This window comes from Algoriphagus machipongonensis (assembly GCF_000166275.1).
GTDB lineage: Bacteria > Bacteroidota > Bacteroidia > Cytophagales > Cyclobacteriaceae > Algoriphagus > Algoriphagus machipongonensis.
In genome coordinates, this window is the sequence record NZ_CM001023.1 from 2,653,086 (window position 1) to 2,710,756 (window position 57,671).

Genomic DNA, 57,671 nt, shown 5'->3' on the forward strand with positions numbered 1-57,671 from the left:
CACAAAAGTCCCGGAATACTCCTTTTCTTGCCCCATAAACGACTCTATTTGTTTAGTCATTTTACCGGCACAGATAATTAATAGCCCGGTAGCCAGAGGATCCAAAGTACCAGCATGTCCTACCTTTTTGATTTTTAGTGCATTTCTAACCTTTTTGACTACATCAAATGAAGTCCATTCTAAGGGTTTATCAATAAGAAATACTTCTCCGTAAGGTTGCTCTTGCATATCACAAATATAATCCGAAGAAAATAGCGACAATACCGACAATCAGACAATAGATAGAAAAGTAGCTTAATTTACTTTTTCTGACGAGTTGAACCATCCAAGTACAGGCGATTACACCCGAAATAAAGGCAGCTAAAAATCCAGCAGATAAATAGCCTATTCCTTCAGTCTCTAATGATAAACCCCCATCTAAAATATCTTTTGCAATTTTACCTAAAATCAATGGTACCACCATTAAGAAAGAAAATCTTGCGGCTTTGGATTTATCTACTCCCAAAATCACTGAAGCTGAAATTGTAGCTCCGGAGCGGGAGATTCCTGGTAAAATTGCGATTGCTTGCGCGATTCCAATTAGGAATGCCTTAAAAAATGAAACCGGCTGATCCGTGTTTTTAGCTTTGTCAGCTAGAAACAAAAGAAAGGCTGTAAGAACAAGCATGAAGCCTACAAATAACACGCTACCTCCAAACAAAGTCTCTAATTGCTCTTCAAAAACCAACCCTACGATTCCGGCTGGAATCATAGAAATAAAGATTTTTACTGCAAATTGAGTTTCCTCATTCCATTTGGCTTTAAATAAGCCATTTAAAATCTCAGCAACGTCTTTTCTAAATACCAAAACGGTACTTAAGGCAGTTGCAAAATGTACTACTACGGTAAACATTAATCCTTCGGCAGGCATTTTACTTTCTCCTAAGATGGCCTTGCCTAATTCTAAATGCCCACTTGATGAAACAGGCAAAAACTCCGTCAAACCTTGAATGACTCCAAGGATGATCGCATCAATTATTTCCATTATGAATTCTTCTCGGTCTTGGCAAAAATGGCGTAAAATTCAAAAATGAAACCAGCAAAGGTCACGATAGGGCCTAGGGTCAAACCCAAAAATCCATTGCCATGTGGAGTGCTGTCAAGTCCAATTATGATAAATCCCAATACAATCAAGCCAAAGCCTATGGCCATGAGCTGATAATTTTTTTTAGAGAAGGGGAAATGTGATCTGCTCATGTTTAGTATAATTCGTCCAAAGACATGTTTAAATATTTATTAACTGCTCTCAAAGTGCTCAATGCAGATAAAATGCCACCTACAGCTACTAAAACTCCAAAAAGGATAAATAACAACTCCTCATTATGAAGTAAAGCAAAGCCCTCGATATTGGCCTGCGTGTACTTCACCAAGCTATATAGAACTACAGATGAAATGGCTCCTGCAAGCATTCCAAATAACCAGGCCCTTGCTAAAAATGGCTTTCTGATAAAGCTTCTTGTAGCTCCAACCAATTGCATTGACCTGATCAAAAATCGTTGAGAGAATAAAGCCAACTTAATGGTATTATTGATCAGCATGATAACAGTGATAATCAGGATCAAAATAAATCCACCTAGCACCAAGCTGACTTTAAGTAAGTTCTTATTAATAGAGTCAACCAAGTCAGTCATATAAGAGACTTCGAAAACACCATCAAGTGACTGAATTTCAGCCACAATAGCATCCAATTGCTCAGAAGTCTGAAACTCTTCTGCAATAGTGATGACAAAACTATCCCTCAATGGATTATCTTCCAGAAACTTAGTAAAATCTTCACCTGTACTTTCGATAAATGTTTCAGCTGCTTCCTCATCGGAAATATATCTTAAGCCTGTCGTATCTGACTTACTCAGGATAAAAGGCCGATTGGCCAAGTCTTCCTGCAAAGCTTTGATTTCCTCATCTTCCAAGTTTTTATCTAAAAATACCTGCACTTCGATGTTTTCTCGAATCATGCTGGTAAGAGATTTTGCTTGAATCAGGATGACTCCAAACAAGCCAACAATAAAAAGGGAAAGGGTGGTACTAAAGAGAACACTTCCAAATTTGAAGTGTCCGAGTATTTTTTTCTTTCTAGGTTGGTTTGCCATAGATTTAGTTTTCTCGTCAAAAATAATCAGCCTATCCCTTATAACCAATCTAATATTAGGAAAGGATTGGAATCACTTTCTCTTTTGTGATCCCAAAAATCTGATCATCTGCCTTAGGTTTCATCATGGCTAAGCCAGTAAAAGCTCCAAAAGCAGGCAAAATCAGTTGGTTAGGACTATAAAAGAAACAGGACAATCGAATAGACTGCCTAGCTTTCCCCACAAGTCTTATGCCCGGATGAATGTGACCACATAAATTAAGTCTGTTTATTGAAATTTCTTCCAAAGGTTCATGACTTAAAATGAGATTTCCGACCTCCAAGGGCTTATCATGAATCTCAAACGTAGAATGATCATAAATCATTGTGGGTAGGATGTCATGATTTCCAAGAACTAAATGAAAATTCACCTGCTCAAATTGCCCCAAAAAAACATTTAGAACCTCCCATTGACCATTCCAATCGCTATGGAAAAGATCTCCCAAAAAATAAACAGTTTGTGGATGATACTGGTTTATTAAGAACTCAAGATTTAATAAATCTTGACTATGAATAGGTTCTGGGATTGGTATCCCTGATTTTCTAAAATGTGCGGCTTTTCCAAAATGTAAATCCGCGATAAAAATGGCTTTATGTGCTGGAGCCCAAACCGCTTTTTCTTTCAATAAATGAAGTTCGGTTTCATGGAAATTAATTTTAGAATTTGTTATATTCATTGAATAATTTTAGAAAATATAGTAATAAGGAAAAACTCATCTCAATTGATGAATTGAAATAAAATTAATATGAAATACATTCTATTTACACTCTCCTTGATTTTATGTCTTGGTTTGCCAAATATACAAGTCCAAGCTCAATCTGAAATCCTGGGTACTTGGTTAAACACGGATAAAACTGCCCAAATTAAAATAATCAATAATGAAGGAGAATATTTAGGTAAAATTACCTGGTTAGATGTTCCGGGTTTAGAAGACTCTCAAGTTTTAGATTTAGCAAATGAAGACGAAAGTTTAAGGGATAGACCTGTTATGGGGCTCACCATTTTGAAAGGTCTAACTTACGATGGTGAAAAATGGAAAGGAGGGGAAATCTATGATCCCAAATCAGGAAAAACCTATTCTTGTGAAGCGAGAGTCAATGATCCCAATAAATTAGAGTTGAAAGGTTATATAGGATTCTCTTGGATTGGTAGAACAGTAGAATGGACAAAAGTGAAATAACGGCAAGTCCTTAGGGGTATTTCCAAAAAAGTATAAAAAAAGGGAGTTTAAATGTGGTGTGAAAATCACATTTAAACTCCCTTTATAGATTGTAATCCGATGCTTAAATCACCTTAATTATTTTCTAAATAGAAGGATTGGAGAATATAAGCCAATTGCTCAAATTCAATTAAAAAAGCATCATGACCTGCGGTAGAATTGATTTCTCTAAAAGTACCACGTTTGGCATGCTGGGCTATATACTTTGATTCAGAGGAAAGGAAAAGTAAATCCTTATCCACACCTATGGCGAGGACCCTTGCTTCAATTTGCCCTATCGCTTTACCTGCTCCACCTCTTCCTCTTCCCACATCATGACTATCCATGGTTTTACTCAAAATCCAATAGGAAAGAGCATTAAACCTTTTGGTAATTTTATGTCCTTGATATCGGATATAGGATGAAGCTCTGAATCCATCCAGCTTTTCATCTAAATCTGATTGCTTCTTTTGGAAATCTTCCGGATGCCTATAGCTCAACATGGCAATTGATCTAGCTGCCTCCAAACCTTTAATCCCTGCATTTTCAGATTTTTCTCCCCAAGTCTGATCCGATTCGATTGCCATTCTTTGTGATTCATTCAAACCAATGACCCAAGGGCTGCTTTTTGCAGTAGAAGCAAGAACTACCACATTTGAAAGCTTTTCCCCAAGGATATAAGCCCACTCTAAACTGATCTGACCTCCCAAAGAACCTCCAATCAAGGTATGGATTTGATGAATGCCCAGATGATTTCTTAGATTGTCTAGACTTTTAGCTAAATCCCGAGTAGTCAATTCAGGAAAATCGTAGAAATATTTTTGACCGGTTTTTGGGTTAATACTTAATGGGTTTGTACTCCCATAGCAGGATCCCAACAAATTGGCACAAATGATAAAATGTCTGGAGGGATCAAAAAACTTATCCTCTCCAATTAATCCACTCCACCATTCTGAAACATTCGAATCTCCAGTTAGGGCATGAATAACCCAGACAACATTGGATTTATCTGCATTAAGCTCTCCATAGCTGGTATAAGAAATTTCGTACTCTGGTAAAATTTCTCCGGATTCTAGCTCTAAAGGCAGATTAGAATGAAACAGATCTTGAGACATGGTAATCGAGGCGAACTGACTCTTTAAATTCATTGATTATTTTAATTTTTCAAATGCTTGCTGTAAGTCTGCTTTGATATCTTCCACATGTTCGATACCTACAGACAAACGAAGCTGAGTAGGGGTAACTCCTGCTGCTATTTGCTCCTCATCAGAAAGTTGCTGGTGTGTCGTAGCAGAAGGCTGAATAATTAACGTTTTAGCATCACCTACATTGGCCAAATGAGATACTAATTCTAGGCTATTGATAAATTCTGAGGCTTGTTCTTTATCTCCATCTATTTCAAAACTCAAAACGCCACCAAATCCATTTTTCAGGTATTTCTTGGCCAGTTCATGATATGGAGAGGAAGTCAGTCCTGGATAATTCACTTTTTTGACTTGAGAATGACTTTCCAACCATTTGGCAATAGCCAGTGCATTGTCTACTGTTTTTTGTACTCTCAAGGATAAAGTTTCAATCCCTTGTAGCAGTAAGAAAGAATTGAAAGGGGAGATAGCAGGCCCAAAATCCCTTAATCCTTCCACACGTGCTCTAATGGCAAAGGCTACATTGGGCATTCCCAAAGGATTATTTTCTCCAAAAACTTCCCAGAAATTCAATCCATGGTATCCTTCAGATGGCTCTGAGAATTGAGGGAATTTCCCATTTCCCCAATTGAAATTACCTGCATCCACAATAATACCTCCGATGGATGTTCCATGGCCACCAATCCATTTGGTTGCTGAAGAGGTTACCAAATTAGCACCATGGGCAATAGGCTGAAATAAGAATCCTCCAGCTCCAAAAGTATTGTCCACCACCAAAGGAATATCATGCTTTTTAGCTAAGGCAGCAATGGCCTCAAAATCAGGAATATTAAACTCTGGATTACCGATAGTCTCCAAATAAATTGCCTTTGTCTTGTCATCAATCAATGCTTCAAATGCAGGAGCATCATTTCCTTTGGCAAATCTGGCTTCAATACCTATTCGCTTAAATGCCACTTTAAACTGATTATAAGTACCGCCATATAAAAAGGATGTAGATACAAAATTCTCACCTTCTGACAGAATATTGTTTAGAGCTAAAAATTGAGCTGCTTGCCCTGACGCAGTAGCTACTGCAGCCACACCACCTTCTAAGGCAGCAATCCTTTTTTCAAAGACATCTGTGGTTGGGTTCATAATTCGGGTATAAATATTACCGAATTCTTTCAGCCCAAATAAGTTCGCTCCGTGCTCAGCACTATTAAATACATAGGAAGTTGTTTGATAAATCGGAACTGCTCTTGCATTGGTCGCTGGATCAGGCTCTTGACCTGCATGTAACTGTAAAGTTTCAAAGTGTAGATTTGACATGGTTTTAGAGTTTATTGTTAAAAGATATTGGGTAGAGGATACCCGCTTTTTGAAAGAATAATTTAAAATAAGGAAGGCATAGCATTTTTGTCTTGTTCAAGAAATGAGCAAGAAACAAGTATTTATCACTTGTTGGAATATTAGCCGGGAAAGGTTGAGGTTTAAATCCTGTGTTCATGTTGCAAAGAATTTATAGTCCCAGTTAAGACCATCTCAACTGGCAGGATTTGGCACCTTGGATTTTCCAGGTTGCCAGAGGGTCATAGAGCCTGTCTCTCACCTCTTCTTTATAAATCCTTGCACTTAAAAAGTGAAGGATGACACAAATAAAAAGCCCGAAATCGGATTTTCAAAATGAAATAATGAATTCGGGCTATTTTTTTTAGAAGCTTTGATCTAACTGATCTTGATCATATCGAAAGATAGGGTTTACATTTTCAATGTCTGGCTCAATTTGTACCAGCTCGGAAACTAATCCATTATCTAACCCATAAACCCAACCATAAATAGTTGGAGCTTTTCTTGACTTCCATGCTTTTTGAATGATAGAGGTTTTAATTAAATCCTGACATTGTTCAATTACATTAAATTCTACCAGCTTATTTATTTTTCCCTTTTCGTCAGCAATTGCTTCAATATCAGATTGGTATTTATAATAGACTTCTTTGATATTCCTGAGCCACTTATTGATCAAACCTAAATTATCATGTCCTAAAGCTGCTGCAATTCCACCACATCCATAATGACCACAAACAATGATATGTTCAACCTTTAAAACTTCTACAGCATACTGAAGAACACTCAATAAATTTAGGTCTGTGTGCACCACCATATTGGCTATGTTTCGATGAACAAATATCTCTCCAGGATCTGTACCTGTTATTTGGTTTGCAGGCACTCGACTATCCGCACAGCCTATCCAAAGAAACTTGGGGCTCTGTTGCTGTGACAATTTTTTAAAAAATGAAGGGTCTAATTCATTTACTTCTTCGGACCAAGCTTTATTTTGGAGAAGCAGTTTATCGTATGGTTTCATACAGTTTCAGTTAATTTATAGTTAAATCCTTCTGTGGTAATTTTAATCTGTTTATCGGAAGAGGTGGCAATAAAGTCATTCAAGACTTCTTGAATATCATGGTCAATAAACCTTGCTTTCTCACCATTGATGATCACTTGGCTACCATTAGGTATTTTGGATAGTGCATTCATTAAAGGCGCTTTATTTAGAAAACTCACGTCTTTTTGTAGCTGAACAAGGTAGTTTCCATTCATTTCAGTAATACGAACAGATTTATGGAAGTTGGATTTGATTACAAAGAAAAGTCCAAAAGCCATTCCGATTCCGATTCCAATCAACAGATCTGTAAATAAAATCGCTATCACAGTGACGATAAAAGGAATAAACTGATCCCAACCTTTTTCATAAATGGATACAAATATGGATGGTTTAGCAAGTTTATATCCTACCACAAATAGGACTGCTGCTAGGCAACTTAAAGGGATTTTGTTTAGAATATTTGGAATGGCCAGTATCAATACCATCAGAAGTATTCCATGCAATATGGCTGAAAGTTTGGTTTTAGCACCACTGGTAATATTTGCAGAACTTCTCACAATAACTGCAGTCACAGGAAGCCCACCAATAAGTCCAGAGAAAGAATTACCAATTCCCTGAGCCACCAATTCCCGAGAAGGAGGGGTGATCCTTTTCTGCGGATCCATTTTATCTGCAGCATCTATGCACAAGAGAGTTTCTATAGATCCAATGACTGCCAAAGTAAATGCAATAACCCAGAATGAGGGGTCACCAATCATGGAAAAGTCTGGAAATGTAATCAAGGTTCCTAATTCATCTACACTGCTGACAGAAGGAATAGTTACTAGGTGTTCACCATCTAAAGCCCATTCTGCAAATGAGTTCTGATAAAATAAATTAATTAGAATACCTGAAATTACTGCCCACAAGGCTCCAGGTACAACACCAAAAATTTTATGGTTCCTTATCCGTGGCTGTTCAAAAAGAATTAAAATCCCCAATGCCACCAGTACAATAACAATAGCACCTGGGCTATTGAATTTTATCGCATACCAGATTTCAGTGAAGGTATTATGATTGTCTGATTGGGCAAATGCCAGGTCTCCCATGGTATCCTTATCATAGCCCAAAGCATGTGGGATTTGCTTTAGAATAAGAATCAACCCAATGGCAGTAAGCATTCCTTTGATTACGGAATGAGGAAAATAATAACCTAGAACCCCAGCTTTAAGTAAGCCTAAGCCCAATTGAATCAGTCCCGCAATTACCAGAGTAGATAAAAACAAAGGAAAGGTTCCCAGTGAAGATATGGAGTCTAATACCACCACAGTCAAACCTGCAGCAGGACCACTGACACTGACATGTGATCCGGAAAATGCTCCAACGACTATCCCTCCGACAATCCCGGCAATTAATCCAGACATAGGTGGTGCTCCACTGGCTATGGCAATCCCTAAACACAAGGGTAGAGCAACTAAAAATACAACCAGACTGGATTTTAAGTCATATCTGAGGTTATTACCTATAAGACTTTCCATAATATTCAATCATAAATTTAGCGTTCAGAATAATTTATATTAACCAAAAGTATGATTTTTCAACAGAAATTATGGCATAATTTAAAATAAGCTAAAATTTTAATCTAATAGGGATTTGACAGATTGATCAAGCTTCTCAAAATTAAATTTATTGATTGCTAGCTCCATTTTACTTTTAATTTCTTCCAAACATAAATTACCAATGCTTCCTTCATGTGTATGATTTATTTGGCTTTGGTCTGGAGAAAAATTATCCTCTTCGATGTCTAATCCCACCTTTTTATAAGCATCTCTAAATGGCAATCCCTTAATAACCAATTCATTTACCACTTCAACAGAGAACACATGTTTGTAAAATGGATTCTCTAATATGCCCTGCTTTATTTTAATGGATTTTAACATGAATGTACACATACTCAGACAGTCTTGCATGGTATCAATTGCTGGAAAAATCTCCTCTTTCAGTAGTTGCAAATCCCTGTGATACCCAGTTGTAGTATTGGTGAGAAGTAGGGTGATTGAATTGGGTACACTTTGAATCTGATTGGTTTTAGCACGCATCAATTCAAACACATCAGGGTTCTTTTTATGAGGCATGATGCTACTGCCTGTAGTCAAATCATCAGGAAAAGAGATAAAACCAAAATGCTGATTCATAAACAAGCAAACATCACTAGAGAGCTTATTTAAGGTTCCTGCAATTCCTGCCAAAGCAAATGCTAAGGTTTTCTCAGCTTTGCCTCTACTATTTTGAGCATTGATTACATTATGATGTAGATCGGCAAAGCCCAATAATTGAGTGGTGAAAGTCCTATCTAATGGGAAACTTGAACCATAACCAGCAGCAGACCCTAAGGGATTTTTATTCGCAAGATCAAAAGCTGCCACCAACATACCCATATCTTCCGTTAAGCTTTCTGCAAATGAACCAAACCAAAGCCCAAATGAAGAAGGCATGGCTAATTGAGTATGTGTATACCCAGGCATCAAATCATCTTTATGCTTTTTTGAAAGCTTGACCAACAAGTCAAATAGGATAGAAGCTTCTTCTACTAATTCTCTGATCGCGGCTCTATAGTATAATTTCAAATCAACAAGAACCTGATCATTTCTGCTTCTTCCACTATGAAGTTTTTTTCCAACCTCTCCATACCGTTCTGTTAATAAAAATTCAATTTGAGAGTGAACATCTTCCACACCAGGAGAAATTTCAAATTCCCCTTTCTCAATTTCATAATAAATGTCTTTCAGTCCCTTTTGTAGTGTCTTATTGTCTTCAGGAATTAGCAAACCAACTTTAGCTAGCATTTCTGCATGTGCCATAGATCCCAATACATCAAATGGAGCCAATAGGATATCAAATTCAGGATCTCTTCCGATCGTAAAATTTTCAACCTCTTTTTTATTTCCTGTTGCTTTTTGCCAGAGTTTCATGGGTAGTATTATGATTCTTGAGTCAATAATTGAATATAGGTTTCCAAAATGGAAATATAACCTGAAATGCCTTCTTGAATTTCATTCAAATAAATGAATTCATCTGCAGTGTGTGATCTTGCAGAGTCCCCTGGGCCTATTTTTACAGAAGGATAGGGTATTAATGCTTGATCCGAAAGGGTAGGGCTTCCATAAGTTTTCAAGCCTAACTTTTCCGCAATTTTTAAAATAAAATGTTCATTAGGCACATGAGAGGATTGAAGCCTCAATGACCTAGGAATAAGTTCAGCTTTTAAGTTTGATTTTAATTCTTGCAGCGCTTCCTCAAGAGAATAAGCATCAGTAACTCTTACATCCAAAGTAAATTCGCATAAATCAGGAACCACATTATGCTGCTTTCCTGATTGGATTACCGTGGCTGAAACCTTTGTTTTTCCTAGAAATGGAGACACTCTCTGAAATTGAAAATCTTTGATTTTTTGTAAATCATCCAAAGCTAGGTAAAGCGCATTGACACCTTCCTCACGGGCTGCATGCCCTGCTTTTCCAGTTACTTTTGCATCAATGACCATTAAGCCTTTCTCTGCAACAGCCAAATCCATCAAAGTAGGTTCTCCCACAATAGCGAGATCACATTTAGGAATTTCAGAAATAACTGAAGCAATCCCATTTCTTCCTGAAATTTCCTCTTCTGCGGAGGCTATTATGATCAAGTTAAAAGGTAAATCTTCTCGATTATAAAAGTGTGTAAATGTAGCCAACAAGCTAACCAGAGGTCCTCCCGCATCATTACTTCCTAATCCAAAAAGCTTTCCCTCTTTCTCCAATTCGGTAAAGGGATCCAAAGTATACCCAGCATTGGGTTTTACGGTATCATGGTGAGAATTTAACCAGATAGTAGGAATTTCAGGATTGAATGGATTGGCAAATGCCCATAAGTTATTTCCAGATCGCTGAAATAAAATATTTCTATGATTGAAAAACTTTTCAAGGATTGCTGCTGTATCGCTTTCTTCTTTGGAGAATGATTGCGTATTAATCAACTCTTTAAGAAGCTGAACAGCATCCTGATATAAGGTGTCGTAGGTTTTCAAAATGTAATATTTCTATCAATATAGATCATATCGATGACGCTCTATGGTCGTCCCCGATAACTTTCCTTTGGCAGCTAATAGTAAATTTTCAGCTTTTCCAATCCATACATGGTTCACACCTTTCATCAATGCTTCAAAAGCGTTATCCAACTTCGGAATCATTCCCGAATGAATCACATTTTCTTTTTTGAGCTCCTGATAAATATCTTCATTAATCAGCGGGATAATGGAGTTTTCATTTTTTTCATCAATCAATACTCCACTTTTATTAAAGCAAAAATATAAATTCACCTGATGCTCTTTGGCTAAACTCGTCGCTAGGGCAGAGGCGATACTATCCGCATTGGTATTTAATAATTGCCCTTTTTGATCATGTGTGATGGCATTCACTACCGGAAGCAAATCTCCTTTTAGAAGATGATCAATCAGTTTGTTATTCACCTCTTTGATATCTCCTACAAATCCGTAATCTATGCCTTTTACCGGCCTTTTGATCGAGCGAATCAAATTCCCATCTGCACCTGTCATTCCTATGGAATTCACTTTCAGTGCTTGAAGCTTGGCAACAATCTGCTTATTGATCAAGCCTGCGTAAACCATCGTTACGACATCCAGGGTATCTTTATCTGTTATTCTCCTGCCATCTACCATTTCTGGCATTACTCCCAGGGACTCTCCAAATCTTGAAGCCATAATTCCCCCTCCATGAACAAGGATTTTATGACCAGGAAATTTGGAGAAAAGCTTTAAAAACTCATCCAGTTTTTCTGGGAAGTCGATGACGTTTCCACCGATTTTGATAATACTGATTTTCATAGGTTGATAGGTTTGAGGCTTAAATCAAATGACTGATCACGGATTGAGCAGCATAGATTCTGTTTTCGGCTTGTTTTTGTACCAAAGATCGAGGTCCATCTAAAATCTCATCAGACAGCTCTAGGTTTCTTCTTACAGGTAGACAATGCATCACTTTGGCATTGGGTGCATTGACGAAGTGTTTTTCAGTGAGCATCCAAGAAGGATCGGTAGAAATGATTTTCCCATAATCATTAAAACCAGACCAATTCTTAACATACACAAAATCAGCGTCTTGAAGTGCTTTCTTTTGATTATATTCTATAGTTGCTCCTTTGGTGAATTTCTCTGATAATTCATATCCTGCAGGATGGGTAATTGTCAAATCATGGCCCATTCCCAAAGACCATTCTGCAAAGCTATTGGCTACGGCGTGAGGAATGGCCTTGATATGAGGTCCCCAGGTTAGTACAATTTTGGGCTTTTTGATTCCAGATGAGTGTTCTCGTATCGTAATCTGATCAGCCAAACTTTGCAGTGGATGACGTGTCGCAGATTCCAAACTGATCACCGGAATCCCAGAATATTTAACAAATTGAGAAAATACAAAATCATTCATATCCTCCTCTTTATTTGTTAAGGAAGGGAAAGCTCGGATCGCCAAAATATCAAAATAGGTCCCCAAAACTCCAGCAGCATCTTTGATATGCTCCACGGTTCCTTTGTTCATAATGGCTCCTTCGCGCATTTCCAAAGCCCAACCTTCCTTATCCATATTCAGGACGATAGGCTCAACCCCTAAATTAGAAGCCGCAATTTGCGTGGAAACTCGAGTCCTTAAGGATGGATTCAAAAAGATACAGCCAATCCTTTTACCCATACCTTTTTGGATATCGATTCTTGGGTCAGCTTTATAATAAAGTGCTTTGTCTATTAATTGCTGGCCTAATGCCTGAGATTCAAACTGTGTAAATTGTAGAATAGAAGGTGAAACTGAGTCCATTTACTTTAGGGTAGGGGATTTATGCTAAAATTTCTTTAAGTGCGTTTATAAACGAATTTAGCTGATTCAATTCGATATTTAAAGGAGGGAGCAGTCTAATGGTGTTTTTAGATGCGGCACTTCCTGTAAACATATGATATTGCTTGACTAATTCACTTCGAATAGGTCCAGCCTCTCTGTCTAAGTCGATTCCAATCATTAAACCGTGACCTCTTACATCCACAACACCGGGAATATGTTTCAATTCCTCCATAATTTGGAGGCCAAGTTTTTCAGATTTGCTGATCAGCTCTTCACTTTCCAAGACTTCCAATACTCCTAAACCTGCCGCACATGCTAGGTGATTTCCTCCGAAAGTGGTTCCCAATAAGCCATAGCTTGCTTCAAATGCAGGAGAAATTAAAATTCCTCCCATAGGAAAGCCATTCCCCATACCTTTGGCCATACTGATAATATCAGGTCGTATATCTTTTACCCATTGATGTGCAAAGAATTTTCCTGTTCGGCCAAAACCTGATTGTACCTCATCCAAGATCAATTTGATTCCAAAATCTCTACAAATATGAGCCAGGCCTGTCAAGAATTCTGCGGAAGGAACCTGAATACCTCCAACCCCTTGAATTCCTTCAATGATAATTCCTGCGATATTCCCTTCTTTAACCCGGAGTTCCACTGCCTGAAGGTCTCCCCAGGGTAAGATTTGAAAATCTTCACGCGCATTGCATGGAGCAATGATTTTAGGATTATCGGTCAAAGCTACGGCAGCAGAAGTTCTTCCATGAAATCCTCCTGAAAAGGAAATAAAACCTGATTTTCCAGTTTCAAAAGAGGCTAACTTAATGGCATTTTCATTGGCTTCTGCTCCAGAATTACAAAGGAACAAGTTGTAATCTTCGTAACCAGAAAGCCTACCTAGTTTTTCTGCATATTCCTTTTGAATAGGAATTTGAACAGAGTTAGAATAAAAAGCGATTTGATTTAACTGATCCTGGATTCTTTTGACAAAATGTGGATGCGTATGCCCAATGGAAATCACCGCATGTCCACCATATAAATCCAGGTATTCTTGCCCCTGATCATCCCATAATTTGGCACCAGAAGCTTTGACCGGAGTCACCGGCATCAAAGGATAAACATCAAATAAATTCATCTTGAATTTTAATAAATAAGTGAAGATAAACTGGCAGCATGGCCAGAGACTTAAAAAGCGATACTTTTCAGATTTAAACCTGCTTTTTCTTCCAACCCAAAGGCCAAATTGAAATTATGAACTGCTTGACCAGAAGCTCCTTTCAGTAAATTATCAATGGCTGAATAAATCACCAATTGACCCGCTTCTTTCTGAATAAACACAATACATTTGTTGGTATTTACTGCCTGCTTCATATCGATATCTTGATCTGAAACATGGGTGAAAACAGCATCTTGGTAGAATTCTTGATAGATTTTCCTTGCCTCTTCAATCGTCCCTTCAAATGGGAGATAGGCTGTTACCCAAATCCCTCTTGGGAAATTCCCTCGATAAGGTGTGAAAAGCATCTGGGAATCAAAATCAGCGTTCAATTGCCTAAAAGTCTGTCCTATCTCCTTGAGGTGCTGATGTGTAAATAACTTATACACCGACATGTTGGAGGATCTATAGCTGAAATGAGAAGTTTCTGCTAGTTTCTTTCCAGCACCTGTACTACCAGTAATACCTGTGATATGGATTGCATCTTTTGCTAAACCAGCGGCAATAGCAGGAGCCAAGGCCAATTGAATTCCAGTAGCAAAACACCCTGGGTTGGCAATCTTTTTGGCAGACTTGATTTTCTCTGCATTCACTTCTGGAAGTCCATAAATAAACCCATTGGACTCATCTCTAAAATCTGTGGAAAGATCAATAATCACAGTACTTTCAGGAAAAGGATTTTCTTCCAAAAATGCTTTCGTCTGACCATGAGGTAATCCCAAAAAGACAGCCTCTATTCCCGAAGTCGAAACTTCATCTGTAAAGATCAAGTCACAATCTCCAATTAAATCAGGATGTACCTCTTCTACTTTTTTGCCTTTTTGACTGTTACTGTGAACATAAACCAGCTCACAATTTGGGTGATGAACCAAAATTCTTAATAATTCTCCTCCAGTATATCCTGCCGCACCTATAACAGCTGTTTTAATCTTAGTCATCTTTACTATTTACTTTATGGAAAATTGCTGTTTGGTTTCCTAGAATTCGAGTGAAGCCTTTTACATCTTCAGCAGTATAGCCTTTATTCATTTCACCATAGCTACCGAATTTGGCAGACATCAAATCATGATCAGATGTAATCCCCAAAAGCGTAAAGCGATAAGGTTGTAACAAAACTTTTACTGTACCTGATACATATTCCTGAGTACTCTGAAGGAATGCCTCCAAATTTCTCATCACAGGATCTAGGTAATGTCCTTCATGCAGGTGATTTCCATAAAATTCCGCTTGTTGGTTTTTCCAGAACATCTGCCATTTGGTCAAAGTGTGCTTTTCTAATAGCTGATGACCCTTTATAATTACTAGGGGAGCTGCCGCCTCAAAACCAACTCTTCCTTTGATTCCGATGATCGTATCTCCCACGTGAATATCTCTTCCTATTCCAAAGGGAGCAGCAAGTTCCTGCACTTCTAAAATTGCATCCGTTGACTTTTCATAAATCTTCCCATTGACTCCTTTTAGTTCACCTGCTTCGAAAGTCAAAGTTATTTCTTTGGCTTCTGTTTCTGTCACTTGAACAGGCCAGGCGGATTCTGGTAAATAGTCAGAGGAAGTCAATGTTTCTTTGCCACCAACAGAAGTCCCCCAAATACCTTTATTAATAGAATAGGCTGCCTTTTCGAAATTCATGGAGACACCATGCTTTTTCAAGTACTCGATTTCTTCCTGTCTACTCAGTTTTAAATCACGAATAGGGGTGATGATTTCAATATCTGGAACAATCGTTTGGAAAATCATATCAAATCGAACCTGGTCATTTCCAGCTCCTGTTGATCCATGGGCTACAGATTTGGCTCCAATAGACTTCGCATATTCAGCTAATGATTTGGCTTGTAAAATACGTTCTGCAGATACTGATAGAGGATAAGTTTGGTTCTTTAAAACATTACCAAACACCAAAAATTTAATTACCTCTTGGTAATAGGTCTCTACCACATCCAAGACTTTGAAGGAGGCAATACCTAAGTTTTCAGCCCTATTTTGAATGGTAGTTAGTTCCTCTTCCGAAAATCCACCAGTATTTACTAATACAGCATGAACTTCGTATCCAAGTTCTTTTGACAAGTGCAAGGCACAAAATGTGGTGTCCAAACCACCGCTATAGGCTAAAACGACTTTTTTCATCGATGAAATAGTTTTGACTATTGAAGTATTTGTAATTAGATAAACATGCTAGAAACTGAATCCTTGGATTTATTGATTCGTAGCATGACATATTTTTTAAGTCTGACCCAACGATCAAACAGCTTAAGTTCCTTATTAAAGTCCTTTCTCAAGGCCTTTTCGTTTGCATGGTTCTTTTTGGCTTCAGGGTCATAAAGCATGGCTGTGCAAAGACAGTTTTGGCGATTTTTACTCACCAAAATCTCATAGTTGATGCAACTTTGACAACCTTTCCAGAACTCATTGTCATCAGTCAGGTCTCCATAAGAAACAGGAATATACCCCAACTCAGAGTTGATTTTCATTACCGCAGGACCGGTAGTTAAGCCGAAAATTTTAGAATCCGGGTATTTCTTTCTACTCAACTTGAAGATTTCCTTCTTAATCAATCTTGCCAATCCATATTTTCTAAATTCTGGAGAGACAATCAATCCTGAATTGGCCACATATTTACCATGACCCCAAGCTTCAATGTAGCAAAAGCCAGCCCATGCACCATCTTTGGTTAAGGCAATAACAGCTTTTCCTTCTTCCATCTTTGTTTCGATATAAGCAGGGCTTCTTTTGGCGATCCCTGTCCCACGAGCTTTGGCAGAGTTTTCCATCTCATCAGTAATTTGAGAGGAGTACTTCTTGTGTGAAGGTTGGGCTACAATGATTTGAAATGATATATTTTCCATGTTTGACTGCATGAAGACATCCCGAAAGATTTCGGTGTGATTTTTTAATAAATAAGAAAATGGGTATTTCGAAGGACGTTTCCCACGTAGGAAAACAAAGTATAGCAGATAGGGTTAAACCCTGAAAAAGAACCTATACCTCCTTAAAGGAGTGAAAAATAGCATAACTGGCTTCACTGTAGTCACAGGAAGTGTGTTTGTAATAGAAGCCGCTATGTTGAAAATCGTGTTCATTCGTTTCGGGAGGCAAAGTTGACTTCTTTGAAATCTATTTGCAAGTAAATTCTTTATTTTTTTATACTCTATTGGCAAAAATTCTGCCATTCATTAATTAACTGCCTTAAATTCCTTTAAAACCACTATCTCGGAATTATATTTTGTCATGCATTTCCAGACATTTCTTTTATTGCTCTTACAAACTGATCTATGTCGTTTTCTGAGGTATATACATTCGGGGAAATCCTACAACCTCTTACTCCAGATCCATTAATTCCCACAGTATAAATCTTGTATTTATCCATCAAAATCTTCGCCATTTCATTAGGCTCAATCTTTTCTATGCCTACATTTCCAATTCCACAGGATCTTTTTGGCTCTAATGGGGTATTAACTACCACACCAGGTAAATCTCTTACCTGATCTGACCAGTACTTTTGGATATACCTTAGCCTTTCCTCTTTTCTCTTACTACCCATTTTATTTTGAAATTCAATGGCATCAAGTACTGCCAAGTCTGTGGATACCGGATGAGTGCCCGTATGATTTAAATTCAATAATGTTTTTTGGTCCAATTCATAAGGTGCTAAAAGCGGCTTTATCTTCTGGCTCTTTCCTTTCTTTACATATAGCATGCCACAGCCTAAGGGTACACTTAGCCATTTGTGTAGACTGGATCCATAATAATCACAGTTCAGTTCAGAAATATTGAAATCAAAATGGCCTACTGCATGAGCTCCATCTAACATCACTTCAACCCCATGGCTATGTGCCATATCAGCAATCTTTTTAACAGGAAGAATATGTCCGGTAATATTTACGATATGAGGCACCATCATCAGCTTTGTTTTAGGTGTAATCGCCTGTTCATAAACTGCCACAACTTCCTCGTCATTTTGAGGGTGCATAGGAATATCTATTCGATTAACCTGAATGCCATACCTTCTCTCCGCTAGTTCAAACATATTGAGTAGACTTCCATAATCTTGGTTGGAGACAATAGCTTCATCACCTTTTTCCCAAGGATAGCCCGAGATGATCAAATCAATAGATTCAGTGGTATTCCGAGTTAGAACCACTTCTTCAGGTGAGGCTCCCACAAGCTTGGCTACCGCAGCAGCACTTTTCGCCTTATTGTCCCATTGCACGGTTCTCATGTAACTGGATGCATGATAATTCACATCCCGAAGATGTTGCAAGTACTTTTCCAGAGTCTCTTCAGGCAAAAAGCAATAATACCCATTCTCCAGATTGATGTAATCGGGTTTGAGTTTATAGGAAGCTCGAACTTGATCCCAAATGTCTGGCGCATTAAAATCCAGATCCAAAATACTTTTAGGCGCAGCCTTTCCTTTAAAGATTGAGCCAGTACTAAAACCTAATACTGCCAAAGATTTGATAAATGATCGCTTATTCATGGTGGTTTGGATTCTTAGTGCTATAAAATGTAAGAAAACACCCAGACAATTAATAGGAAAATAGCCATCCAAATAATCCAAGGGGATTTCTTTGGAAACTCAAATTTGCAAATTGGGCAGATTTTGGCTTCGGCATCAACTTCCATAGCACAGGATGGGCATTCTTTTGTTTTCAAATTGAAAGGAACTCTTTTGTGAAAAATCGTATTTGCACATTAAGTAAATTAAAAACTGATGAAAATAGAAATATGGTCTGATGTTGTTTGCCCTTTTTGCTACATAGGAAAGCGAAAACTAGAACAAGCATTAGATAACTTCCCCCAGAAAGATCAAATAGAAATTGAGTGGAAAAGTTTTCAGCTAAACCCAGATTTGAAAACAGACCCTAGCTTAAGTTCACTGGAATACCTTTCCAAATCAAAAGGCTGGTCTATGCCACAAACTATTCAAATTACACAACAAGTGGTTGATATGGCCAACGAAGTCGGTCTTGAATATCATTTGGATAAAACAGTTGTGGCTAATACGATGAATGCCCATCGTTTAATTCATTTAGCCAAGGAATCAAATAACGGTGGGGAAATGAAAGAAAGACTTCTCAAAGCCTACTTTACAGAAGGGAAAAATGTGGATGACTCTGAAATCTTAATAAGCCTTGGAACTGAAGTAGGGTTGGATGCTGATCGTATCAAACAAATGCTTAATTCAGATGAATTTGAAAATGCTGTCCGACAAGATATTTACGAATCTCAACAGGTAGGAGTGAAGGGAGTGCCTTTCTTTGTATTAGATCGAAAATTCGGAATCTCGGGAGCCCAACCAGATCAGGTTTTTACACAAACACTGGAAAAAGCCTGGGAAGATTATAAGAAGTCAAATCCTGTCATCAACATGGTTGGAGATGGTGATTCTTGTGATGTAGATGGTGAAAATTGCTAGAATTTTCAATTGGCAATAATCTTTATTTAGATTTTGTATAAATAAAAATAACTAAGAATCAATGGATTAGGGTTTTTGGATTTAAAAACCCTAATCCTTATTTAGATTAATTATAATTAAACTCTAGTTTTGTGCCTGTAATACACACAGGAGCACATGAAAGTAGTTTTAATTTCATTTCTTTTTAGCCTGAGCTTTTTCCTCTCAGCTTTTACTTTTGCCCAGTCAGGAGATGTAAAAGGCAAATTGACCTTTGAAGATGGTGACCCAGTAACATTTGCTGCAGTTTTTATCCCAGCTATCAAAAAACATGGTTTATCAGATGAGTTGGGTAACTATATCATCAAGGATGTTCCTCATGGCAAACACAAAATTCAGGTTTCTAGCATTGAAGCCCAGTTAAAAGAATTTCAGATTGATTTTACCCCTGCTTTCAAGCCTGTCACGACAATCTTGAAAAGATCAGAAGACACCAATTTGGATGAAGTTCAGGTCTTTGGAGAGTCTTTTAAGACAGAGATTGAAAAATCTGGATTTGCCGTCAATGTGGTAGATACAAAAGAAGCTAGCCTTCGAAACATTCAAACAAACGAGTTATTAAATACCACTGTAGGCGTAAAAATCCGTCAAAATGGCGGATTAGGTTCAGAGGTTAATTATAGCTTAAATGGTTTATCAGGAAATGCTGTTCGAATTTTTATAGATGGAATTCCCATTTCTGCCTACGGAAATTCTTTTAACCTGAATAGCATTCCACCTGCCATGATAAAGGAGATTGAAGTGTATAAAGGGGTGGTTCCGGGTCATTTGGCTGATGACGCTTTGGGAGGAGCAATCAATATTGTGCTCCAAAACTCTACGCAATCTAATTTAAATGCTTCCCTTTCTTATGGTTCTTTTAACACTCTACAAGCAAGTGTAAACGGGCTGCACCGATTTAAAGAATCAGGGTTCACTGTCAAGGGATCCCTCTTCCATAATTATTCAGACAATGATTACAAAGTCTCTGGTAGAAGCATAGTAGTTACTGGGATTGGAGGAGTGCAAACACCTATCACTGCTAGAAGATTTAATGATGCCTATAGATCAACTGGGGGGATGCTGCAGATTGGCTATACCGATGTCAAATGGGCAGACCAATTTTTAATCGGCTTCACTAAATCCAGTGATTATAAAGAAATACAGCACGGGGCTTTTATGACCATCATGCCCTACAAAGATAGGTTTATGGAATCGGATGCCATGTTAATGAACCTAACTTATCAAAAGAAAAACCTTTTCACTAAGGGATTGGATCTTAACGTCAATGCATTGTACGGTAAGCGAAACCGTATGGTCAGTGATACACTCGCTTGGGCATACAGCTGGAACGGAGAGAAGGCAATTGATTTTAGAGGTGTTGAATACAAGTATTTTTGGAATTCCCAGCAGGAAGGTGGTCCTACCTTGGCTAAAATAAACAGGAATGTTCGCTCCATTAGAACAGGAATATCCTATGCTATTAACGCTAATCACAGGTTTCTTCTTAATCATGTTTACAGCGGTATAGACCGGGTAGATACTGATCAATTAAGATCCATTCTGGAAAACACTTTTAGGGGTACCCGAGATCTAGAAAAAAATATTGTCTCACTCACCTATGAGTTAAATGCGATTAATGAAAAACTGAAGGCAAATGTTTTTGGAAAATACTATCAGCAAAAAACGGTAAATATTGACCCTGAGATCAATGAAGAAACCAATGAAATAGTAGATGATATTACAAGCGCCAACAAAATTGATGGGGGCTATGGCTTCACCGTTTCTTATGCGGTATATCCGAATATCACCTTGTTAACTTCAGCAGAGAAAGCTGTCAGATTGCCAAATGAAAGTGAAGTCTTTGGTAATGACGGTGATAATGTGGTAGCCAATCCAAGTATTAGACCTGAGCTTAGCAATAACTTCAATTTAGGATTTCGACTAGGGACATTTCACATAAACAAGCACGATTTTACGGTATCAACCAATCTATTCACACGAAATATTAAAGATAGAATAGGCTTGCCTATTGAGACTTCTTTAAATGTCAATGATGAAACCATTCTCTATGAAAATCAAGGGAATGGAACCTCCAAAGGCTTTGATACTCAATTGGACTATAGCTTCAAAGACAATTTTGGATTCAATTTCAATGTCTCCCGTTTTGATTTGAAAATTGTAAACAGGGGAGTAGAGATAGATGTACCCAATACTCCATTTTTCACAATGAATGGGAGTTTACGCTATTCATTCAAAGATATCATTCAAAAAGACTCCCGATTAAATCTGTTTTATACCATGTATTTCACAGATGAATTTTCTTACCTGGTACCTCAGGGATCCAATACCGTTGGAGATGAATTTTTTAAAGTACCAACACAATTAGCACAAGATCTAGGACTTAGTTATGTATTCCCAAGCGACCAACTGGTGATGAGCTTTGACATCAAGAATATCTTCGATCAAGCTGTGTATGATAACCTGTCGGTTCAAAAACCGGGAAGAGCATTCTACCTCAAATTAAACTATAGAATCAACAATTATTAACCAATTATTAAATACCCACATAATGAAACACACTTTTAAAAATTTTCAAAAACTGTCTGCAATGATTTTAGCAAGTGGGCTTATGATTGCATGTTCTGAAGACCCTGTACCTAATCCAACACCAAATCCAGGTCCAGATGAAGATAGCCGTTGGATAACAGTTGCTGCAGCTAGAATGGGAGATAATCCTGGCGATGGAAATGGAGGAACATTGATTTTCTCTATAAGCAGCGAAGAAGCCAAGGACCCAACGGTATCCATAGCTCCTTTTGATAATGGTTTTATTGTGCCTTCAAACAGAACAGCCAGACTACAGTCATCCGAAGATGGAAATACTATTTTTAACATAAGCTATGCTGGCGATACTGGTGGACAGTACACTAAGTACACTGTGGGAGGGGGACAAACTTTCACTCAAGAGGGTACAGGAGTAAGTATTGCGCCTTATGTAGGTTCTGCTCCAAGATGGATTAAACTTTTTGATGGAGACCAAACTGGGGCAGCTGTATATGTTAATACAGAAGCTCAATTTGACGACAATGGTACACCGGATGATGCAAGTGATGACACTTATTTACGTCACGAAGCGACTATGGGAGTTGTGACTTTGAATCTGGTAAATTCTTCTATCATAGAATTCCAGGAAAGCTCCCTAGCTTTAAGTATAGAGGAAGAAGCAATGGGCTATTATATTTCCAGAATTGACATGCCTACTTTAAATGCGGCTGGAGATAAATTATACATCGGAGCGCGTCTTAGCAAAGTAGATCCTGCTACTGGTGAGTCTGATAGAGAAGGAGAAATTTTACCCGCTAAAACCATTGTTTTGGATTATCCTTCCTTATTGAACCCAACAGTCATTACCTCTGGTGTAGGTCATGGAAACACGAATGGTTACCGTAGTATCAATTCTTTTGAATTCAATGGAAGTGTGTATCAAGCCAATCAAGGTGATCCGAATGGTTCGCATATCTTAAAAATTGATGCAAACAATCAGTACGATGACTCTTATGTATTTAGCTTAGATGATGCATTGGGAGTAGAAGATGCTTACATCTTAGCATGGAGACCTGCTGCAAATGGTAAAGCAGTAGTAGCTTATCGTGATGCTAGTTCTCAAGAAGGTGCGGCAGGTGCTCAAGGATTTTTTGCCTTGGTAGATCTAAATGCCAGAACAGCTCAAAAAATTACGGATATTCCTTACGAACCGGACTTTTACTTATTCCAATACCAGGGATTTGTGGTAGATGGAACAGATATTTACCTGACACAAGCTCCAGTTGGGAAAAATGGAAACATCTATGTGGTAGATACAGAGACGGGTGAGGTAACCCTAGGTGCTGAATTAATAAACGTCGATGGCAGCCACTATATAGGTGTGTTCTAAATTAATCCTGATTTGAACCCATAAATAATCCCGAAGAAACCAATTTCATTGTTTTCTTCGGGATTTACTTTTTAGAGATTATTTAAAAGATTTCTTTCTTAAATGATCATATGGAAGCTCGCAATCTATTCCAAAAACAAAGCACAGGATTCAAACATTTTGATTTCAAATTTTTACTTGATATGCTAAAAAAAGACAAATTGTTATGATTAAAATATTGATTGTCGCACGAAGAATCCATGGGCATTTTGAGTAGTCAATTTTCGCAAAATCAACTAAAACCACAAAGAGACTCATAAAGAAAAACCAAGGAGTTAAGAGCAAGGTGAATTTCCATTTTAAAATCATGATCACTAGGTCATGAATAAAACCACAAATAACAAAAGTGATTATCAAGGAAAGGGTGGTGGAAAAAATAAACTTAAGCGGTTTGAAAACATATTTCCCTAGATAATATCCCCAGATGGGATTCCAATATTGCCAAAAAGAAGAAAACTTCCCTGCTCCAAGAGAACGGCTCAGCATATTTCGGAGGGAATCACTGTTACCCAACGGCACACCGTTTCTTCTTTTCACATATTCAGCTAAGCTTAAATTCATAAAATATTTCCCCTTCTTTACTCTATTTAAAAAATTATAGAATATAGAGTTTCATTAATGCTTCATCGTCTGCTTTTCTTTAAGGAATTCTTCTGTCCTTTTTATTTGCTTCTCTAAATCCCACTTTAATGGATTTCTAAGGTTGCTCAAAAATTCCGTCATTGGAACCATACCTATTTCTGCCCGTCTTTGATCAACATTTGCAGGATCCATAATAGGCCAAACATCAAAGCTTTTAGTTTCGGGATAGTATTTTATTTGTCCTCCATAGATTTGAAGATCTCCACGGTCTGTCGCCAATCTATCTTCTGCTCTTGCAAATAACCTAGGAGCTAATTCTTTCTCTTCCACAGCCTTTTTCATCATTGGAAGGTATTTTTTTCTTACCTCGAGACCTGAATGTTGAAGTACATTGCAAATGGTCAGATTTCCTTGCTCTCCAATTATTTTCTGACTAGGCCATCCTTGGGTATCCAAAATCTCAAGGATTTTCTTTTCATTTATATCATGGTTCCTATGGTATATTTCATTTTGTTCTTGGAACTCCTCTGATTCGTAACCATAAACTTTTCCAAGAGAGTCTCTTAATTGAATAGGGTCCTGCTCATTTTTCCAGATTGTATCAAGCAATGCAACTAGATACTCTTGATCAATATTATTTGATGAATCAGGTTGCTCCATCTCAGTCACCCTTTTTCCTTGATTACAGGAAGCTACTGTAAGTAGGATAATTAGGGTGAATAGATTGATTAATTTCATTTTTAGAAAGGAACAAAACTTTGGAAGTCAACTATTGCTGAGCAACTGTAATCTTGCTATTTGTCTTGATTCTTTTGATAGCCTTTTAAATCTTTTTAGCGTTTACCAAACGCCTCTGGTCTTCATTTCCAAAGTATAAACAGCATCCATAGCTGTGATAAAAAGGGTTTTTCTATCCAAAGCCCCAAAGACCACATTCGCAGTCCATCTGGCCGGTACTGGAATATGAGCGATGCGATTTCCATTTCTATTAAAAACCGTAACGCCGTCTCCAGTTAGGTATACATTTCCCTTATTGTCAATGGTCATTCCATCTGATCCCATTTCACAGAAAAGGGTTTTATTAGTCAAATAGCCATCTTCTCTTATGTCGTATTTATAGGTTTTTTTATCTCCTATATCTGATATATAAAGATTCTTTCCGTCTGGCGTACCGACGATTCCATTGGGTTGCTTTAGGTCATCTGCCACCTTAAAAAACTCTGATTTATCTTTTGATAGGAAGTAAACATGCTGTCCGTCTTGCTGCATTTCAGGAGTTCGAATGCCTTCCCAATATTCTCTTGGATACAATGGGTCTGTAAAATACAAGCCTCCCTTAGGAAGAATCCAAAGGTCATTAGGCCCATTTAGGTTATTACCTCGAAACTCAGATAAGATGACTTCTTCATTTCCATCCTGATCAATGGACCAAAGTTCATTTTTCTCATCTGCACAGGTAATAAGGGTATTATCAAGCATAAAATACATACCATTGGATCTACCCGCATTTTCTTTAAAAACGGTGATTTCCTTACTACTTCCGGACCATTTGTAAATCTTATTATTGGGCTGATCAGTAAAGAAAACATCTCCCATACGGTTGACCGCAGGTCCTTCGGTAAAGGAAAATCCATCTTGGACTTTAACCAGTTCAGATTTTTTGCTGATGATTCCACCTCGTTCCTCAATCTCTTGAGCTGATAAACTGGAGGATATTACGAAAGCCGCTAGAATTAGCGAATTTTTCAAAGGGTTCATATTTTAATTGATTATTTTCTTTCCATGGCTACGACAAGGACATCCAAGTCCTCGCTATAAGCCATGCGACTAATATTTTGATGAGTATCTGAATTTATTGTTCCTACTAAATCCCAGACATTATCGTTGTATTTCCTTTTATAAATATTGTTTCCTTGAGCCATTAACAAGTAATTTTTGTTGAGCCAAATAAAATCCTGAGCCCCAGGTACTCCATAGTTCAGTTCCAATTCCTCTCCTGTTTCAATATCATAACTTTTGAGACCCAAAGCTTTCAAATCTGCAACATTTCTAAAATCTCTTGTCGAAAGGTACGTGATCTGACTGGTTTTTGGTCGGGTGTTAATAGATCTTGCTACCTCAGTATCAATTTCCACCAAATCATTTCTCCCTCGGGCATAGATCAGTTTATTGGGATCACCCAACACAAACATAGCTGCTTTGTTATCATACCAATCATAATAGCCCACAGGTTCAATATCATCATAGAGCAATTCCGCTGGTTCGAAATTCAAGGGATATAACCACACTCTTTGCTTTTTATCGGGTTCAGATACTACCGCCGAAATATACATTCCACAATCCGTAATGGTAGGGGAGTTCTCATTTCGATCCGAAGTCCTACTCATATTGGTAAACTTCTTGGAGTCGAAATTATAAACGATGATGTCATAATTTTCATTTTCATCTGCTGCAGAAAACACCATTTGATACTCATTGATAAAACTGGGCTGATTGTCATACTCAGGTCTATCCGTCAAAGCATAGGCTGTTTCCGGATGAATAGTAAATCCATTTCCTTTTCCAGAAGTCTCCACCACCCAAAGGTCAAACCCTGTCTGGGAGAAGCCAGAATAGCTAATAAAACTGCCGATGAAAAGGATTAAGATTCTAAGAAATTTCATTACTTTCAAAATTGATCAACCAAAATACAAAATGGAAATTAGAATGATGCGAAGAAAGGTTTTTTGTATCAAATTATTCAATTTGAAGAGTCTTTTCTAACTTTAAAACCGTTCACTTATGAACACTTTTTTGTACGTTTACTACGCATTCTATTTTTCAAAACCCCATCAGCGACCTCTAAAAGGCATTTTAGGCCAATGGCATCTTTTTAGCATTTAAATGTAACATGAAAGAAATCACTAATCGACTACAACGATTTCCTTTAGAGCTGGTCTTTTGGATCGGAAGTTTAATCGCCATTTTGACGATAGACCCCAGTGCATCGACACATTTTAGTCTTTGCCCTTTAGATCAACTAGGATTTAGTTGGTGCCCAGGATGTGGTTTAGGAAGGTCTATGAATCTCCTTGCAAATGGAAATTTCCAAGCCTCCTGGTCCATGCACCCACTGGCAATGTTGGCTTATGTGGTGATCTTTTATAGAATATGGCAACTAATTAAAAACCTTAAAACAACACACAATTATGGCTAATGTATTGAGACATCTTCCTGAATTGGAAGGCATGGAACTGGGGTATATCCAGGGATTGATGAAAAATATGGATGAAGAACAAGCTTCTCTATTTGCACAGGTTTATCGTGCGAGAAGAAAAGATGCTCAAATGATCTTGATCCTTACTTTGCTAGGTTTCTTTGGCTTTGCTGGACTTCATCGATTCATTTTAGGTCAAATTGGCTTGGGAATCCTCTATATATTGACAGTAGGACTTTGTTTTATCGGTACTATTGTAGACCTCGTCAACTATAAAAGTTTGGCTTATGAGTACAATATCAAAGTAGCTCATGAAACCATTAATATGCTATCTAACTCATTTGATATGGGTCCAGATCATAAAGCTTAAGCTTAACTACCTAACCGCTAACCAAGGCCTGAAGAGATTCAGGCCTTTTTTCTGTATTGATAAAAATCACCAATCTTCGTCCTGGTTTTCTTCAGAATCTTGTTTTTGATATTTAATATCGGCTAACATTTCTTCTCCCGATTCTGAGAATAAGAGATGGTAAGAATTAAGTTTCTGATGCATATCTTGAAGCGTTTCAAAATCAGGTTGCCTCACATGAAATGGAATGGTCCTCAGGTTATCCTGTTGCTTATCAAAGGGAGGAGCAATAGAGGATCCAAAGAAATAAGGCCATAGCGTTTTACTACAGGAAATTCCCCAATCATTGATGGGATATTGGTCAGAATACTCAATTAGACGTTCATTAATTTCATTAAAAAACAACTCCGACTCACCTAATCTAACTCTAGAACCTGCTCTAGATTTACCTTTGGTTTTCAGGTATTTAATCTGACTTTTTCCTTGCTTTTTCCTAACCATATAAGCCCTAAATACCTTATGGTCCAGCATCAGTCCATTATGAAAGTATCCTGCACAAGCGATACCCGCTCGGATCATTACCAAAGCTAAATGATAATCTTCTATAGGAAGCAAAGAATTCTCCTGTTCATTAAAATCCAAAGACCAAGGAAGCATGATCCGCACATACCAATTTTGTGAATTGCTAAACTCCAGTTGATGGGATTTCTCTAGATAAGATTGTTGCAGGCCTTTAGCAAGGAGCTTTTCCTTCCAAAAATTAAATTCATCAAGAGATATTTCTTGGTATTGGCCAGAAGTCATGATCGGAATGTCAATTCAGTTATCTTTGTGCAAATAAACTGAAATTTTATGCAGGAGGAAACTCAAAAACTTTTTGATAAAATAAGTGACCCAAAGGAAAAAGAGGCTTTTTACTTTGCCGATAAACTTGGAAAAATCAATACTGAAGAAGTAAGAGACAAGCTCATCGAATTAGTAAAAGGAGATAATTGGGAAGTAGCCTACTTAGCTTGTAGAGCATTATCCAGAACTAACTTTAATAAGGAATCACTTGATGCCATTTTTTCAGTGATTCATGATCGAAAGAACAAAAATCATCAGGGAGCATTTGTCCAGATTTTAGAAGAATTTGATCTGAGTGATAGTTTTGTTGATATTTTTAAGATTTATCTTTTTGGAAATTTTAAAGCAGAAACTCTTGCTAAGGTTTATTTGGACACGGAAGAATTTGAGCTAACTCCAAGGACTTTGAGGAAAGCTACCAAGCATTGGAATCATTATTTGCACAATCCAGAAGATGAAGGATCTGTGGCCATTAAAAAGGCTGAAGTGGAACCAATGCTTGAAGAAATAAAGGCTTTATTCGAGGAGGAGTGAGGTGAAACGAAAAAATAAAAAGAACATTTAATCTTATTTAAGATACTATTTTAACTAGACCAATAACATTTTCGCCTAATTCTTGTATTAATATATAGGAACTAACCCTGGCGATTATGAAAAGATTGGACGTTACCTGCTTCTATACTGAATTCTTTAAAGAACAAGGATTTGATTTGAATAGCTCTCAAATGATGTTTGAGAAGGTTTTTCCTCATGGCAAACAGGTCATTTTCATACATTTACAGGATTTAGAAGACAGCATAATTGTCCAATTTCATCTTGGAGTACGGATCAACGAGGTGGAAGAATTGATCCATCAATTCCTTCCAACGCTCCAAAGTTACTCGGATCAGTCTACCACTTTGTTACAATCTCCGGACAAACTGGGTAAACTATACCCAAATCAATTTCAAATATCCACTGAGGAAGAATTTTCTTCTGCACAAAAGTTGATTGAAAGATTTTTTATTGAAGCAGGTTTTAAATGGCTGGATAAAATGATTGATCCTAAAACCCTGGAATTTGAGTTTTTAATGCATAAAGAGGATCCTTTCAACAATCATAATTTAATCTTCTCTGCATTTAGGTCTACCGCATTAAGTAAATTGTATAACCCAGAAGATTATCCGGTGTTACGTCAAGCCTTTCTTGCGAAAATCAATTCTAAAGAAATTACTCCATTCACTATAGCTTCTTATTTGGGATTTTTGGATTACCTAGATCATCTAAAAGTCGCCTAATCTAAGACCTCCTTTTCACACCTCTGACAGCCTCAGCTCCAATCGGATCTTCTGGCCATTCATGCTTCGGGTAACGTCTTTTCAATTCTTTTTTCACCTCGAAATAGCCGTTCTGCCAAAAGCTTTTTAAGTCCTGTGTCAACTGCACCGGCTTATATCCTGGAGATAGCATCTCTATCAAAACATTCACCTTACCATTATTAACCTTGGGAGTTTCTAGCAAGCCAAAGAGCTCCTGCAGTCGAACTGCTAAAAGGGGGATTTCATCTTTTCTATATTCAATCTTAATTTTACTTCCAGAGGGAACCTCTAACCTAGAGGGTGCTAGTCTTTCCAAATCCTTTTGTTGCTCAAAATCAAGAGAATGAAGCAATATTTGACTAAGGTTTAACTTTTTGAAATCATCGTTCTTCTGAATTCCAGCTAGGTAAGGTTCAATCCAACTTTCAGGTTTTTCACAGAGCGAAGCTACCGACCAATCCGGCCAATTTTGATCTGGGTTCCATTGTTTCAATGATTGAACTCGCAAAATCAGTTGCTCCACTTCATCATTAAAATCCAATAGATATTCTCCTTCTTCCCTGATCGCTTCCAGGATAGCATCTGTTACATCTCCATCAGAGTATTTAGCCAAAGGTCGGGTTCCAAGGATAATGGAACCTATGCGTATTTCTGAATGGGCCTGTAAGCCACCTTTTTTCCGATCCCATTTTAGCACTTCTTTGGTTTTCAGCATAGGAGCCAAATCTTTGGGATTTATGGGAGCCGCCATCCAGATTTTGCCCATTCCATCGCGTGCATCTACATGAGCTACGGCCAACCAAGATTCATGAGCCAGGTCATCTCTGTGTCCTATTTGGGCTATTTTTCCATTGGCTAATTGAAACTGGGCATTGTTTCCAGGTCTTGCAGCAGCAATACGCTCAGGATATGCATAGGCAAGGAGTAAACCAGTCTGCCAAGGATCTACTGGTCCATTTTCCGGCTGAATAGAAAACATACGTCTGTAAGATGCTGCCATCTTTTCGATTTTCTTAATTCTCGGAATGCTCACGTTATGCTGTCGAAACCTTCTCAAGGCTTCGATTCGCAGGTTCAGGTCTACACCCGCATCAGGTCCCAATGGATCTCGCTCATCCAAAATCGCCGCAATATCTGTGGCCAATCCCAATTGATCAATTTCTTCTGCGTTGATCAGCATATGCGCTATCCTAGGATGCGTTGGTAATTGATGGATTTCTTTTCCGTGAGGCGTGAGTTCTCCTTCTACTATTGCTTCTATGGATTCTAAAGTTTTTTCTGCCAATGCCAAGGTACCAGAAGGAGGAGGAGTCAACCAGGTCATGGAACGAATATCCTGCTTTCCCCAAGCCTTCATATCCAATACTAATCCTGTCAAGTCTGCTTCCATCAATTCTGGAGTCCTATATTCATTCAATTGATTTTGAATGGCTTTGGTCCATAATCTATAACTATGACCCGCGGTCAATCTACCTGCACGACCCGATCTCTGATCTGCAGAATCTTGGCTAATTCTATGAAGTACCAATCTGGATAAACCTGATCTTGGATCAAATCTGGAGGATTTAGCAAAGCCAGAGTCCACTACCACTGTTACTCCTTCAATCGTTAAAGAGGTTTCAGCAATATCTGTGGAAAGCACAATTTTTCGCTTTCCCGAAGGGTGGGGCAATATCGCTCTATTCTGGTCTCCTGGCGAAAGTTGTCCATAGAGTGGCAAGACCAAATCACCAGGAAGTGCTTTTCTTAAAATTTCCTGTGCCTTCCGTATCTCTCCTTGGCCTGGAAGGAAAACCAAAAAATCACCAGAATGCAATTTAGTCAAGGGAATTATTTGCCTGGCTGTATCCTCCCCAATCGCATATTCATCCGCCTCATTCAAGTAATTAACTTCCACTGGGAACTGTCTTCCTTTGCTTTCGATTACTTTGGATTTCAATAAACCGGAAAGCAAATTCGCGTCAATTGTCGCCGACATCAATAGAATTCTAAGGTCTGGTCTTAGTACTTGCTGAACCTCTCGACATAAAGCCAATGCCACCTCAGAATGAAGGTTTCGCTCATGAAACTCATCAAAAATCACCAAACCAACATCTTCTAAAGCATTATCTGAATGGAGCATTCGTGTCAAAATTCCCTCAGTAATTACTTCCAGTCTGGTATTGGAAGAAATGGCTGATTCAAAGCGTATTCTATACCCAATCAAATCCCCCAATTTAGTATCCGTCATCCCTGCCATGCGTTGTGCAATTGTCTTTGTGGCCAAACGTCTGGGTTCTAGCATGATAATCTTTTTTCCTGCTAACCAAGGTTCGTCCAATAAGGTCAAGGGCAGGAGAGTACTCTTTCCAGCCCCCGGAGGAGCTTGAATAATTAAGGAATTTTCTGTGGAAAGGTGGGATTTAACCTGTGGTATAATCTCCGCAACCGGAAGATCAAAAGATAAAGGATCAAAATTTTCGAGCATGGGCTGCAAAAATAAGGGATTCCCATAGAAGAATAATCACTTAGCCTCATTTCGACAAGATGTGATGAGCCATCCTTAAGTTAGACATCTAAATTCTCACTTAGCTTAAAGCAAAATTCTATATGCTAACCATTCGAATCGTTTTCATTTCCATGACTTAAATGCTATAACCTGAAAGAACAAAAAATTTACATAATCCTACTGACATAAGGCTGACACTAACGAACTATAAGTTTGTAGTTTCAACATTATATAATCAGTAAAAAAGATGAAAAACGTACTCAATACAGGACTTAAATCTATTGATTTTCCAAAGGCCAATATGATTTCAGTAAATGGAGTGGAAATGGAAGTTTTTGAAGTAGGGAAACAAAATAAAGGCAAACCTATTGTGCTTTGTCATGGCTTTCCGGAACATGCCTTTTCTTGGCGATATCAAATCCCAGCGCTAGCCCAAGCGGGATACCATGTGATTGTTCCCAATCAAAGAGGGTATGGAAACTCATCATGCCCAAAAGAAGTAACAGCATATGACATACAAAATCTAACAGACGATCTGGTAGCATTGCTCGATTATTATGGATATCAGGATGCGATTTTTGTAGGACATGATTGGGGTGCAAATGTCGTTTGGAATCTAACTCTATTGCATCCAGAGCGGGTAAGAAAAGTCATAAACTTGGCTTTACCTTATCAAGAAAGAGGAGAAAGACCCTGGATAGAAATGATGGAGGCAGTTTTTGGTCAAGATTTCTACTTTGTTCATTTTAATAGGCAGCCTGGAGTTGCAGATGCCATTTTGGAAGAGCACACTTCCCAGTTCCTTGGGAATTTATTTCGTAAAAATGTACCACCCGCATTACCAGAACTAGGTAATTCAATGATCAATCTTGCCAAAGCCGAACAAGCCTTGGGCGAACCAATCATGAGTGAATTAGAACTTTCAGTTTATGTTTCAGCTTTTAAAATTTCAGGTTTTACAGGTAGTATAAATTGGTATAGAAACCTTGATCGAAATTGGCATTTGATGGCAGGAATAAAGCCTAGAATCCAGCAACCAACCTTGATGATTTATGGCGATCGAGATATGATTCCCAAATCTCAAACCTTGCAAGACTTTGCGCCAAATTTAGATGTTGTCAACTTGGATTGTGGTCATTGTATACAACAAGAAAAGCCCATGGAAACCAATCAAGCCATTTTAAATTGGTTGGAATAGAAGAAGGAAGTTCCTGCCGAGAGGCAGGATTCCTCTTTTTTATAAATAGAATCATAAATTCTCCCTATTTTTTCAAATTAAACCTCTTTTCCATGGTCTTTAGAAAAGCAAAAAAAGAAGATTCTGAGTCAATTGCTGGCTTATTAATGCTGGCTTCTGGAGAGGTGATGTACAAATTTATTGGTGAGAAGGACTACCTCAAAGCAATATCCTTTTTACATTTCTTTGTAAAGCAGGAAGACAATCAATATTCATATCAAAACTGTTTTGTTGCAGAGGTTAAAGGGGAGATTGTTGGGGCAATTTTGGGTTATGATGGAGCAAAATTGCTAGAATTGAGAAAGCCAGTCCTAGAATACGTCAACCAGACTTATTCCATCATCCAAGTAGAAGAGGAGACTCAAGTGGGAGAGTACTACATTGACTCTTTTGGGGTTTTGCCAACACATCAGGGGAAAGGAATTGGATCAAAATTGCTTCAGTATGTCATTAATGAGAAAGCAAATGAAGGAGTTGGGAAAATTGGACTACTAGTGGATAAGACTAACCCAAAAGCAAAAAAATTGTACCTGAAATTGGGATTTATGCCTGTTGGAGAGAAAGAGCTTGTGGGACTGAAGCTTTATCATCTACAACTGAATATTAGAAGTAGTTATTCTTATGATGTAGATGGTGAAAATTACTAGATTGTTTTCCTTCAATATTAAAAACCTCTTTTTACGATAGCTTCAACCAAATGAAAAACAGCAAAGCATTATTGATAATTGACATGCAAAAAGGTTCTTTCACGTCGAAAACACCTCGATTTGATACTGATGGTGTAGTCAATCGGATAAATGATCTTGCAAAACTGTTTCGTCAAAACGATTTACCAGTGATTTATATTCAACACGATGGAACGGGTAGCGGAGCATTTGAGAAGCATACAGAGGAATGGGAATTATTAAATTCTCTCCAGGTTGAAGAAACTGATATTTTACTTGATAAATATGTAAATGACGTGTTTTATAAGTCAAAACTTCAATCAATACTAGCCCAATTCAATGTCAACCAATTGTTCATAGCTGGATGTGCCACCGACTTTTGCGTGGAGTCAACTGTTCAATCTGCATTGATAAAAGATTATTCAATTACAGTTGTATCTGATGGGCATACCACTGGGGAAAGGCCTCATATGACAGCAGAAAAAGTTATAGAACATTACAACTGGGTCTGGCAAAATATGATTCCAACACAGGGAAGCATAGCGGTAAAAAGTCTGGAGGAAATAAAAAACCTATTCTCTACCGTTTTTTAATCATAGTTTTTTGGGTGGTAACTATTCTTCCTTGGTTCGTTGATTTTGAACCGTCAAATGAGAACAATAGACACTAACATTTCACTCCAATTTAAAGCAAACTTATCCTTACCTTTTTTTCTTTGAGTTTGACCTGTCCTACTTTTTTTAATAGCTGATCAACTTGGGAGGTTTTTACTCCTACAAAAGCACAATCGGTTTTTAATTCTATGACTCCTAATTGATCTTTACCAAGCTTACCTTGTTTCAAAAACAAGCCTACGATATCACCTTTGGAGATTTTATTGGTTCTACCTCCAGAGATATAAACAGTGGACCATTCTGATGGAGGAGGAAGGGGAGAAGAATCTAATTCTTCAAGACTAGCATCCCTTGCAAAATCAGGAACCCTGTCTTCCGCATATTGTAAAATATAAGCCGTTCCATCGGCATGCATCCTCGCTGTTCTACCATTTCTATGGATAAACTCAGATTCACGATTGGGTAATTGAAAGTGAATGATATAACCCAACTCCGGCACATCTATTCCTCTAGCCGCCAAGTCTGTTGCCAACAATAATTGATGGGTACCATTCCGGAACTTGATCAGTGATCGCTCTCGATCCAGCTGCTCCATATCACCATGAAATGTCCCATGGGAAATTTCATGATCAGCTAAATAATCACTTACCTGCTGAATAGAATCTTTGAAATTGCAAAAGATAATTCCATTCTGATTCCCCAGTTTACTGATCAATTGAATGAGTGTAGCAAGCTTATTTTTATCTGGAGAAAGAACTCTTTTTAGCTTTAAGTTATCGATCTTATCTGCCAAAAAATCAATGATTACAGGGCTATGAAGACGAACGAACTTAGGGATTTTGACATCCTGCGTGGCAGAAGTGAGAATGCGTTTTTTGATGTTGGGAAGTAGATCCAGAATATTTTGCATTTCCTGCTCAAACCCAATTTCCAAAGACTTGTCAAACTCATCCAGTACCAGAGTTTGAATAAACTCTTTTTCGAAAACTCCTCTTCTTAAATGATCTGCAATTCTCCCTGGAGTACCTATCAAGACCGCAGGTCTATGTTTGATTTCAACCTTATCTTTTGAACCTGCTCTACCTCCATAAACTGCATTGACTTTAAATCCAGTCCCCATTTCTCGCATCACCTGCTCGATTTGCATTGCCAATTCACGAGAGGGTACTATAATTAATAACTGAACTTCTTCAATCGCATGATCCAACTGATCTATCAAGGGTAGGAGAAAGGCCAGAGTTTTTCCTGTACCAGTAGGAGAGAGTAAAATCAGATCTTTATTGCCTTGCAAAGCTTCTTGAGCAGCAAGTTGCATTGGATTCAGATTAGCTATTCCCAGTTTGGATAGAATTTCAGCTTGACTTTTGGTTGGAATGGACATGAGGCAAAGATAGCTTAGGAATTACTGGGAATGGTAATAATTAAGAACTCATTCCAAAGTAATTCAATTATACAATAAGTTCACTTCTAGGATCTAAATAGAGACTTTTTAAACCAAACTAACTAAATTGTTTAAACTGAACATAAACCTTTAGATGAGAAAAATATAAACGTTATGGAGAGGCAGAATATGATTCATATAAGTGTTTCAGACAATTAGATAAATTATAGGAATGAATACTTTAAATGATTTAAAATACTCTGATTGTCTTCGCTGTTCTAACGCTTCAAATAGTTGATTACAAACAACTATTTGAACAAATGACCAATTGAAAATATAAACGATTAAAAAATAGTCGATAACATAATATATTAAATCATAATACCATTAAGCATCCTATGCTTTATACAAAACCGCTAGCTGTAACTTGAGTAAAATACATGATTAAAATCATATTTTTTTTATTTATCATATTACTTATCTTGTTTATAAATAAATAATAAATAGATAGTTATAAAGCCAAGAATCCTGAAAAGGAAAATTAGAGAATAGCATAGATACTTTATTAAATGCTAAAATAGCCGAATATGCATTAGGAGCTACTATTCTCGTTTCAATTGATAGGAAAATGATTTTTAGGCCATGGTTCGACTGTAGAGATATCGAAAATAAAAACCGGTAACGCTATATACTTACTTAAGAATAGGTTCAGAAATTAAACAATAATTATTGTTTAGATCGGTAATCCGAACCTTAGCTGGAGCTCAAAATGATATTTATGTCGTTGGTTCAAATAATATAGGGTGGGAAATTATTCGTTAACAGTAATCTGATAAATGATTATTTCTTTTTTTATGCACTTTAGCATTAACTAAATTTTCAATACTTACAATGCACCTAAACAGATCTTTTGTATGAAAACTAAAATCTCTATTTTTTGTATCTGCTTTGCCCTTCTCGCAGGATGCACATCGAATCCCGAAATTGAATCCAAAAAAGGAGGTGAAAACGCCATACCTTATCCGAAAGCAGAATGGAAAGGGAAACAGGGAAAAACTCTGGAAGAATCAAAACCATATTTTATTGGTCAACCGAAAGCACCTGAAGGAGCTCCTAACGTATTGATCATCATGCTGGACGATGCAGGATACTCCAATGCCAGCTCTTTTGGCGGGATAATGCAAACCCCAACTTTTGACCGTATTGGTGATGAAGGCATTCGATATTCACATTTTTCTGTGGCAGCAGTATGTTCACCAACTCGAGCTTCATTATTAACTGGATATAATATTCATCAAATAGGGACAGGCATTATCTCAGAATTTGCAACCGGTTATCCAGGTTACAATTCACAAATTGATTATACCACCCCTTCCATAGCAAAAATTCTAAGCGATAATGGCTATGCGACCGCTGCTTTTGGGAAATGGCACAACACTCCTATGGAAGAGGCTTCACCTGCCGGACCCTATGAAAGTTGGCCAACAGGCATTTGGGGATTTGACTATTTCTGGGGTTTCTTGGGCGGAGAGACGAATCAATTTCATCCACTCCTTTATGAAAATACAACAGCTATTGAAACTCCAAAAACCAATGCTGACGGTTCTACTTTCCACCTTTCACATGGGATGGCTGATCAGGCGATCAAGTGGCTGGACAACTGGAAAGGACTAAGAGACGATCCTTTTTTTATGTACTACACTCCAGGTGCGGTTCATGCACCTATTCAGGTTCCTAAAGAGTGGCGAGACAAATATAAAGGCCAGTTTGACGAAGGGTGGCATGTTTATCGAGAGCAACTTTTGGAGCGTCAAAAAGAAATGGGACTGGTACCTGAAAATGCAGAATTGGTAGATTGGCCTGAAAACATTCCAGAATGGGATTCTTTCAGCGAAGAAGGCAAAGCATATTTAGCCCGTCAGATGGAAATCAATGCGGCATTTATGGAGCATGTTGATTTTCATTCAGGGCGTGTAATCGAACATCTTGAGCAACTAGGTGAGCTAGATAACACGCTGGTCATCTATTTGACAGCTGATAACGGAAATACTGCCGAGGGAACTCCAACAGGCACTTTTTCTGAGTTACTTTTTCAGAATGGCTTTCCTCCATTGACTATGGAACAACAATTAGAGAAGCTTGAAGAGTTTGGAGGCATCGATGCTTGGGGAGGACCACATTTAGCAAATCACTATTCTGTTGGTTGGTCTTACGCAGGTTCAACACCTTATCAATGGACGAAACAAATTGCTTCTCATTTTGGGGGAACAATGTCTGCAACTGCCATTCGCTACCCAAAAGCAATAAAAGCCAAAGGCGAATGGCGAAGACAATTTCAGAATGTCACTGATCTCGTTCCTACCATTTTAGAAGTGACTGGGGTGCCTGAACCCGATTATGTAAATGGTCAGAAAAAAATAGAGTATCCGGGAAAATCACTAACCTATGCATGGAATGATCCGGAAGCTAAAACCAATCACCCCACTCAATATTTTGAGATGACTGGATTCTTGGGGATTTATCATGAGGGATGGACACTTAGCGGAAAACCTTATCGTGTGCCCTGGACAGTAGACCCTTCAGCTTTGGCTAATTTTGACCCATTGAACACACAATGGGAGCTGTATAATATCGACGAAGACCCAATTCAATCAGTTAATCTTGCAGATAAGTATCCTGAGAAGGTGAAAGAACTGGAAGAATTGTTTTGGCAGGAAGCAGAAAAATATGACGTCTTTCCGGTTGGTGGTTCTATGGGAAGGGCACTCCAACCAGAATCAAACCCCCAGCGTTCCGCTAAAAAGCACTGGGAACTAACACCAAATGTTTATCGGGTACCTGAACTTGCAGGTCCAGAGATCAAATCCACCAACTATGAAATCAATGCCTATATCACCGCCGATAGAACAACGGAAGGCGTAATATATGCTGTTGGAGAGCGACTCGGTGGACAGACCTTTTTTATAAAAGATGGTAGGCTGAGATACAGCTATTCTACTCTTGGACTTTATTGGCATGATTTCGATGGAGATGTGAAAATCCCATATGGAGATATAAAGATCACCCTGAAACACACCATGAAGGAATCAAAACTCAACGGTCCATCTACTGTCGAATTTTTCATCAATGATAAAAAGGTTGGTGAAATGGATATTATCGCAACGGTATATGCAGCATTTACCGGTCATGAAACTTTTGATATAGGACGTGATGAGGGTCTCCCTGTGAATGAAGAATATGCGAATATGGGAAAATTCAAATTCACTGAAGGACAATTACACAAGGTGGTTTTTGATATAGAATAATTATCTACAACAAGGTATAAAGGGCCTTAAAATGCCCTTTATAATTTACCATTGGACTTTCCATTTTAGAAATAGATTCTTATTGCATAATTAGAAGCACAAAAAATTTTAATAGATAATCATTTAAGTACTTTCTCCTTAATAAATCAAACTAAAATTGACTATTAATTAAAGACTGGTTCAGCTGGTCCACCCAATATACGGACGAAGAATAGCAGCAGTTAAGGAACCTGAATTGATAAATCTAAATGGATTTAGCTCTATCTATGAACTTGCTTTGAAGGCTTTGGATACAAAAGATAAGCTAAGTGAACTGATCCAACAAAGTCTTTCTGAAGAGAAACTTGAATATGATTCCATTTATCAAGGAAACAGTGAATGGAAATTATTACCATCCTTTGATCATCCTGACTCACCATTTTCCTACATGTTTTGGGGAACTGGTCTTACTCATCACAATAGTTTTTTAAATAGACAGATGATGCATAGTCAAGCCGAAAAGAAGCCTTTCGATTGTTTGATTTGGTAATCAATTGGTGCGTTTGAAAACATCTAAATACAGGATTTTCAGCCTTTTTTCGCTAGATTAAATAAAAGTAGAACTATGAAAACCACCATCCCCATAAAAAACTACGAACTGACTCAACCTTTCGGTAAGGACGCGAAACCAATAAACATTAAAATTTTTGCAGGTACGAATTCAGAACGAATCAGTAATATTCATGTAAACTTTAGCGCTGATCGAAATGAGCGACCCTTGACCCAGCTATTAGTGGAGAATAAAACCAAAGTAAAGAACATTAAGGTTCTTCTTGGGGATAATGATATTTCAAGATTTCTTGATTTCCTTAGAAACGAAAGTAATACCAGTTGCATTATCGAGTTTGACCCGATAAATGGAAATAAATTCGGAATAGGTAAAGATTTTGACACAAATATTGAAGGAGGTCCCTTTACGGTAATAAACCTAGATTCATTTGAGTTAAAGTCAAAAGCATTCAATAAAAAACGCAACCAATTGACTCATGGCTTTGGGAATGTATTAAGCAAGTAATTCTTAATTTCGTCTATGCCTAGACGAAAAACCAAAAAATGAAGATCTGTTTACGCCTTTTACAATCCACTTTATTAATTTTTTGTTTTGCCTGTTCCGGCCCAGAAAAACCCATCCAAAAACCTAATATTATTCTGATTTATGCAGACGATTTGGGGATTGGATTATTAGGGCATGAGGGACAAAACATCATCAAAACACCCAATATTGATCGAATCGCTGCTGAAGGAGTGCGTTTTACTAGAGCCTACTCCAATATGCTGTGTGCACCTGCGAGAGCTTCCTTAATTACTGGTCATAGGGATACCCATGAAAAGGGTTTTGAGATTACTCAAGGAGGTATCTATTTACAAATCAGCAAGGAGAATTTGACTTCAAAAGAGGTAGAGAAGAAGATCAATAATGTGCTTTCTCCCATTCCAGATGAGCAGGTTTTTTTAGCAGAAATAGCAAAAAGTGCAGGGTATGTAACCGGACAAGTGGGGAAATTAGAATGGGGCTTTTCGGCTACCGACCAGCAAATGAAAAGGCATGGATGGGATTACTATTTCGGCTATTTAGACCATCAGAGAGCACACGGCTTTTACCCACCCTTTTTATTCGAAAATGGGAACCTGGTTGAAATTGAGGGTAATACTCTTCCAAATGCTGGGAAATCTGGAGAACCTGAGACGGAGGAAACCTATCAGGAGCGATGGGATATGGAAGGCAAAAAATCATACTCCCAAGATGTCTTTATGGAAAAGGTGCTCGGTTTTATAGATAACCATCAAGACCAAGCTTTTTTACTTTACTTCCCAACCCAATTGCCTCATGGACCTGTTTCTATTCCCGCTGTACATGAGGATTTTATCAATGACAACCGGCTAACTCAAATAGAGAAAGAATATGCATCCATGGTCAAACTTCTGGATGAAAATGTGGGAGAGATTTTAAAGAAATTGGAGGAATTAGGGTTGGAGGAAAATACGATTGTGATTTTCACTTCAGATAATGGCCATGAAATTTATTATAGCCAAGAAGGCAGAACTCTTAAGCCTTATACCAATATGGAAACTGGAGAACGCTTTGATGACTATGAAAGAAAGTATTACAGTGATTTAGCTGGTGATATTTTTGATGGAAATGGGGGTAGAGCTGGCCTAAAAAGAAGCAACCTCCAAGGTGGAATCAATGTGCCATTACTTATCAAATGGCCACAAAAAATCGCGAAAGGAACTAGTTCTGATCGCTTGGTTGCTAATTATGATCTTTTGCCTACCATAGCTGAACTGGTCAGTTACAATAAACCATTTGAAACGGATGGCAAGTCATTTTTGAATGAATTACTTGGCAAGGAAAATTCAACAGAAAATGATTTTGTGGCTTACTCCTCCTTTATTGGTCCCACTTTGATTGCCAATGATGGTTGGAAAATCAGAACTCATTTGGGCAAAGAAGCCTTTGAACTTTACTATTTGCCAGATGATTTTAAAGAGGAGAATGATTTATCTCAGGAGTTTCCGGAGAAATTAGAAGAACTGAAAAATAAACTCATAAGGGCCTGTGATGGGGATCTGAACAATGGACTTTATTCTTCTCGTAATAGCCAAATCACTATACGTTAATTTTCTTTGCACAAAGGATTTCCAAAAACGTTTATTCTTAAACTTTAGAATTCATGTTCGATTTTATAAGTATGCCTCATTTTTTTATTAAATTTTGATTCACATTATTTCAATCCACAAGAAGAATTATTTTTTGTTTAGTACTTTTTAAAAAACAAGATCATGGAAGCATCTCCCATTTATTTTGACATTTTATGGATCTTAGTTGGCGCTATTTTGGGTGGTTTTATTTCTTGGATTATCACTTATGAATCAGAGCGCAGTAAAAAAATGGGTATTGATATGAACCAAAGCACGGCTCATGGAAAAGTTGCTTTAGATATAGAAACTTGCTGGAGAAAAATCACAAATCATCAAAACATGGCCTATTACACGGTAGGACATTATGGCCCTTTTCAGGACATCGAAGATGAAATTGGACCCGGAACCCGAATGGAAAGGAAAGGTTTTATGGGTGGAAAAAGTACTTCTTATATTGTGGTTTGGAATAAGCCTTATCAATTTGCTTGGGGAACAGATCGGTACGAGTGGCACGATTTTATTGAGTTGAAGAAAAGTGGAGCAGAAACTCAGATTTTTTTAAGGAGAAAACTGTACCCTAGGACTCCCAAATGGCATGAGGTTTTACTTAATAAGTTTCTTCCTTCTAGCCAAAATTTTTCTACTGAAGCGAATCCCTATTATTTGACATCTGATCGATTAGAAAGAATCATCAAGGTCTGCCTATCTCCTGAGAGAGACTAGCTTTTTCATCAAAAAAGCATTCTCTAAAGTGAAACAACTACTTTAATAAAGGAAAATTAAAAAATTAGCCCAATTGCTTCTTTATGTTAAATTAAAATTTATAAATTGAAGAACTGTTGCCCAATAATTTTGAAAAAAGGAATTCGTCAGAATTATCTTTTACTTTTTTCAAACACCATTATTTCATTTTAAACAAATTATTGATAGATGAAGAAGTTATTCATGATCCTCTTCGGGAATAGTATGGGCATAAATTTACTTTGGACAGAAAAAGCTAATTAAAAGACTGTTGAAGGTCTCGGAAAAATCAAACTCTTGCACTAAGAGACTACAGGTCAAAACCTGCTTCTTGATGGTCTAGAAGCGACGACAAGAAAAAAAAGTTTATTCGACGCTAACAATCTCTAAAAACCTTATTTAAAAGATAAAGAAAGTACCTACAAAAGGCACTTTAAAGCAAATCTACCTGCATTTTGTAAAAAAATCAGGGTTTATTTCAATAAAAGAGAAAAGTCAAAAAGTACCTATTTAGTTTTTATCAATTAACTCAAACCTATAATTATCATGCTTAAAAAAAGCCTTCAAGTTGCAGCAGCACTTGTTATGGCATGCACCATGAATGCGCATGCCCAATCCGATCAAAGTACGCCAGCAATATCTGAGTACAACACTATTTCAGTAACCAAGGATATTACCTACAGAGAAGGGGAAAGTGACTCCTGGAAATTAGACTTGGCAATGCCAACTAATTTTGGGTCGGAGCTTCGACCTGCTTTAGTGATCGTTCATGGCGGTGGCTGGGCAGGCGGCTCCAAATCTGTGGATGTTTATCAAGAAATGATGGTGGAATATGCCGAAAAAGGATACGTCACCATCAATGTGGAATATAGACTTACAGGTGAAGCCGGTTTCCCGGCATGTATAGAAGATGTAAAAAATGCAGTAAGGTGGCTTCGGGCACATGCAGAGGAACTTAAAGTAGATCCGGAACGCATTGGAACTTATGGACATTCTGCTGGAGCACATTTAGCGCTTATGCTAGGTATGACTACGGAGGAAGATGGTTTAGAAGGAGATGGAAGCTATCGTGAGTATTCTAGCCATGTCAATGTAGTAGCAGCAGGATCTCCTCCAACAGAACTAGGTCGTGATGTGCCAATGGCAAAGCCCATATGGTGGCCTATTGGATATATTTCTGCTGATCATCCACCATTATTCTTGATTCAAGGTACCGAAGACCCCGTTGTTCGTCCAGAGTTAACAAGAGATTTTGTAAACAAAATGAAAGAAGTAGGAGCAGAGATTGAATATCTGGAAGTTGAAGGTGGACATGACATTGCTTATGCAAGTCAACTGAAAGTAACAGATCCTGCAATTGAGGAGTTTTTTGCAAAATACTTAAAGCCGTAAGCTTCAATATTCTGGATTAAGAGACCTAATATCATCTGATAAAATTTACCTGATTGGAGATTGAAACTATCTGATCATTACCCAATACCACTCCAAAAATGAAAAATGGAGTAACCCAATTAATTCTATGAAATAGAATGTTAAACACAATAAACCTAAATCTAAAATGACTATTTCATGTATTCCAAAGCCTTTGCTAAGGTTAAGGATTTTAAACTTCATGCTTTTTACAATTGGAAGTTTTCTTCTCTGCTATGTAGGTGCTGAAACTGCCAATGCACAGCGTAGAATGCCTGATGATTCTAAAGGGCTGATTGCACATGACCCGGTAATGATCAAGCAGGATAGCTTGTATTACCTTTTTATGACCCATGGCGGAATCGCCAAGAGTTCGGATATGGAAAATTGGACTAGGATAGAATCTGCTCCAAGAGACCTAAAGTGGGTGACAAATGATATTATCCCTGGGTATAGAGGGGGATTTTGGGCACCAGATATTCAATTTCACGATGGGCTATATTATTTGTATTACTCTCCGTCAGCTTTTGGTAAAAACACTTCTGCAATTGGTGTAATGACCAATAAAACGCTTCATCAGGATAGTCCTGACTATCAATGGGAAGATCAAGGTATGATTGTTCAATCCATTCCCGGAAGAGATTTTTGGAATGCTATTGACGCCAATGTCATCTTTGTGGAAGAGGATTCGGGAGAAACAACAGGCTGGCTTTCTTTTGGATCATTTTGGGGTGGTTTGAAATTAGTGAAGTTAGCCCCTGACATGAAGTCTTTGGCTGAGCCTCAGGAATGGTACGGGGTAGCTCAACAGGAACGCACTTTTGGAAGACCTGATTCAAACGCCGGCGATGGCTCCATTGAAGCACCATTCATCTATTATAGAGATGGATATTATTATTTATTTGCCTCCATTGATTATTGCTGCCGAGGTTTGGAAAGCACCTACAAAACCATCGTAGGTAGATCTAAGGACGTTCGTGGTCCTTATTTAGATAAAAGTGAAACTCCCATGTATGCAGGAGGAGGTGAATTGCTAGTGGGAGAAACAGACCAATATGCAGCTGTAGGCCACTGCTCAGTGTATGACTTTGATGGAAAAACTTATTTTGTAGCACATGGATATGACAAAGAGGATGATGGAAAATCAAAACTAGTAATCAAAGAAATTGATTGGGATGCCGATGGTTGGCCTTCCTTGGATTTCTAACTCTTCTTTATTTATTAAAAAATTCTCCGGTTTACGCTGGAGAATTTTTATGTTTAATTTTAAAATTATCCACAAAGGCAGCTTATCGCTTTTGTGATACTCAAATTAATTTGACTTTTCGATGGAAAATAAAACTAGGCTCGTTCAATTAATTCACCCATCAAAGGGTAGAAGAATTGCACTCGTTCAGGAGCCAAAATTGACTCTACTTAGCAATTTCAATTCTGTATATCAGCTTGCTTTGGAAGCTTTGGATAATAAGAAAAAGATCAAGGATTTAATCCAAGAGCATCTTACCCAAGAAAGTCTTGAATACGATCCTGTTTATCAAGGCAACAGCGAGTGGAAATTATTACCATCCTTTGATCATCCTGACTCACCATTTTCCTGCATGGTTTCGGGAACTGGTCTTACTCATCACAATAGTGCTTTAAATAGACAAATGATGCATGGTCAAACCGAAGAGAAGCCTTCCGATAGTTTGATTATGTATGAAATGGGCGTAAAAGGTGGATCTCCAAAACCAGGAGAAACCGGAACTCAACCCGAATGGTTTTACAAAGGGAATGGATCGGTTTTAAAAGCACATGGTGATGCTTTGGAAGTCCCATATTATGCCAATGATGGGGGAGAGGAACCGGAAATTGCGGGCTTATATATCATTGACAGGGAAGGTAAACCTTGGAGAATCGGATTAACCACAGCCAATGAATTCTCTGATCATGTGATGGAAAAAGTGAATTACCTGTATTTGGCTCCCTCTAAAATTAGAACCTGTTCGATCGGTCCAGAGGCTGTGATAGACGCTGATTTCGAAAGCTATTCCGGTAAAGTTTCTGTCTCAAGAGCGAAGGATGAAGTATGGAGTTCCGATATCAATACAGGACAGAAAAATATGTGTCATAATTTGGCCAACTTAGAGTTTCACCACTTCAAATATGAATCACACAGAATACCACTTCAGGCCCATGTTCATTTTTATGGAGCTGATGCCTTTAGCTTTGGGAATAATGTCACTTTGCAAAAGGGGGATATAATGTCTGTGCATTGGAATAACTTAGGCAGGTCTCTTGAAAATCCAATTGCTATTCTTGATCCTAAAAAACAATCAGCACCTGTGATCAATCAACTGTAATACTTCATTGACTTTAGTATTCTCGAGTTATTTATTGGAAAAAGTGACTTCCGAATAGAAATACATGGCTTTACTATTCCTTCTCAAAGGGATATTGATTACTTTTATTCTATTACTAGAAATTTTACAAGAAGTAATCTAATTTTAATAAAATAATTAATTAAGATAAAAGAAAAAGCCTTGAACTGGAAAACCACTATTTTACCACAATTAAGCATGTTCATCCTAATGATGGGATGCTCTCCACAAAGTGCAAATCAAACGGAAGAAACTGTTATTGCTGAAACAGCTAATCCTGATCCCGTGATTATGGCATATTACGTGGCCGAACGTGATTATAAACCAGAAACGATTCCAGTAGAGAAGTTAACGCATATCATTTACTCCTTTACCAATGTCGTAGATGGTGAAATGAAATTTAGAAATCCTGAGTCCGCTGGACCTAAATTAGCGGCATTAGTGGAGCAGAAAAGTAGAAATCCAGATTTAAAAGTGATGATTGCTTGTGGTGGATGGGGAGCTGATGGGTTCTCTGATATGGCATTAACAGAAGAAAGCAGAGCTAAATTCATCCAAAGCGCACATGATTTCATCCAAGAATACCAATTGGACGGAATGGATATGGACTGGGAATATCCTGGAATCTCGGGTGCGGGAACTATGGCTAGACCTGAAGACACCAATAATTTCACAGCCTTGATGAAAGGTTTAAGAGAAATGTTGGACACATTTGATTCTCACAAGATACTGACTTTTGCTTCTGCTGGATGGAAGCGTTACTATAATCACATTGAGGTAAATGAGGTGATGAAATATGCTGACTATACCAATGTGATGACTTACGATCAAGTTTCTGGAGTATCTATTTACACAGGTCATCATACTCCGCTTGGAGATGTAACGAGTGAAGAAACAGCAGGAACGCCTTTTCAAGCACATTTAGATAGCCTTTTTGAAGATGGGAGCAACCTTGACAATGACCCTAGATCTGCACAAAAGATTGTAGATTTCTTGATTAATGAAGGAGTTAAGCCAGAGCAGATTGTAATAGGAAGTGCATTTTATGGAAGAGTTTGGAAAGGTGTTCCACCAGAAAATAATGGATTGTACCAATTGAGTGGTGGACTTCAAATTGGCTGGATGGCTTACCATCAAATCCGAAAAACGTACGAGCAGGACAGTAAGTTTAAACGTTATTGGGATGAATCCGCTGAAGCACCTTACATGTACAATGCTGAGGATAGCTTATTCCTTTCCTATGATGACACTGTTTCCGTAGCATTAAAAACCAAATACACTATGGATAAAGGCCTTGGAGGAATAATGTTCTGGGAACTTGGAAATGACACCAAGGAAGAAGGAAGTTTATTAGACGCCATTTATAAGGCTGCAAATGAGTAATCACCCTTATTGAATAGAAAATTGGCTGTCTTATAATTGGTTTTTGTCACATTGAGAACTTGAGAGACGTGAGTCTCGAAATCGAAATGTCGGTCATTTCGTTCAAAAAAGCCTTCGATATGCGCGACTTTTGTCGCTCCAGTGCTCAGGCAGACAAATTTGAGACTTTTGAGACAGCCTCTTTTTTTTGCTACTACATAATTCGTAAATGAATCTTACTTCTCTAGAAATAGGACAAAAAAAGGCCCCAGAGAATCAGTCTCCAGGGCCTTATTATTTTGATTTTAAGTAAATCAATTGCTTAAGCTAGCGGATGCTTTTCCATATTCCCATCTAATTTCGAAACTACTTGGCTTTACTTCGTAAACCAATCTTTCTTCCATAGTTCCGGTTTCTTGAGAAGGAACAGTAACTCTAAGTACATCTTCAGAAGAATCGTACTCAAAAGCTCCCCATTGCTTCGCTACTTTATTAAATATGAATACTGATTCAGTTTCACCTGGAATCACAAAGAACCCGTAAGTTCCTGCTGGTAACTTTTTACCTTCTACCATAATATCTTGTGAAGTAGTGAAAGTTGTTGCCTCATTGGCGCCCGCTCTCCATACTTCTCCCATAGGAACTAAATCACCCCAAATTACTCGGCCTTTTACGCCTGGACTACTATAGTTAATGGTAATGTCAGCACTGCCCACTTTACCTTTTGCGGTTTTTGCTGGACTTGGTTTTTCTTGTGCAGATGCTGAAAAGCCTATGAAAGCCATCAAAGCGAAAGCAAAGAGACTCTTTTTGAAATTCATTGTTCTCATGTGTTAAAGAATTTGTTTTGGTATCAATTTAAAGTTTATAAAAGAATATTTATAAAGTAACGTATTAAAAAACACGGGGGTTATCAAATTTTAACCCAAGCTTGCTTTTTATTGCTTTCTACAATTCTTTCTCCAATAATCAATTCTCTCAATCCATCAGCAAAAGTAGGGTAGGGAGCCTTTTCTGGTTGACTTCCTTCTCTAACAGCTGCATAAACTTCTTTAAACATTTGTTTAGAAGTATCAGGGAAACCTTCATTATGGCCTCCTGGAAATCCAACTAATGCTGCTGATTCAGGATAGAATAGGCCTGGATCCTTCATCAAGACACCGTTGGCAGTTTCTCTTTTACCGATCCAAAGTTCATTTGGTTTTTCTGAATTGAATTCAAAATTAGACTTGGATCCAGCGATTTCCACATTCAATCGGTTTTTACGACCTGCATTGACTTGAGAAACAGTGATGGAACCTTTACTACCATTATCGAAGCGAAGTAAAACTGTCGCATGATCCTCAGTATTGATAGGAACTTCCTCGTAGTCTGATTTTTCTAGCTTATCACCAGAATATGTTTCTATTGCTTTTAATGGCTTCAATCGAGTTTTGTGAACAGTTGAAAAATCAGCCATTACTTCGGTGATTTTCAGGCCAGTTACATACTCGGTAATATCCAAAAGGTGAGAACCGATATCCGCAATAGCTCTGGAATCTCCAGACTTATCTGGCTCTAATCTCCAGTTATAATCGGTTTGTAAGAATAGCCAATCTTGAAGGTAAGAGCCCATTACAGAGTAAACTTCTCCCAAGTCACCCTTTTCACGCATGGTCTTCATTTGTCTAACCATAGGGTAGTACCGTAGGTTGAAGTGAACTGCGTTGACTAAGCCTTTTTCCGCTGCTAAAGCAACTAGATCTTCCGCTTCATCGATTTTTACTGCCAATGGCTTTTCGCAAATCACATGTTTTCCAGCTTGCAATACTGCTTTCGCTTGAGGGTAATGCAGGAAGTTTGGAGTACAAATATGTACTACATCAATTTCGGGTTGTTGAAGCATCGCCTCAAATGTATAGGCATTAGGAATACCTAGTACTTTAGCTTTTTCATCGGCCAATTCTTGGCTAACTTCTACCAAAGCGATTACTTCTACATTGGGGATTCTTCTTAATGCTTCCAAATGCGCAGGACCTATAAATCCTGTTCCTACGATGGCTGCTTTGATTGTCTGAGACATAGGTTAAGTAGGTTGTTTTAAAATGTACTTTCAAAAGTTCAAATTAGGAAAAATGAATCAAAAACAACTCATGAGTAAAATGGCATTTTCTTAAAAAACCTATCCTTTTTGTATCACAGAAAGAATATTTTTTAAAAAAGTAGCTGTTTTATCTTGAAAATCAGGCCATTTACATGATTATTCCGGCTTGACCCACCATTTTTCTTTCGAATTCAAATTTCCATTAATTTCTATTCTAGATCCGATTTTCGGGATATAAATAGGCTGTTGGATGGAATTCGCTTTGATCAAAACTCGCTCCACAGGGTCAGTCCAAGAGTGCATCGCTAAGGAAAATGCAGCCCAATGTATCGGCATAAAAACCTCTGCCTGGATATCTTTTGCTGCCAACGCAGTCTCTTCTGGCATCATATGAATTTCCTTCCATCGTTCATTATACTGACCACATTCGAGCATAGCGAAATCAAATGGACCGTATTTTTGACCAATTTCTTTAAAATGAGGACCATATCCACCATCACCACTGAAATAAAGGTTTTCTTGAGCTCCACTAATCACCCAAGAGCCCCAAAGTGTAGCGAATCTATTATTCAGACCTCTGCCCGAAAAATGCCTTGACGGGGTGAAAACAAGTTTCAATCCTTGAGCATCAATTTCTTGCCACCAATCCATTTCATGAATTATTTCTGGTTCCACGCCCCAAGCTTCTAAATGAGATCCCACTCCCAATGGAACGTAAAATGACTTAGTCTTACTCATCAGTTTTTGGACCGAACCATAGTCCAAATGATCGTAATGGTCATGGGAGAAAATAATAAGGTCTATTTCTGGAAGTTGCTCAATTTCTATCGGTAATTCCTTGCTAAAACGTTTTTTTCCTAGCCAAGGGTGAGGAGCAGGGACTTCACCCAACATAGGGTCTATCAAAATATTTTTCCCATCTATTTGAAGCAAAAAAGCAGAATGTCCAAACCAAATCAATCGAGTTGGAATGCTTAGCGATGTCAGTTCTAGGGAATCAACTTTCTCGATAGGAATCTCAAAATCAGGCTTTCTGCTAGGATCATTTTTAAAAAATTCAGGAAGCATTTTGATCGCCTTTGCTATATCCATATCCATATTGGTCGGAATCAGGTTATGAAACTCCCCATCGGAATAATGATCTAACTTCTCAAATTGAGCTACCTTCTCCTCATTGGGATCAGCACCAAATTCTGGACTTAGGTAGACAAAAAGGACACCGATAAGACCCAATATCAAGCCCATAGTAAGGAAAAAATAGAGGATAGTCTTAAGGAGTTTAAAAACTGTTTTTAGCATTCGGTCGATTATGTAGTGTGAATAAATTTCTATGTGCAACTCCAAAACTGGTGAAAAGGTGCCAATTACACCTGAGATTGATACAATTTATTCAGAACAGATTCCTCTCGAATAGGATTAAATTTTTAATAGATGGTAAAGTAGTCTACCAATTGAAATTCAATTTTTTAATTTCCACCAACGGCTAAGAAAAAACAGGCCTTTTCATTAAATTAATGCTCAAACATATATAACATGGCAAACTTTAATCTAAAAATTAACGGTTCATCCCATTCAGTGGAAGTGGAGGAGGATACTCCCTTACTCTGGGTACTCCGAGACCATTTGGGTTTAGTCGGAACAAAATATTCCTGCGGTATAGCACAATGCGGTGCCTGCACGGTCCATATGAATGGAGAAGCAATTTTCTCCTGCTCCATGCCAGTTTCAAGTGTTGGAGAGGATGAAATCACAACTATAGAAGGACTTTCTGAAAAAGGAGACCACCCGGTTCAACAAGCCTGGGAAGATGTAGATGTCGCCCAATGTGGTTATTGCCAAGCAGGTCAAATCATGAATGCTGCGGCCTTCCTAAAAAAGAATCCATCTCCTAGTATGGAAGAAATAGAAAATGCGATGAACAGGAACCTTTGTCGCTGTGGAACCTATCATAAAATAAGAGAAGCAGTTGCTAAAGCAGCTAAAATCTAAAAATCATGGCTACACTGACAAAAACAAATAGAAGAGATTTTCTAAAGATTGCAGGAACTACCGCAGGAGGCTTGTTTATTGGCTTCAACTGGATGAGCTGTGATTCTCCAAAAATGGAAGTCTTGAGCGAAGAAGAAGTTCTTGCACAAGCTAAAAATTTCAACGCATATCTTTCCATTGCTCCCAGTGGAGATATTGTCATTTACTCACCTAATCCTGAATTAGGGCAAAATATTAAGACATCTTTTCCAATGGTTGTTGCCGAGGAATTAGATGCTGACTGGGAAAGGGTACATGTCATCCAGGCAAACTTGGATCAAAATAAGTTTGACCGTCAACTGACGGGTGGATCTGGTGCCATGCCTCATTCTTGGGAAAGACTTAGAAAGGCCGGAGCCACAGCCAAATATTTGTTAATAGCTGCAGCTGCGAAAGAATGGGGAGTTCCTGCAAGTGAAATTACCGCTTCTAAAGGATTTGTATCCCATAAGAACAGTGGTAAGGAAGCAAGTTTTGGAGATCTAGCTATTGCTGCTTCTAACTTAGAAGCTCCAGAGGATGTCCCATTAAAGAATCCTAAGGACTTTAAAATCATTGGTACGCCTGTTAAAAATGTAGACAATCCTGCCATTTTCACTGGAAAGCCTCTTTATGGTTTAGACTTTTATAGGGAGGGAATGCTACATGCGATGATTCAGCGTCCACCTTTCGGAATGAAAATCAAATCAATTGATGATTCCGAAGCGAAAGGAGTAGCAGGAATTTCAGATGTACTTCAATTTGACAATAGTGTTGCGATTATAGGAAGCTCTACCTGGCCTTTGATGAAGGCGAAAAAGCTATTGAAAGTAGAGTATGAGCCAGATGGCTTGGTAGAAAGCTCTGCAGATCACGATCGCCTCTTTAAAGAAATGCTGGCTTCCAATAATGCGGAAGAAAGAAGAAGAGATGGAAACGTTGAGCAAGCTTTCAGTACCGCCGCTCAAGTGGTAACTGCTGAATATCAATGTCCTTTTCTTTCCCATTCTCCCATGGAGCCGATGAACTTCTTTGCTCATGTCAAAGAAAACTCTGCTGAGCTTGTGGGACCAACGCAAACTCCAGATCGTGCAGCTTCAACAGCTGCTGAAGTCTTGGGGATTCCTAAAGAGAACATCACAGTCGAAATCACTCGATTGGGAGGAGGTTTCGGAAGAAGGTTAAGAGCTGATTATGTAGAGGAAGCTGTAAAAGTTTCACAAATGATGAAAGCTCCAGTGAAAGTAACTTGGAGTCGAGAAGATGATATCACAGGTGGTGCTTATCGACCTGCAGTTCGCTATCGGTTTGAAGCCGCATTAGATGCCAATGGCAATATGGTTGGCTACAAATTAAAAGGAGCAGGAATTAATGCTGGAAATAGTACTAGACAAAATAATTTCCCTTCTGGAGCTGTCGATAATGTGTTAATTGAAAGTATTGATCATAAATCTCCCATTACAACCAACCCTTGGAGAGCACCAATTACCAACTTCCTTGCCTATGCAGAACAATCCTTCTTGGATGAGGTTGCTTTGGCGGCTCAAAGAGATCCGGTAGAATTTCGACTTTCACTTTTGGAAAGAGCAAAAGCAAATCCAGTGGGTGGGGAGCTCGGCTATGATGCAGACCGAATGATTGGAGTTATCAAAACCGCTGCTGAGAAATCAAATTGGGGTAAAGACTCCAATGTTAGCCAAGGATTCTCTGTTTACTTCTCTCATAGAACTTACGTGGCTCAAGTAGCTGATATTGAGATGGAAAACGGAAGTCCTGTACTCAAGAAAATCACAGCAGCCACTGATTGTGGAATGGTAATCAATCCAACTGGAGCCAACCATCAAGTGAGGGGAGGAATCGTAGATGGAATGGGGCATGCGATGTACGGTAACTTGACTTTTGAGAATGGACTTCCTACTCAGAAGAATTTTGATAAATACCGACTCATCAGGATGAAAGAAGTACCACAAATTGATGTGCATTATGTAGATAGTGGATTTGATCCTACTGGATTGGGTGAACCAGCGCTTCCTCCTACAGGTGGTGCGGTGGCCAACGCTATATACAAAGCCACTAAAAGAAGACTGAGAAGACAACCATTCATAGAACAAGAAGAATTCTCAGATCTTAACTTAGAAATCAAACGAGCTTAATCACTTGCTTTGACGTTCCATGCTTAATTATACAACAAGACCTCTCAGGAATTCTGAGAGGTCTTTCTTTAGGTCATAAAATTTTATTGAATGGTTTAAATTTCATCCATTCCTCTTTCTTCCCAAAAAGGCCCTTCTAACTGTAATTCTTTATTTTGAGAATCAATTCGATAGGAGATTTCCATTTTATCTTTCGCTTGTTCGTGGATGGCTAAGCAGGCATTAAAATGAACCAACACAAATGACAAAGTCAATTTCCCTGAGGAATTGGTTTCAAAATCAGGCTTCCCTTCTAACACGACTTGTTCCGCGACAGCTCCTTCTTTTTTGAAGTAATAAGAAAGGAATATCCCCAATTCATTTTCCTTGTCTGCAATGATCCTAGGTATACCTTGATTAGGGTCTTCTAATTCTTCTTTTGTAAGTTTTAATGTCCAAGTCTCTTTCATCAATCAAATTTCAATGGTACAAAAATCTAACATTAGATTATAAGTATTTTCTCCATTTCATTATCCAAAAACTCTAAGGTATTGCTTCCTACCTGTATTCCATACTTTGGAAAAAACAAAAACAAAGATCTCAAGAAAACTGTTAATTTCATCCTATGAAGTATCCCGTTTACCTAGATTACAATGCAACTACTCCATGTGCTCCAGAAGTTATAGAGGCTATGATACCTTGGTTTCAACAACATTTTGGGAATGCTTCCAGTAAATCTCATGCTTTTGGCTGGGTTGCGGAGGATGCTGTTGAAATTGCCAGAGAGCAAGTTGCGAATTTACTGGGAGCTAGATCCAAGGAAATTATTTTTACTTCAGGGGCAACAGAAGCGATTAATTTAGCAATTAAGGGCACTTTTGAACTCTATAAGGGAGAAAAACAGCATTATATCACTTGTCAGACGGAACACAAGGCCGTCTTGGATACCATGGCCGAATTGGAGAAAGAAGGTGCTGATGTCACTTATCTACCTGTGGACCATGAAGGAAATATTAGCTATCAGGAATTAAAGGATACTATCTTACCTCATACAAAAATGATTGCCTTGATGTGGGCAAATAATGAAACAGGTATAATTCATCCAATAGAGGAAATATCTGAATTGGCTGAAACAAATGATATTATTTTTTTAACAGACGCTGTTCAAGCTGCAGGTAAGATTCCACTTCACAATAGAGGAATCCATTTGATGGCTATCTCAGCGCATAAATTTTATGGACCCAAGGGAGTAGGAGCACTTTTTATACGCCACAATCATTCTCTTCCTAAACCTTTGGCACAAATCACAGGAGGAGGACATGAAAAAGGTTTTAGAAGCGGCACATTAAATGTTCCAGGAATAGTAGGTATGGGAAAGGCTGCCGAAATGAGAATGGAAGAAATGGAAACCGAAATTTCCAAAATGTCCTTATTGCGTAATCAATTGGAAGAAAGCATATTAGAAATCCCAGGAACCAAACTGAACGGAAGTCAAAACAATCGATTACCTCATGTTTCAAATATTGCTTTCGAAGGAACAGAAGGCGAGGAATTATTGAGAAAGGTGTGTCAACAGGTAGCTGTTAGTTCGGGTTCTGCTTGTACAAGTATCTCTCCAAAACCTTCCCATGTACTCCAAGCGATGGGCCTAGAGCATGAATTAGGTAGATCTTCCATACGCTTCAGTTTGGGAAGAAATACGACCGAACAAGAAATTTTAGATACTGTGGAGTGGGTGACTCATGTGGTGACAGAACTCAGGAAATTGAATTAATTCTTATAGATTCAAATCTCTTAAATCAGCTTCCGTATCCACATCCGTTTTACCTTTCGCAAAAGTTACTAGCTCAAGATCTTCTTCATTGGCCTGAGCAATACTTTTTCCTCCTTCGTCACCCGTTAAAGCTAATAATTGCGTGAAATATTTTTTATCAAAAAGTATAGGGACTCCAAAAGTTTTGGAGTATTTACAGGCAACGATTCCTTTTCCTGATTTCGCCTGAGCATCAATTAATTTGTCAATGATTTTTGAATCTACAAAAGGTTGGTCACAGAGCATAATCACCACTTGATCAACAGGCTCGATCTTTTGAAGGTATTCTAATCCTTTTACTAAGGTTGAAGACATTCCTTTTTCCCATTTTGGATTGGGGATATTTGGGATACTTGCTCCTGAGAAAGTCTTTTTGATTTCATCTTTAAAAGCTCCTAAAACCAAAACTCTTTTATCTGCTTTGGATCCATTTGCTGCATCTATTGCCAATTGCAATAAAGTCTTGTCCTTGTATCGGGCAATTTGTTTTGGATAACCTAATCTGGAGGATTCTCCAGCTGCTAATATTACGATCCCTGTTCTTGGGTTGCTCATGCTATTTCCTCGTGTATGGGGCCTTCCTTATCTTTTAAGAAACCTCCATTTTTTCCTGCTAAAACCGCTTTGATTTCAGCTAAAATTGATAATGCAATTTCTTCGGAACCTTCGGCTCCAATATCTAATCCCATTGGGGAGTAAAGATTGTCCTTTTCAATGGATATTCCATGACTTTCTAAGCGTTGGATCATTTTTTCGGACTTCTTCTTGGGACCTAAAATTCCAATATAGGGTATTGGAAACTGAAGGAGCTGCTCCAAAACCACACATTCGTACTCAAAATTATGAGTCATCAATAGAGCTACAGTCTGAGAATCAATTTCTAAATTTTTCACCACCTCATTAGCAGTTCCAAGAATAATTGTTTTTGCTTTTGGAAAGCGGCTTTTGGTTGCTTGATTAGCTCTACCATCAATTAAAATTAATTCAAAACCTAAAATATCGGCCAATTGAGATAAGGGAATGGTGTCATTTCCGGCCCCAAAAAGTAAAAGTCGGGTAGGAGGTTTCACTTTCTCATAAAAGACCTGAACAGAATCATGTTCGGGATAGCTTTTGATCAAACTTCCCATACTGTCTCTATCATTGACTTGTGCCAAAATACTTTCCAGTAACACAGGGTCTACCTTATCCAAATGTCCTTCTGAAATTCCATTATTTGATAAAATGACTGTTCCCACTTGTTCAGACCTGGAATTTTTAATAGAAAAAATGGTCACCAGTGTACTTACATTTCTATCTGAGAGCGCCATTTTTAACAAATTCACAGAATTCAATTCATCAGAATAATCTATGGGTTCTATTAAAACCTGAATAATGCCATTGCAACCAAGTCCCACTCCAAATTTCTGATCATCTTCATCCGTGGTGTCATAGGTGACAAGCATGGATTTTTGTTTAAAAATTACAGACTGAGCTTTTCGAAGAGCATCCCCTTCAAGACAACCACCGCTAATTGCTCCTGTGAGTTCCCCATCTTCTGATACAAGCATTCTGGCACCCGGTCTTCTGTAGGCTGAACCATCCACATGGACCACTGTTGCCAAAGCTATTTTCTTCCCTGAGCTTTTGTATAAATCATATGCTTGAATGATAGACTGGAATTCTTTCATTGTTCAAATTAACGTTTCAAGAGAATATTCTTGATTAAGATAAGGTACCCTTGCATCGAAATCAAAAGAATCCCTTTAAACGGCCTA

General features: G+C 38.1%; 54 protein-coding genes and 1 riboswitch (1 of these 55 only partly in view). Of the genes, 23 read left to right on the plus strand and 31 right to left on the minus strand.

Annotated elements, in window-relative coordinates; translation table 11 throughout:
- The 5 genes in view from truB to pdeM are tightly spaced (at most 55 nt apart) and all read right to left on the minus strand, a layout consistent with a single transcriptional unit that may run on beyond the window.
- On the minus strand, nucleotides 1–228 hold the 5' portion of the coding sequence (truB, locus tag ALPR1_RS11175) for a tRNA pseudouridine(55) synthase TruB (protein WP_008200756.1). Its footprint begins 453 nt before the window's first position; 228 of the gene's 681 nt are visible here — the first part of the coding sequence; it begins with the start codon at nucleotides 226–228; its stop codon lies off the left edge, out of view.
- Between the two features lies 1 nt (nucleotide 229).
- Nucleotides 230–1,024, minus strand: coding sequence for an undecaprenyl-diphosphate phosphatase (locus ALPR1_RS11180; protein WP_008200759.1), 795 nt, complete (start codon nucleotides 1,022–1,024; stop codon nucleotides 230–232).
- Nucleotides 1,024–1,236: a DUF3098 domain-containing protein gene (locus ALPR1_RS11185; RefSeq protein WP_040302779.1), complete on the minus strand. Its 213-nt coding sequence runs from the start codon at nucleotides 1,234–1,236 to the stop codon at nucleotides 1,024–1,026. Before ALPR1_RS11185 ends, ALPR1_RS11180 begins: the two co-directional genes overlap by 1 nt.
- Nucleotides 1,237–1,238: 2 nt before the next feature.
- Nucleotides 1,239–2,129, minus strand: coding sequence for a cell division protein FtsX (locus tag ALPR1_RS11190; protein WP_008200764.1), 891 nt, complete (start codon nucleotides 2,127–2,129; stop codon nucleotides 1,239–1,241).
- Between the two features lie 55 nt (nucleotides 2,130–2,184).
- Nucleotides 2,185–2,844 carry a ligase-associated DNA damage response endonuclease PdeM gene (pdeM, locus tag ALPR1_RS11195; RefSeq protein ID WP_008200766.1) on the minus strand — a complete coding sequence of 220 codons (660 nt, stop codon included), beginning with the start codon at nucleotides 2,842–2,844 and terminating at the stop codon, nucleotides 2,185–2,187.
- Nucleotides 2,845–2,913: 69 nt separating this feature from the next.
- Here pdeM and ALPR1_RS11200 point away from each other — a divergent pair, with 69 nt between their 5' ends.
- Nucleotides 2,914–3,348 (plus strand): DUF2147 domain-containing protein, encoded by a 435-nt coding sequence (locus ALPR1_RS11200; protein ID WP_008200769.1) that lies wholly within the window; start codon nucleotides 2,914–2,916, stop codon nucleotides 3,346–3,348.
- Nucleotides 3,349–3,461: 113 nt separating this feature from the next.
- On the opposite strand, the gene ALPR1_RS11205 is transcribed toward ALPR1_RS11200, so the two are convergent.
- From ALPR1_RS11205 to ALPR1_RS11265, 13 genes are all read right to left on the minus strand, one after another.
- Nucleotides 3,462–4,514 (minus strand): homoserine O-acetyltransferase family protein, encoded by a 1,053-nt coding sequence (locus ALPR1_RS11205; protein WP_008200770.1) that lies wholly within the window; start codon nucleotides 4,512–4,514, stop codon nucleotides 3,462–3,464.
- 3 nt (nucleotides 4,515–4,517) lie between these two features.
- A complete protein-coding gene (locus tag ALPR1_RS11210) occupies nucleotides 4,518–5,822 on the minus strand; it encodes an O-acetylhomoserine aminocarboxypropyltransferase/cysteine synthase family protein (protein WP_008200771.1) in 1,305 nt (434 codons plus the stop codon).
- A gap of 187 nt (nucleotides 5,823–6,009) precedes the next feature.
- Nucleotides 6,010–6,118: riboswitch (SAM riboswitch) on the minus strand.
- Between the two features lie 86 nt (nucleotides 6,119–6,204).
- Nucleotides 6,205–6,858, minus strand: coding sequence for a carbonate dehydratase (gene can, locus ALPR1_RS11215; RefSeq protein ID WP_008200772.1), 654 nt, complete (start codon nucleotides 6,856–6,858; stop codon nucleotides 6,205–6,207).
- The gene (locus ALPR1_RS11220) at nucleotides 6,855–8,396 is read right to left on the minus strand and encodes a SulP family inorganic anion transporter (protein ID WP_008200773.1); all 1,542 of its coding nucleotides are present in this window, start codon (nucleotides 8,394–8,396) and stop codon (nucleotides 6,855–6,857) included. Before ALPR1_RS11220 ends, can begins: the two co-directional genes overlap by 4 nt.
- Nucleotides 8,397–8,495: 99 nt before the next feature.
- A complete protein-coding gene (gene argH / locus ALPR1_RS11225; RefSeq protein ID WP_008200775.1) occupies nucleotides 8,496–9,830 on the minus strand; it encodes an argininosuccinate lyase in 1,335 nt (444 codons plus the stop codon).
- 8 nt (nucleotides 9,831–9,838) lie between these two features.
- Nucleotides 9,839–10,924, minus strand: coding sequence for a M20 family metallo-hydrolase (locus tag ALPR1_RS11230; protein WP_008200777.1), 1,086 nt, complete (start codon nucleotides 10,922–10,924; stop codon nucleotides 9,839–9,841).
- A 15-nt stretch (nucleotides 10,925–10,939) separates the two neighbouring features.
- A complete protein-coding gene (argB, locus tag ALPR1_RS11235; protein WP_008200778.1) occupies nucleotides 10,940–11,740 on the minus strand; it encodes an acetylglutamate kinase in 801 nt (266 codons plus the stop codon).
- 19 nt (nucleotides 11,741–11,759) lie between these two features.
- The gene (locus ALPR1_RS11240; protein ID WP_008200779.1) at nucleotides 11,760–12,722 is read right to left on the minus strand and encodes a Rossmann-fold NAD(P)-binding domain-containing protein; all 963 of its coding nucleotides are present in this window, start codon (nucleotides 12,720–12,722) and stop codon (nucleotides 11,760–11,762) included.
- A gap of 19 nt (nucleotides 12,723–12,741) precedes the next feature.
- Nucleotides 12,742–13,872: an aspartate aminotransferase family protein gene (locus tag ALPR1_RS11245; protein WP_008200780.1), complete on the minus strand. Its 1,131-nt coding sequence runs from the start codon at nucleotides 13,870–13,872 to the stop codon at nucleotides 12,742–12,744.
- Nucleotides 13,873–13,922: 50 nt separating this feature from the next.
- The gene (gene argC / locus ALPR1_RS11250; protein ID WP_008200781.1) at nucleotides 13,923–14,891 is read right to left on the minus strand and encodes an N-acetyl-gamma-glutamyl-phosphate reductase; all 969 of its coding nucleotides are present in this window, start codon (nucleotides 14,889–14,891) and stop codon (nucleotides 13,923–13,925) included.
- Nucleotides 14,884–16,077, minus strand: a complete 1,194-nt coding sequence (locus tag ALPR1_RS11255) for an argininosuccinate synthase (RefSeq protein WP_008200782.1) — start codon at nucleotides 16,075–16,077, stop codon at nucleotides 14,884–14,886. Before ALPR1_RS11255 ends, argC begins: the two co-directional genes overlap by 8 nt.
- A gap of 35 nt (nucleotides 16,078–16,112) precedes the next feature.
- Entirely contained in the window at nucleotides 16,113–16,796 is a 684-nt protein-coding gene (locus tag ALPR1_RS11260; protein ID WP_040302780.1) for a GNAT family N-acetyltransferase, read from the minus strand.
- A gap of 380 nt (nucleotides 16,797–17,176) precedes the next feature.
- Entirely contained in the window at nucleotides 17,177–18,430 is a 1,254-nt protein-coding gene (locus ALPR1_RS11265) for an aminotransferase class V-fold PLP-dependent enzyme (protein ID WP_008200784.1), read from the minus strand.
- Nucleotides 18,431–18,664: 234 nt separating this feature from the next.
- Between ALPR1_RS11265 and ALPR1_RS11275 the strand changes: the two genes are divergently transcribed.
- From ALPR1_RS11275 to ALPR1_RS11285, 3 genes are all read left to right on the plus strand, one after another.
- Entirely contained in the window at nucleotides 18,665–19,369 is a 705-nt protein-coding gene (locus ALPR1_RS11275) for a DsbA family oxidoreductase (RefSeq protein WP_008200786.1), read from the plus strand.
- A gap of 156 nt (nucleotides 19,370–19,525) precedes the next feature.
- Nucleotides 19,526–21,937: a TonB-dependent receptor gene (locus ALPR1_RS11280; RefSeq protein ID WP_008200787.1), complete on the plus strand. Its 2,412-nt coding sequence runs from the start codon at nucleotides 19,526–19,528 to the stop codon at nucleotides 21,935–21,937.
- Nucleotides 21,938–21,998: 61 nt separating this feature from the next.
- Entirely contained in the window at nucleotides 21,999–23,324 is a 1,326-nt protein-coding gene (locus tag ALPR1_RS11285) for a hypothetical protein (protein ID WP_202795637.1), read from the plus strand.
- Nucleotides 23,325–23,489: 165 nt separating this feature from the next.
- Here the strand turns inward: ALPR1_RS11285 and ALPR1_RS11290 are convergent, their stop codons facing one another.
- The 4 genes from ALPR1_RS11290 to ALPR1_RS11305 form a co-directional block, all read right to left on the minus strand.
- A complete protein-coding gene (locus ALPR1_RS11290) occupies nucleotides 23,490–23,924 on the minus strand; it encodes a hypothetical protein (protein ID WP_008200792.1) in 435 nt (144 codons plus the stop codon).
- A gap of 54 nt (nucleotides 23,925–23,978) precedes the next feature.
- On the minus strand, nucleotides 23,979–24,683 hold the full coding sequence (locus ALPR1_RS11295) for a DUF6624 domain-containing protein (protein ID WP_008200793.1): 705 nt from the start codon (nucleotides 24,681–24,683) through the stop codon (nucleotides 23,979–23,981).
- A gap of 102 nt (nucleotides 24,684–24,785) precedes the next feature.
- Nucleotides 24,786–25,703: an SMP-30/gluconolactonase/LRE family protein gene (locus ALPR1_RS11300; RefSeq protein WP_008200795.1), complete on the minus strand. Its 918-nt coding sequence runs from the start codon at nucleotides 25,701–25,703 to the stop codon at nucleotides 24,786–24,788.
- An 11-nt stretch (nucleotides 25,704–25,714) separates the two neighbouring features.
- On the minus strand, nucleotides 25,715–26,608 hold the full coding sequence (locus tag ALPR1_RS11305; RefSeq protein WP_008200796.1) for a TolB-like translocation protein: 894 nt from the start codon (nucleotides 26,606–26,608) through the stop codon (nucleotides 25,715–25,717).
- A 227-nt stretch (nucleotides 26,609–26,835) separates the two neighbouring features.
- Here ALPR1_RS11305 and ALPR1_RS11310 point away from each other — a divergent pair, with 227 nt between their 5' ends.
- Both ALPR1_RS11310 and ALPR1_RS11315 read left to right on the plus strand, forming a co-directional pair.
- The gene (locus ALPR1_RS11310) at nucleotides 26,836–27,141 is read left to right on the plus strand and encodes a DUF2752 domain-containing protein (RefSeq protein WP_008200799.1); all 306 of its coding nucleotides are present in this window, start codon (nucleotides 26,836–26,838) and stop codon (nucleotides 27,139–27,141) included.
- The gene (locus ALPR1_RS11315) at nucleotides 27,134–27,511 is read left to right on the plus strand and encodes a TM2 domain-containing protein (RefSeq protein WP_008200801.1); all 378 of its coding nucleotides are present in this window, start codon (nucleotides 27,134–27,136) and stop codon (nucleotides 27,509–27,511) included. The genes ALPR1_RS11310 and ALPR1_RS11315 overlap by 8 nt, the downstream gene beginning before the upstream one ends.
- A gap of 66 nt (nucleotides 27,512–27,577) precedes the next feature.
- Here ALPR1_RS11315 and ALPR1_RS11320 read toward each other — a convergent pair whose 3' ends face one another.
- Nucleotides 27,578–28,294 (minus strand): hypothetical protein, encoded by a 717-nt coding sequence (locus ALPR1_RS11320; RefSeq protein ID WP_008200803.1) that lies wholly within the window; start codon nucleotides 28,292–28,294, stop codon nucleotides 27,578–27,580.
- A 48-nt stretch (nucleotides 28,295–28,342) separates the two neighbouring features.
- Between ALPR1_RS11320 and ALPR1_RS11325 the strand changes: the two genes are divergently transcribed.
- Entirely contained in the window at nucleotides 28,343–28,870 is a 528-nt protein-coding gene (locus tag ALPR1_RS11325; protein ID WP_008200804.1) for a HEAT repeat domain-containing protein, read from the plus strand.
- 116 nt (nucleotides 28,871–28,986) lie between these two features.
- Nucleotides 28,987–29,613: a hypothetical protein gene (locus tag ALPR1_RS11330; RefSeq protein WP_008200805.1), complete on the plus strand. Its 627-nt coding sequence runs from the start codon at nucleotides 28,987–28,989 to the stop codon at nucleotides 29,611–29,613.
- A 1-nt stretch (nucleotide 29,614) separates the two neighbouring features.
- Here ALPR1_RS11330 and hrpB read toward each other — a convergent pair whose 3' ends face one another.
- Nucleotides 29,615–32,101, minus strand: coding sequence for an ATP-dependent helicase HrpB (hrpB, locus tag ALPR1_RS11335; protein ID WP_008200806.1), 2,487 nt, complete (start codon nucleotides 32,099–32,101; stop codon nucleotides 29,615–29,617).
- A 268-nt stretch (nucleotides 32,102–32,369) separates the two neighbouring features.
- Between hrpB and ALPR1_RS11340 the strand changes: the two genes are divergently transcribed.
- The 3 genes from ALPR1_RS11340 (at nucleotide 32,370) to ALPR1_RS11350 (ending at nucleotide 34,617) form a co-directional block, all read left to right on the plus strand.
- Nucleotides 32,370–33,320, plus strand: a complete 951-nt coding sequence (locus ALPR1_RS11340; protein WP_008200807.1) for an alpha/beta fold hydrolase — start codon at nucleotides 32,370–32,372, stop codon at nucleotides 33,318–33,320.
- A gap of 92 nt (nucleotides 33,321–33,412) precedes the next feature.
- The gene (locus tag ALPR1_RS11345; protein ID WP_008200808.1) at nucleotides 33,413–34,006 is read left to right on the plus strand and encodes a GNAT family N-acetyltransferase; all 594 of its coding nucleotides are present in this window, start codon (nucleotides 33,413–33,415) and stop codon (nucleotides 34,004–34,006) included.
- 50 nt (nucleotides 34,007–34,056) lie between these two features.
- Nucleotides 34,057–34,617: a cysteine hydrolase family protein gene (locus ALPR1_RS11350; RefSeq protein WP_008200809.1), complete on the plus strand. Its 561-nt coding sequence runs from the start codon at nucleotides 34,057–34,059 to the stop codon at nucleotides 34,615–34,617.
- Nucleotides 34,618–34,708: 91 nt separating this feature from the next.
- On the opposite strand, the gene ALPR1_RS11355 is transcribed toward ALPR1_RS11350, so the two are convergent.
- Nucleotides 34,709–36,019 carry a DEAD/DEAH box helicase gene (locus ALPR1_RS11355; RefSeq protein ID WP_008200811.1) on the minus strand — a complete coding sequence of 437 codons (1,311 nt, stop codon included), beginning with the start codon at nucleotides 36,017–36,019 and terminating at the stop codon, nucleotides 34,709–34,711.
- A 914-nt stretch (nucleotides 36,020–36,933) separates the two neighbouring features.
- On the opposite strand from ALPR1_RS11355, the gene ALPR1_RS11360 reads away from it, so the two are divergent.
- From ALPR1_RS11360 to ALPR1_RS11400, 9 genes are all read left to right on the plus strand, one after another.
- Nucleotides 36,934–39,324: an arylsulfatase gene (locus ALPR1_RS11360; RefSeq protein ID WP_008200813.1), complete on the plus strand. Its 2,391-nt coding sequence runs from the start codon at nucleotides 36,934–36,936 to the stop codon at nucleotides 39,322–39,324.
- Nucleotides 39,325–39,559: 235 nt separating this feature from the next.
- Nucleotides 39,560–39,853, plus strand: coding sequence for a hypothetical protein (locus ALPR1_RS11365; protein ID WP_008200815.1), 294 nt, complete (start codon nucleotides 39,560–39,562; stop codon nucleotides 39,851–39,853).
- A 75-nt stretch (nucleotides 39,854–39,928) separates the two neighbouring features.
- The gene (locus tag ALPR1_RS11370) at nucleotides 39,929–40,378 is read left to right on the plus strand and encodes a hypothetical protein (protein WP_008200817.1); all 450 of its coding nucleotides are present in this window, start codon (nucleotides 39,929–39,931) and stop codon (nucleotides 40,376–40,378) included.
- Between the two features lie 38 nt (nucleotides 40,379–40,416).
- Nucleotides 40,417–41,985 carry an arylsulfatase gene (locus ALPR1_RS11375; RefSeq protein ID WP_008200818.1) on the plus strand — a complete coding sequence of 523 codons (1,569 nt, stop codon included), beginning with the start codon at nucleotides 40,417–40,419 and terminating at the stop codon, nucleotides 41,983–41,985.
- 162 nt (nucleotides 41,986–42,147) lie between these two features.
- The gene (locus tag ALPR1_RS11380) at nucleotides 42,148–42,729 is read left to right on the plus strand and encodes a hypothetical protein (protein ID WP_008200821.1); all 582 of its coding nucleotides are present in this window, start codon (nucleotides 42,148–42,150) and stop codon (nucleotides 42,727–42,729) included.
- A 564-nt stretch (nucleotides 42,730–43,293) separates the two neighbouring features.
- Nucleotides 43,294–44,139, plus strand: coding sequence for an alpha/beta hydrolase (locus ALPR1_RS11385; RefSeq protein ID WP_008200822.1), 846 nt, complete (start codon nucleotides 43,294–43,296; stop codon nucleotides 44,137–44,139).
- Between the two features lie 220 nt (nucleotides 44,140–44,359).
- Entirely contained in the window at nucleotides 44,360–45,364 is a 1,005-nt protein-coding gene (locus ALPR1_RS11390; RefSeq protein ID WP_008200824.1) for an arabinan endo-1,5-alpha-L-arabinosidase, read from the plus strand.
- Between the two features lie 121 nt (nucleotides 45,365–45,485).
- Nucleotides 45,486–46,499: an AraD1 family protein gene (gene araD1, locus ALPR1_RS11395; protein WP_008200825.1), complete on the plus strand. Its 1,014-nt coding sequence runs from the start codon at nucleotides 45,486–45,488 to the stop codon at nucleotides 46,497–46,499.
- A 180-nt stretch (nucleotides 46,500–46,679) separates the two neighbouring features.
- The gene (locus tag ALPR1_RS11400; protein ID WP_237701525.1) at nucleotides 46,680–47,900 is read left to right on the plus strand and encodes a glycoside hydrolase family 18 protein; all 1,221 of its coding nucleotides are present in this window, start codon (nucleotides 46,680–46,682) and stop codon (nucleotides 47,898–47,900) included.
- A 293-nt stretch (nucleotides 47,901–48,193) separates the two neighbouring features.
- Here the strand turns inward: ALPR1_RS11400 and ALPR1_RS11405 are convergent, their stop codons facing one another.
- The 3 genes from ALPR1_RS11405 to ALPR1_RS11415 form a co-directional block, all read right to left on the minus strand.
- Nucleotides 48,194–48,709, minus strand: coding sequence for a DUF2911 domain-containing protein (locus ALPR1_RS11405; RefSeq protein WP_008200827.1), 516 nt, complete (start codon nucleotides 48,707–48,709; stop codon nucleotides 48,194–48,196).
- A gap of 83 nt (nucleotides 48,710–48,792) precedes the next feature.
- Nucleotides 48,793–49,941: a Gfo/Idh/MocA family protein gene (locus tag ALPR1_RS11410; RefSeq protein WP_008200828.1), complete on the minus strand. Its 1,149-nt coding sequence runs from the start codon at nucleotides 49,939–49,941 to the stop codon at nucleotides 48,793–48,795.
- Between the two features lie 177 nt (nucleotides 49,942–50,118).
- Entirely contained in the window at nucleotides 50,119–51,261 is a 1,143-nt protein-coding gene (locus ALPR1_RS11415; RefSeq protein WP_153231802.1) for an MBL fold metallo-hydrolase, read from the minus strand.
- Between the two features lie 234 nt (nucleotides 51,262–51,495).
- Here ALPR1_RS11415 and ALPR1_RS11420 point away from each other — a divergent pair, with 234 nt between their 5' ends.
- Nucleotides 51,496–51,951 (plus strand): (2Fe-2S)-binding protein, encoded by a 456-nt coding sequence (locus ALPR1_RS11420; protein WP_008200832.1) that lies wholly within the window; start codon nucleotides 51,496–51,498, stop codon nucleotides 51,949–51,951.
- A gap of 5 nt (nucleotides 51,952–51,956) precedes the next feature.
- Nucleotides 51,957–54,122: a xanthine dehydrogenase family protein molybdopterin-binding subunit gene (locus tag ALPR1_RS11425; RefSeq protein ID WP_008200833.1), complete on the plus strand. Its 2,166-nt coding sequence runs from the start codon at nucleotides 51,957–51,959 to the stop codon at nucleotides 54,120–54,122.
- A gap of 95 nt (nucleotides 54,123–54,217) precedes the next feature.
- On the opposite strand, the gene ALPR1_RS11430 is transcribed toward ALPR1_RS11425, so the two are convergent.
- A complete protein-coding gene (locus ALPR1_RS11430; RefSeq protein WP_008200835.1) occupies nucleotides 54,218–54,571 on the minus strand; it encodes a hypothetical protein in 354 nt (117 codons plus the stop codon).
- 155 nt (nucleotides 54,572–54,726) lie between these two features.
- On the opposite strand from ALPR1_RS11430, the gene ALPR1_RS11435 reads away from it, so the two are divergent.
- A complete protein-coding gene (locus ALPR1_RS11435; protein ID WP_008200837.1) occupies nucleotides 54,727–55,875 on the plus strand; it encodes a cysteine desulfurase family protein in 1,149 nt (382 codons plus the stop codon).
- Between the two features lie 3 nt (nucleotides 55,876–55,878).
- Here the strand turns inward: ALPR1_RS11435 and ALPR1_RS11440 are convergent, their stop codons facing one another.
- Together ALPR1_RS11440 and ALPR1_RS11445 are read right to left on the minus strand one after the other, a co-directional pair.
- On the minus strand, nucleotides 55,879–56,469 hold the full coding sequence (locus tag ALPR1_RS11440; protein WP_008200838.1) for a nucleotidyltransferase family protein: 591 nt from the start codon (nucleotides 56,467–56,469) through the stop codon (nucleotides 55,879–55,881).
- Complete coding sequence (locus ALPR1_RS11445) at nucleotides 56,466–57,584, minus strand: XdhC family protein (RefSeq protein ID WP_008200839.1); 1,119 nt, start codon at nucleotides 57,582–57,584, stop codon at nucleotides 56,466–56,468. The genes ALPR1_RS11440 and ALPR1_RS11445 overlap by 4 nt, the downstream gene beginning before the upstream one ends.
- Between the last annotated feature and the right edge of the window lie 87 nt (nucleotides 57,585–57,671).

Bases quoted from the DNA above. Each gene is read 5' to 3' on its own strand.
- ALPR1_RS11180 (WP_008200759.1), bottom strand. From the start codon at position 1,024: ATGGAAATAATTGATGCGATCATCCTTGGAGTCATTCAAGGTTTGACG.
- ALPR1_RS11185 (WP_040302779.1), bottom strand. From the start codon at position 1,236: ATGAGCAGATCACATTTCCCCTTCTCTAAAAAAAATTATCAGCTCATG.
- ALPR1_RS11190 (WP_008200764.1), bottom strand. From the start codon at position 2,129: ATGGCAAACCAACCTAGAAAGAAAAAAATACTCGGACACTTCAAATTT.
- pdeM (WP_008200766.1), bottom strand. From the start codon at position 2,844: ATGAATATAACAAATTCTAAAATTAATTTCCATGAAACCGAACTTCAT.
- ALPR1_RS11200 (WP_008200769.1), top strand. From the start codon at position 2,914: ATGAAATACATTCTATTTACACTCTCCTTGATTTTATGTCTTGGTTTG.
- ALPR1_RS11205 (WP_008200770.1), bottom strand. From the start codon at position 4,514: ATGAATTTAAAGAGTCAGTTCGCCTCGATTACCATGTCTCAAGATCTG.
- ALPR1_RS11210 (WP_008200771.1), bottom strand. From the start codon at position 5,822: ATGTCAAATCTACACTTTGAAACTTTACAGTTACATGCAGGTCAAGAG.
- can (WP_008200772.1), bottom strand. From the start codon at position 6,858: ATGAAACCATACGATAAACTGCTTCTCCAAAATAAAGCTTGGTCCGAA.
- ALPR1_RS11220 (WP_008200773.1), bottom strand. From the start codon at position 8,396: ATGGAAAGTCTTATAGGTAATAACCTCAGATATGACTTAAAATCCAGT.
- argH (WP_008200775.1), bottom strand. From the start codon at position 9,830: ATGAAACTCTGGCAAAAAGCAACAGGAAATAAAAAAGAGGTTGAAAAT.
- argB (WP_008200778.1), bottom strand. From the start codon at position 11,740: ATGAAAATCAGTATTATCAAAATCGGTGGAAACGTCATCGACTTCCCA.
- ALPR1_RS11240 (WP_008200779.1), bottom strand. From the start codon at position 12,722: ATGGACTCAGTTTCACCTTCTATTCTACAATTTACACAGTTTGAATCT.
- ALPR1_RS11245 (WP_008200780.1), bottom strand. From the start codon at position 13,872: ATGAATTTATTTGATGTTTATCCTTTGATGCCGGTGACTCCGGTCAAA.
- argC (WP_008200781.1), bottom strand. From the start codon at position 14,891: ATGACTAAGATTAAAACAGCTGTTATAGGTGCGGCAGGATATACTGGA.
- ALPR1_RS11255 (WP_008200782.1), bottom strand. From the start codon at position 16,077: ATGAAAAAAGTCGTTTTAGCCTATAGCGGTGGTTTGGACACCACATTT.
- ALPR1_RS11260 (WP_040302780.1), bottom strand. From the start codon at position 16,796: ATGGAAAATATATCATTTCAAATCATTGTAGCCCAACCTTCACACAAG.
- ALPR1_RS11265 (WP_008200784.1), bottom strand. From the start codon at position 18,430: ATGAATAAGCGATCATTTATCAAATCTTTGGCAGTATTAGGTTTTAGT.
- ALPR1_RS11275 (WP_008200786.1), top strand. From the start codon at position 18,665: ATGAAAATAGAAATATGGTCTGATGTTGTTTGCCCTTTTTGCTACATA.
- ALPR1_RS11280 (WP_008200787.1), top strand. From the start codon at position 19,526: ATGAAAGTAGTTTTAATTTCATTTCTTTTTAGCCTGAGCTTTTTCCTC.
- ALPR1_RS11285 (WP_202795637.1), top strand. From the start codon at position 21,999: ATGATTTTAGCAAGTGGGCTTATGATTGCATGTTCTGAAGACCCTGTA.
- ALPR1_RS11290 (WP_008200792.1), bottom strand. From the start codon at position 23,924: ATGAATTTAAGCTTAGCTGAATATGTGAAAAGAAGAAACGGTGTGCCG.
- ALPR1_RS11295 (WP_008200793.1), bottom strand. From the start codon at position 24,683: ATGAAATTAATCAATCTATTCACCCTAATTATCCTACTTACAGTAGCT.
- ALPR1_RS11300 (WP_008200795.1), bottom strand. From the start codon at position 25,703: ATGAACCCTTTGAAAAATTCGCTAATTCTAGCGGCTTTCGTAATATCC.
- ALPR1_RS11305 (WP_008200796.1), bottom strand. From the start codon at position 26,608: ATGAAATTTCTTAGAATCTTAATCCTTTTCATCGGCAGTTTTATTAGC.
- ALPR1_RS11310 (WP_008200799.1), top strand. From the start codon at position 26,836: ATGAAAGAAATCACTAATCGACTACAACGATTTCCTTTAGAGCTGGTC.
- ALPR1_RS11315 (WP_008200801.1), top strand. From the start codon at position 27,134: ATGGCTAATGTATTGAGACATCTTCCTGAATTGGAAGGCATGGAACTG.
- ALPR1_RS11320 (WP_008200803.1), bottom strand. From the start codon at position 28,294: ATGACTTCTGGCCAATACCAAGAAATATCTCTTGATGAATTTAATTTT.
- ALPR1_RS11325 (WP_008200804.1), top strand. From the start codon at position 28,343: ATGCAGGAGGAAACTCAAAAACTTTTTGATAAAATAAGTGACCCAAAG.
- ALPR1_RS11330 (WP_008200805.1), top strand. From the start codon at position 28,987: ATGAAAAGATTGGACGTTACCTGCTTCTATACTGAATTCTTTAAAGAA.
- hrpB (WP_008200806.1), bottom strand. From the start codon at position 32,101: ATGCTCGAAAATTTTGATCCTTTATCTTTTGATCTTCCGGTTGCGGAG.
- ALPR1_RS11340 (WP_008200807.1), top strand. From the start codon at position 32,370: ATGAAAAACGTACTCAATACAGGACTTAAATCTATTGATTTTCCAAAG.
- ALPR1_RS11345 (WP_008200808.1), top strand. From the start codon at position 33,413: ATGGTCTTTAGAAAAGCAAAAAAAGAAGATTCTGAGTCAATTGCTGGC.
- ALPR1_RS11350 (WP_008200809.1), top strand. From the start codon at position 34,057: ATGAAAAACAGCAAAGCATTATTGATAATTGACATGCAAAAAGGTTCT.
- ALPR1_RS11355 (WP_008200811.1), bottom strand. From the start codon at position 36,019: ATGTCCATTCCAACCAAAAGTCAAGCTGAAATTCTATCCAAACTGGGA.
- ALPR1_RS11360 (WP_008200813.1), top strand. From the start codon at position 36,934: ATGAAAACTAAAATCTCTATTTTTTGTATCTGCTTTGCCCTTCTCGCA.
- ALPR1_RS11370 (WP_008200817.1), top strand. From the start codon at position 39,929: ATGAAAACCACCATCCCCATAAAAAACTACGAACTGACTCAACCTTTC.
- ALPR1_RS11375 (WP_008200818.1), top strand. From the start codon at position 40,417: ATGAAGATCTGTTTACGCCTTTTACAATCCACTTTATTAATTTTTTGT.
- ALPR1_RS11380 (WP_008200821.1), top strand. From the start codon at position 42,148: ATGGAAGCATCTCCCATTTATTTTGACATTTTATGGATCTTAGTTGGC.
- ALPR1_RS11385 (WP_008200822.1), top strand. From the start codon at position 43,294: ATGCTTAAAAAAAGCCTTCAAGTTGCAGCAGCACTTGTTATGGCATGC.
- ALPR1_RS11390 (WP_008200824.1), top strand. From the start codon at position 44,360: ATGCTTTTTACAATTGGAAGTTTTCTTCTCTGCTATGTAGGTGCTGAA.
- araD1 (WP_008200825.1), top strand. From the start codon at position 45,486: ATGGAAAATAAAACTAGGCTCGTTCAATTAATTCACCCATCAAAGGGT.
- ALPR1_RS11405 (WP_008200827.1), bottom strand. From the start codon at position 48,709: ATGAGAACAATGAATTTCAAAAAGAGTCTCTTTGCTTTCGCTTTGATG.
- ALPR1_RS11410 (WP_008200828.1), bottom strand. From the start codon at position 49,941: ATGTCTCAGACAATCAAAGCAGCCATCGTAGGAACAGGATTTATAGGT.
- ALPR1_RS11415 (WP_153231802.1), bottom strand. From the start codon at position 51,261: ATGCTAAAAACAGTTTTTAAACTCCTTAAGACTATCCTCTATTTTTTC.
- ALPR1_RS11420 (WP_008200832.1), top strand. From the start codon at position 51,496: ATGGCAAACTTTAATCTAAAAATTAACGGTTCATCCCATTCAGTGGAA.
- ALPR1_RS11425 (WP_008200833.1), top strand. From the start codon at position 51,957: ATGGCTACACTGACAAAAACAAATAGAAGAGATTTTCTAAAGATTGCA.
- ALPR1_RS11430 (WP_008200835.1), bottom strand. From the start codon at position 54,571: ATGAAAGAGACTTGGACATTAAAACTTACAAAAGAAGAATTAGAAGAC.
- ALPR1_RS11435 (WP_008200837.1), top strand. From the start codon at position 54,727: ATGAAGTATCCCGTTTACCTAGATTACAATGCAACTACTCCATGTGCT.
- ALPR1_RS11440 (WP_008200838.1), bottom strand. From the start codon at position 56,469: ATGAGCAACCCAAGAACAGGGATCGTAATATTAGCAGCTGGAGAATCC.
- ALPR1_RS11445 (WP_008200839.1), bottom strand. From the start codon at position 57,584: ATGAAAGAATTCCAGTCTATCATTCAAGCATATGATTTATACAAAAGC.